This window comes from Pseudomonas sp. LB3P81, from assembly GCF_054897965.1.
Genome location: NZ_JBUBVG010000001.1, coordinates 2621765 through 2678441, shown reverse-complemented (window position 1 = coordinate 2678441; position 56677 = coordinate 2621765). Strand labels below are relative to the sequence as shown.

The 56677-nt window shown below is 60.5% G+C and carries 51 protein-coding genes and 2 pseudogenes (2 of these 53 cut by a window edge); 24 read left to right on the top strand and 29 right to left on the bottom strand.

Annotated elements, in window-relative coordinates; genetic code table 11:
* From ACYZTL_RS12430 to ACYZTL_RS12365, 14 genes are all read right to left on the bottom strand, one after another.
* On the bottom strand, positions 1-2337 hold the 5' portion of the coding sequence (locus ACYZTL_RS12430; protein WP_461952029.1) for a hybrid sensor histidine kinase/response regulator. 441 nt of this gene lie to the left of the window's left edge; 2337 of the gene's 2778 nt are visible here — the first part of the coding sequence; the start codon lies at positions 2335-2337; the stop codon falls past the left edge of the window.
* A gap of 99 nt (positions 2338-2436) precedes the next feature.
* Positions 2437-3732 (bottom strand): phosphoribosylamine--glycine ligase, encoded by a 1296-nt coding sequence (gene purD, locus ACYZTL_RS12425; protein WP_253435791.1) that lies wholly within the window; start codon positions 3730-3732, stop codon positions 2437-2439.
* Between the two features lie 162 nt (positions 3733-3894).
* Positions 3895-5502, bottom strand: coding sequence for a bifunctional phosphoribosylaminoimidazolecarboxamide formyltransferase/IMP cyclohydrolase (gene purH, locus ACYZTL_RS12420; RefSeq protein WP_461952028.1), 1608 nt, complete (start codon positions 5500-5502; stop codon positions 3895-3897).
* Between the two features lie 81 nt (positions 5503-5583).
* The gene (gene fis, locus ACYZTL_RS12415; protein ID WP_007907419.1) at positions 5584-5904 is read right to left on the bottom strand and encodes a DNA-binding transcriptional regulator Fis; all 321 of its coding nucleotides are present in this window, start codon (positions 5902-5904) and stop codon (positions 5584-5586) included.
* A complete protein-coding gene (gene dusB, locus ACYZTL_RS12410) occupies positions 5901-6911 on the bottom strand; it encodes a tRNA dihydrouridine synthase DusB (RefSeq protein ID WP_010463890.1) in 1011 nt (336 codons plus the stop codon). Before dusB ends, fis begins: the two co-directional genes overlap by 4 nt.
* A 185-nt stretch (positions 6912-7096) precedes the next feature.
* Entirely contained in the window at positions 7097-8323 is a 1227-nt protein-coding gene (locus ACYZTL_RS12405; RefSeq protein ID WP_461952027.1) for a DUF3426 domain-containing protein, read from the bottom strand.
* Between the two features lie 30 nt (positions 8324-8353).
* A complete protein-coding gene (prmA, locus tag ACYZTL_RS12400; RefSeq protein WP_461952026.1) occupies positions 8354-9232 on the bottom strand; it encodes a 50S ribosomal protein L11 methyltransferase in 879 nt (292 codons plus the stop codon).
* Positions 9233-9558: 326 nt separating this feature from the next.
* Positions 9559-11124, bottom strand: coding sequence for a Fic family protein (locus ACYZTL_RS12395; protein ID WP_461952025.1), 1566 nt, complete (start codon positions 11122-11124; stop codon positions 9559-9561).
* Between the two features lie 156 nt (positions 11125-11280).
* Positions 11281-12639 carry an acetyl-CoA carboxylase biotin carboxylase subunit gene (gene accC, locus ACYZTL_RS12390; RefSeq protein ID WP_461952024.1) on the bottom strand — a complete coding sequence of 453 codons (1359 nt, stop codon included), beginning with the start codon at positions 12637-12639 and terminating at the stop codon, positions 11281-11283.
* Between the two features lie 17 nt (positions 12640-12656).
* Positions 12657-13118, bottom strand: coding sequence for an acetyl-CoA carboxylase biotin carboxyl carrier protein (accB, locus tag ACYZTL_RS12385; protein ID WP_054044024.1), 462 nt, complete (start codon positions 13116-13118; stop codon positions 12657-12659).
* Between the two features lie 24 nt (positions 13119-13142).
* A complete protein-coding gene (aroQ, locus tag ACYZTL_RS12380) occupies positions 13143-13598 on the bottom strand; it encodes a type II 3-dehydroquinate dehydratase (protein ID WP_008031265.1) in 456 nt (151 codons plus the stop codon).
* 131 nt (positions 13599-13729) lie between these two features.
* Positions 13730-15469 (bottom strand): protein-disulfide reductase DsbD, encoded by a 1740-nt coding sequence (locus tag ACYZTL_RS12375; protein ID WP_461952023.1) that lies wholly within the window; start codon positions 15467-15469, stop codon positions 13730-13732.
* A gap of 164 nt (positions 15470-15633) precedes the next feature.
* Positions 15634-16677, bottom strand: coding sequence for a methyl-accepting chemotaxis protein (locus tag ACYZTL_RS12370; protein WP_461954300.1), 1044 nt, complete (start codon positions 16675-16677; stop codon positions 15634-15636).
* 954 nt (positions 16678-17631) lie between these two features.
* A complete protein-coding gene (locus tag ACYZTL_RS12365; protein ID WP_461952022.1) occupies positions 17632-19302 on the bottom strand; it encodes a diguanylate cyclase in 1671 nt (556 codons plus the stop codon).
* Between the two features lie 323 nt (positions 19303-19625).
* Between ACYZTL_RS12365 and ACYZTL_RS12360 the strand changes: the two genes are divergently transcribed.
* From ACYZTL_RS12360 to ACYZTL_RS12315, 10 genes are all read left to right on the top strand, one after another.
* Positions 19626-20777 (top strand): DUF2515 family protein, encoded by a 1152-nt coding sequence (locus tag ACYZTL_RS12360; RefSeq protein ID WP_461954299.1) that lies wholly within the window; start codon positions 19626-19628, stop codon positions 20775-20777.
* A complete protein-coding gene (locus tag ACYZTL_RS12355; RefSeq protein ID WP_461952021.1) occupies positions 20774-21457 on the top strand; it encodes a hypothetical protein in 684 nt (227 codons plus the stop codon). Before ACYZTL_RS12360 ends, ACYZTL_RS12355 begins: the two co-directional genes overlap by 4 nt.
* A 14-nt stretch (positions 21458-21471) precedes the next feature.
* A complete protein-coding gene (locus tag ACYZTL_RS12350) occupies positions 21472-21978 on the top strand; it encodes an Hcp family type VI secretion system effector (RefSeq protein ID WP_461952020.1) in 507 nt (168 codons plus the stop codon).
* Positions 21975-22451 carry a hypothetical protein gene (locus ACYZTL_RS12345; RefSeq protein WP_461952019.1) on the top strand — a complete coding sequence of 159 codons (477 nt, stop codon included), beginning with the start codon at positions 21975-21977 and terminating at the stop codon, positions 22449-22451. Before ACYZTL_RS12350 ends, ACYZTL_RS12345 begins: the two co-directional genes overlap by 4 nt.
* Before the next feature lie 155 nt (positions 22452-22606).
* Positions 22607-23674: a DUF2333 family protein gene (locus tag ACYZTL_RS12340; RefSeq protein ID WP_461952018.1), complete on the top strand. Its 1068-nt coding sequence runs from the start codon at positions 22607-22609 to the stop codon at positions 23672-23674.
* A 3-nt stretch (positions 23675-23677) separates the two neighbouring features.
* Complete coding sequence (locus tag ACYZTL_RS12335) at positions 23678-24235, top strand: NUDIX hydrolase (protein WP_461952017.1); 558 nt, start codon at positions 23678-23680, stop codon at positions 24233-24235.
* A 283-nt stretch (positions 24236-24518) separates the two neighbouring features.
* Positions 24519-24890 carry a translation initiation factor Sui1 gene (locus ACYZTL_RS12330; RefSeq protein ID WP_090176030.1) on the top strand — a complete coding sequence of 124 codons (372 nt, stop codon included), beginning with the start codon at positions 24519-24521 and terminating at the stop codon, positions 24888-24890.
* A gap of 218 nt (positions 24891-25108) precedes the next feature.
* Positions 25109-27022, top strand: coding sequence for an arginine decarboxylase (gene speA / locus ACYZTL_RS12325; RefSeq protein ID WP_461952016.1), 1914 nt, complete (start codon positions 25109-25111; stop codon positions 27020-27022).
* A gap of 233 nt (positions 27023-27255) precedes the next feature.
* Positions 27256-28572, top strand: coding sequence for a type VI secretion system Vgr family protein (locus ACYZTL_RS12320; protein WP_461952015.1), 1317 nt, complete (start codon positions 27256-27258; stop codon positions 28570-28572).
* A complete protein-coding gene (locus ACYZTL_RS12315) occupies positions 28569-29354 on the top strand; it encodes a DUF4123 domain-containing protein (RefSeq protein WP_461952014.1) in 786 nt (261 codons plus the stop codon). Before ACYZTL_RS12320 ends, ACYZTL_RS12315 begins: the two co-directional genes overlap by 4 nt.
* On the opposite strand, the gene ACYZTL_RS12310 is transcribed toward ACYZTL_RS12315, so the two are convergent.
* Positions 29348-30697 carry an MATE family efflux transporter gene (locus ACYZTL_RS12310; RefSeq protein WP_461952013.1) on the bottom strand — a complete coding sequence of 450 codons (1350 nt, stop codon included), beginning with the start codon at positions 30695-30697 and terminating at the stop codon, positions 29348-29350. The two genes, ACYZTL_RS12315 and ACYZTL_RS12310, sit on opposite strands and share 7 nt — an antisense overlap.
* Before the next feature lie 178 nt (positions 30698-30875).
* On the bottom strand, positions 30876-31169 hold the full coding sequence (locus ACYZTL_RS12305; protein WP_461952012.1) for a hypothetical protein: 294 nt from the start codon (positions 31167-31169) through the stop codon (positions 30876-30878).
* Positions 31170-31348: 179 nt separating this feature from the next.
* On the opposite strand from ACYZTL_RS12305, the gene ACYZTL_RS12300 reads away from it, so the two are divergent.
* From ACYZTL_RS12300 to ACYZTL_RS12285, 4 genes are read left to right on the top strand one after another with little or no spacing between them, the layout of a single operon-like run.
* Entirely contained in the window at positions 31349-31651 is a 303-nt protein-coding gene (locus ACYZTL_RS12300) for a MazG-like family protein (RefSeq protein WP_461954298.1), read from the top strand.
* Positions 31651-32400 (top strand): methyltransferase domain-containing protein, encoded by a 750-nt coding sequence (locus ACYZTL_RS12295; protein WP_461952011.1) that lies wholly within the window; start codon positions 31651-31653, stop codon positions 32398-32400. Before ACYZTL_RS12300 ends, ACYZTL_RS12295 begins: the two co-directional genes overlap by 1 nt.
* A 12-nt stretch (positions 32401-32412) precedes the next feature.
* Positions 32413-33027, top strand: a complete 615-nt coding sequence (locus ACYZTL_RS12290) for a DUF4136 domain-containing protein (RefSeq protein WP_461952010.1) — start codon at positions 32413-32415, stop codon at positions 33025-33027.
* Positions 33028-33081: 54 nt separating this feature from the next.
* Positions 33082-33639: a DUF4136 domain-containing protein gene (locus tag ACYZTL_RS12285; protein ID WP_461952009.1), complete on the top strand. Its 558-nt coding sequence runs from the start codon at positions 33082-33084 to the stop codon at positions 33637-33639.
* 194 nt (positions 33640-33833) lie between these two features.
* On the opposite strand, the gene ACYZTL_RS12280 is transcribed toward ACYZTL_RS12285, so the two are convergent.
* From ACYZTL_RS12280 to ACYZTL_RS12265, 4 genes and pseudogenes are all read right to left on the bottom strand, one after another.
* The gene (locus tag ACYZTL_RS12280) at positions 33834-36578 is read right to left on the bottom strand and encodes a PAS domain-containing sensor histidine kinase (RefSeq protein ID WP_461952008.1); all 2745 of its coding nucleotides are present in this window, start codon (positions 36576-36578) and stop codon (positions 33834-33836) included.
* Positions 36575-36730, bottom strand: a pseudogene (locus ACYZTL_RS12275) (pilus assembly protein); the annotation flags it as partial. The pseudogene ACYZTL_RS12275 and the gene ACYZTL_RS12280, both read right to left, overlap by 4 nt.
* Before the next feature lie 152 nt (positions 36731-36882).
* Positions 36883-37734 carry a MaoC family dehydratase gene (locus ACYZTL_RS12270; RefSeq protein ID WP_461952007.1) on the bottom strand — a complete coding sequence of 284 codons (852 nt, stop codon included), beginning with the start codon at positions 37732-37734 and terminating at the stop codon, positions 36883-36885.
* A gap of 2 nt (positions 37735-37736) precedes the next feature.
* The gene (locus ACYZTL_RS12265; protein WP_461952006.1) at positions 37737-39089 is read right to left on the bottom strand and encodes a 3-oxoacyl-ACP reductase; all 1353 of its coding nucleotides are present in this window, start codon (positions 39087-39089) and stop codon (positions 37737-37739) included.
* 335 nt (positions 39090-39424) lie between these two features.
* On the opposite strand from ACYZTL_RS12265, the gene ACYZTL_RS12260 reads away from it, so the two are divergent.
* Positions 39425-40702, top strand: coding sequence for an acetyl-CoA C-acetyltransferase (locus ACYZTL_RS12260; RefSeq protein WP_461952005.1), 1278 nt, complete (start codon positions 39425-39427; stop codon positions 40700-40702).
* Between the two features lie 112 nt (positions 40703-40814).
* The gene (locus ACYZTL_RS12255) at positions 40815-41606 is read left to right on the top strand and encodes an AraC family transcriptional regulator (RefSeq protein WP_461952004.1); all 792 of its coding nucleotides are present in this window, start codon (positions 40815-40817) and stop codon (positions 41604-41606) included.
* 149 nt (positions 41607-41755) lie between these two features.
* On the opposite strand, the gene ACYZTL_RS12250 is transcribed toward ACYZTL_RS12255, so the two are convergent.
* Both ACYZTL_RS12250 and ACYZTL_RS12245 read right to left on the bottom strand, forming a co-directional pair.
* On the bottom strand, positions 41756-42484 hold the full coding sequence (locus ACYZTL_RS12250; protein ID WP_461954297.1) for a methyl-accepting chemotaxis protein: 729 nt from the start codon (positions 42482-42484) through the stop codon (positions 41756-41758).
* A 129-nt stretch (positions 42485-42613) separates the two neighbouring features.
* A pseudogene (locus ACYZTL_RS12245) lies at positions 42614-43702 on the bottom strand (cache domain-containing protein); the annotation flags it as partial.
* A gap of 445 nt (positions 43703-44147) precedes the next feature.
* Here ACYZTL_RS12245 and ACYZTL_RS12240 point away from each other — a divergent pair.
* Both ACYZTL_RS12240 and ACYZTL_RS12235 read left to right on the top strand, forming a co-directional pair.
* Positions 44148-45041, top strand: a complete 894-nt coding sequence (locus tag ACYZTL_RS12240; protein ID WP_461952003.1) for a PA4780 family RIO1-like protein kinase — start codon at positions 44148-44150, stop codon at positions 45039-45041.
* A gap of 169 nt (positions 45042-45210) precedes the next feature.
* Positions 45211-46428 (top strand): MFS transporter, encoded by a 1218-nt coding sequence (locus ACYZTL_RS12235; protein WP_461952002.1) that lies wholly within the window; start codon positions 45211-45213, stop codon positions 46426-46428.
* Here ACYZTL_RS12235 and cueR read toward each other — a convergent pair.
* Complete coding sequence (cueR, locus tag ACYZTL_RS12230) at positions 46382-46795, bottom strand: Cu(I)-responsive transcriptional regulator (protein ID WP_461952001.1); 414 nt, start codon at positions 46793-46795, stop codon at positions 46382-46384. The two genes, ACYZTL_RS12235 and cueR, sit on opposite strands and share 47 nt — an antisense overlap.
* Entirely contained in the window at positions 46792-49185 is a 2394-nt protein-coding gene (locus tag ACYZTL_RS12225; protein ID WP_461952000.1) for a heavy metal translocating P-type ATPase, read from the bottom strand. The genes cueR and ACYZTL_RS12225 overlap by 4 nt, the downstream gene beginning before the upstream one ends.
* A 194-nt stretch (positions 49186-49379) precedes the next feature.
* Between ACYZTL_RS12225 and ACYZTL_RS12220 the strand changes: the two genes are divergently transcribed.
* Positions 49380-49676, top strand: a complete 297-nt coding sequence (locus ACYZTL_RS12220) for a transposase (RefSeq protein WP_461951414.1) — start codon at positions 49380-49382, stop codon at positions 49674-49676.
* Positions 49677-49711: 35 nt separating this feature from the next.
* The gene (locus ACYZTL_RS12215) at positions 49712-50506 is read left to right on the top strand and encodes an IS3 family transposase (RefSeq protein WP_461950135.1); all 795 of its coding nucleotides are present in this window, start codon (positions 49712-49714) and stop codon (positions 50504-50506) included.
* Positions 50507-50573: 67 nt separating this feature from the next.
* Here ACYZTL_RS12215 and ACYZTL_RS12210 read toward each other — a convergent pair whose 3' ends face one another.
* Entirely contained in the window at positions 50574-50957 is a 384-nt protein-coding gene (locus tag ACYZTL_RS12210) for a hypothetical protein (RefSeq protein ID WP_461951999.1), read from the bottom strand.
* Between the two features lie 147 nt (positions 50958-51104).
* On the opposite strand from ACYZTL_RS12210, the gene ACYZTL_RS12205 reads away from it, so the two are divergent.
* Positions 51105-51302 carry a cation transporter gene (locus ACYZTL_RS12205; RefSeq protein WP_461951998.1) on the top strand — a complete coding sequence of 66 codons (198 nt, stop codon included), beginning with the start codon at positions 51105-51107 and terminating at the stop codon, positions 51300-51302.
* A gap of 231 nt (positions 51303-51533) precedes the next feature.
* The gene (locus ACYZTL_RS12200) at positions 51534-52730 is read left to right on the top strand and encodes a multidrug effflux MFS transporter (RefSeq protein WP_461951997.1); all 1197 of its coding nucleotides are present in this window, start codon (positions 51534-51536) and stop codon (positions 52728-52730) included.
* A gap of 8 nt (positions 52731-52738) precedes the next feature.
* Here the strand turns inward: ACYZTL_RS12200 and ACYZTL_RS12195 are convergent, their stop codons facing one another.
* The 3 genes from ACYZTL_RS12195 to ACYZTL_RS12185 form a co-directional block, all read right to left on the bottom strand.
* Positions 52739-52909 (bottom strand): hypothetical protein, encoded by a 171-nt coding sequence (locus tag ACYZTL_RS12195; RefSeq protein WP_461951996.1) that lies wholly within the window; start codon positions 52907-52909, stop codon positions 52739-52741.
* Positions 52910-53044: 135 nt separating this feature from the next.
* The gene (locus tag ACYZTL_RS12190) at positions 53045-54058 is read right to left on the bottom strand and encodes a zinc-binding alcohol dehydrogenase family protein (protein WP_461951995.1); all 1014 of its coding nucleotides are present in this window, start codon (positions 54056-54058) and stop codon (positions 53045-53047) included.
* 33 nt (positions 54059-54091) lie between these two features.
* On the bottom strand, positions 54092-54385 hold the full coding sequence (locus tag ACYZTL_RS12185) for a putative quinol monooxygenase (protein ID WP_461951994.1): 294 nt from the start codon (positions 54383-54385) through the stop codon (positions 54092-54094).
* 118 nt (positions 54386-54503) lie between these two features.
* On the opposite strand from ACYZTL_RS12185, the gene ACYZTL_RS12180 reads away from it, so the two are divergent.
* A complete protein-coding gene (locus ACYZTL_RS12180; RefSeq protein ID WP_461951993.1) occupies positions 54504-55433 on the top strand; it encodes a LysR family transcriptional regulator in 930 nt (309 codons plus the stop codon).
* A 315-nt stretch (positions 55434-55748) separates the two neighbouring features.
* Complete coding sequence (locus ACYZTL_RS12175; protein ID WP_461951992.1) at positions 55749-56483, top strand: ArsR/SmtB family transcription factor; 735 nt, start codon at positions 55749-55751, stop codon at positions 56481-56483.
* 141 nt (positions 56484-56624) lie between these two features.
* Here ACYZTL_RS12175 and ACYZTL_RS12170 read toward each other — a convergent pair whose 3' ends face one another.
* Positions 56625-56677 carry the final stretch of an adenosine deaminase gene (locus ACYZTL_RS12170; RefSeq protein WP_461951991.1) on the bottom strand. It continues 901 nt past the right edge of the window, so only the last 53 of its 954 coding nucleotides appear in the window; its start codon lies beyond the right edge, outside the window — the gene reads right to left on this strand; it ends in the stop codon at positions 56625-56627.

Genomic DNA, 56677 nt, shown 5'->3' with positions numbered 1-56677 from the left:
CGTGGGCAGGTGCGGCGAAACGGCGAGGCCCTTGTTGCGCTGGTTCAGTTCATCCGCCAGCGTGGTCTTGAGGGTGTAGCCGGCAACCGGTTTGGCGAGGATGCGCTTGATCCCGGAATTGCGCGCGATGATCTTGCTCGGCGCATTGCTGATGCCGGTGAGCATGATCAGCAGGATGTCGTGGTTAAGGCTCGGGTCTTCCTTGATCTTGGCCGCCAGTTGCATGCCGGTCATGCCGGGCATGTTCTGGTCCAGCAGGACCACGTCGAAGTAATCGCGCAGGTGCGCCTTGGTACGCAGCAGTGCCAACGCTTCCTTGCCGGACGGGACGGCACTGACATTCAGCCCCCAGGCGCTGCACTGTTGCACCAGCACTTTGCGGCAGGTGTCGTTGTCGTCCACCACCAGCACTCGTGCACCTTGCAGCGGGCCATCGAGGTCGGAGGTCGGGTGTTCGAGGCGGTCAGGGTCCAGAGGCAGGGTCAGCCACAAGGTGCTGCCCTGGTTGGCGCCGCTCTTGACGCCGAATTCGCCTTGCATCAAACGAATCAGCTGGCGGGCAATCACCAGCCCGAGGTTGCCGCCCAGCCGGGTCGCCGAGAGGAAGTTCTTGCTGTGCAGTTCGGCGTGCATCAGCGCGTCGCGTTCTTCGGCGTCCATTGGCTCGCCACTGTCCTGCACGGCGATGCGCAGGCGCGGTTTGGCGCTACGCTCATCGAGGGCGACGACGATCAGGATCTCGCCTTCGTCGGTTTTCTTCAGGGCGTTTTCCAGCAGGCTCAACAGGGTCTGGCGCAGGCGTGTCGGGTCGCCGCTGATGACCCGCGGCACTTGCGGCTGGATAAAGCTGATCAGTTCGACGTTCTGCTGTTCGGCCTTGGCGCGGAAGATGCTCAGGCAATCTTCGATCAGCGCATTGAGATCGAACTGCACATCATCCAGTTCGATCTGCCCGGATTCGAGTTTGGAGATGTCGAGAATCTCGTTGATCAGGGTCAGCAGTTCGTTGCCGGCACTGTGGATGGTTTGCACGTAGTCGCGCTGCTTGACCGACAGCGGCGTACCCAGCAGCAGCTCGGTCATGCCGAGTACGCCATTCATCGGGGTGCGGATTTCGTGGCTGATCTTCGCCAGGAATTCGGCCTTGGCGTTGATCTCGGCGTTGCTGGCGGCGAGGTCGCGGCTGACACTGAAACGGTCTTCGGTGATGCTGCGCTGGCGTTCACTGAGGGCAATACTCATCAACAGGCCGCTGATGCAGATGAATACCAGGAGGGCGATGATCAGGTCTTGCGGTTCAATCAGCGTCAGCCCCAGCAGGGCCGGCAGGATGATCAGCGTGCCGACGTTGAACACCACCATGGATGCCACGAACAGCCGCGCCGGGCGATAGCCTTTTTGCCAGTGCCAGGCGCTGACAAACAACATCGTCAGGCCCGCCAGGGCGACCAGCGTATAGGTGATGATGTTCAGCGGCAGCGTATTGACGAACAGCAGCAACAGGCCGCAGACGGTGATGAGCAGGATTTCGCCGAGCAGCAGTTTGTTCAGCGGATGCGGGCCGAGCGGGGCGAAGAAGCGGTAGGCAAGCATCAGCCCGCACGGTGCGGTCAGCAGCAAGGCGAGGTAGGCGCCCGGTGTTTGCACCGCGTGCCAGTCCGGTAACCACGGTCCCGCGAGGTTCAGCAGCAGCGCCAGGCTGAACATCAACAACGCTTCACAACCCGCCAGCCACAGGCTGCTGCGCGACCGGGTGTAGGCGTATCGAATCAGGTTGTGCAGGACCAGCATGCCGATGCAGCCGAACAGCAGGCCGTAAATCAACGTCTGAGTCTGATTGGCCGCGGTCATGATTGCTGATTGCAGGGTGACGTAAGGCCGCATCTGGTGTTCGGAAACCAGGCGCAGGTAAACATCGAGGGGGTTGTCGCTTTGCGGCAACGGCAACATGAAGTCGCTGTTGGGTAATGGCCGTTCACCCTGAGGCTGTTCGGTGCCGGTGTTCAACTGATCGATCAGCTTGTCGCCGTCCAGCACATAAAGATTGAGGTGCGACAGGTCGGGCGCAAACACCCGCAGTAACTGCTCGTGCTTGCCAGGTGCCAGCCTGAAGCGCACCCAGAGCGCACCGCCGGGCCCGGCCGCGGTGAGGCGTTCGAGTTCGGTGGGGCTGAATTGGTTGGTGTAGCGAGCGGAACGGATGTCGCTCAGCTGCAGGTCGCCCTGTTCGTCGAGCAATACCGCCCAACCACTGCCTTGCGCGGCCTGGGCCGGGAGCATGCAGAGCAAAGTCAGCAAGGTGACAGTGAAACCTATGGCAATCCTGAGCCAGCGCACGGCGAAATCCCTTCGTAGGTTGATGCCAAAATATAACTATGCGCGGCGCCGGAATAGTCCGGCAAGGGGCTGAAACCCTTGCCCGACCGAATGGATCGATTATTCCTGATTTTCGCCACGCTCGCGGGCAATGGCGCGGTAGCCAATGTCCTTACGATAGAAACAGCCTTCCCAGTCAATCTTCGCCGCCAGCTTGTAAGCCTGCTGCTGGGCAGCATCGACGCTGGCGCCCATGGCGGTGGCGCAGAGCACCCGACCACCGGCCGTCACCACTTGATCGTCCTTGAGCGCAGTACCGGCGTGGAAGACTTTGCCTTCCAGCGCGGCTGCTGCATCCAGACCGTTGATGGCCACGCCTTTAGCGTAGTCGCCAGGGTAACCACCTGCCGCTAGCACTATGCCGACGCTCGGACGTGGATCCCATTGCGCTTCGACCTTGTCCAGGGCTTGCGCCAGGGCGGCTTCGACCAGCAACACCAGACTCGACTGCAAACGCAGCATAACCGGTTGGGTCTCAGGGTCGCCGAAACGGCAGTTGAATTCGATGACTTTTGGGTTACCAGCCTTGTCGATCATCAAACCAGCATAGAGGAAACCTGTGTAAACGTTGCCTTCTTCGGCCATGCCGCGCACGGTTGGCCAGATCACCAGATCCATGACGCGCTTGTGCACTTCGCTGGTGACGACTGGTGCCGGGGAGTAAGCACCCATGCCACCGGTGTTCGGACCGGTGTCGCCGTCGCCGACGCGTTTGTGGTCCTGGCTGGTGGCCATCGGCAGTACGTTCTTGCCGTCGACCATGACGATGAAGCTGGCTTCTTCGCCGTCCAGGAACTCTTCGATGACCACACGCGAACCGGCGTCGCCGAAGGCGTTGCCTGCGAGCATGTCGCGCACGGCGTCTTCGGCTTCGGCCAGTGTCATGGCAACGATCACGCCTTTACCGGCGGCCAGGCCATCGGCCTTGATCACGATCGGTGCGCCTTTTTCACGCAGATAAGCCAGCGCTGGCTCGATCTCGGTGAAGTTCTGGTAGTCGGCGGTCGGAATCTTGTGACGTGCCAGGAAATCCTTGGTGAACGCTTTCGAACCTTCCAGCTGGGCAGCGCCCGCGGTCGGTCCGAAACAGTCCAGGCCACGGGAGCGGAACAGATCAACGACGCCAGCCACCAGTGGTACTTCCGGGCCGACGATGGTCAGGGAAACGTTCTTCTCGGCGAAGTCGGCCAGCTGTTCGAGGGCCAGCACGTCGATAGCGACGTTCTCGCACTTGGCTTCAATGGCGGTGCCGGCATTGCCCGGTGCCACGAAAACCTTCTGTACGCGCGGATCCTGAGCCACTTTCCAGGCCAGGGCGTGTTCACGGCCACCGCTGCCAATGATCAAAACATTCATTTCAAAAACCTCGGATGACGCAAATCTGGGAAACGCATTGTTTCTCTGTAGGAGCGAGCTTGCTCGCGATGATGGTTAACGATAGCGCGGGGTCTCTGGAACAACGCGGCGCCTTTTCGTTCATCGCGAGCAAGCTCGCTCCTACAGGGGAAAGCGGTTCAGTTAGTGACGGAAGTGGCGCATGCCGGTGAAGACCATGGCGATGCCGGCTTCATCAGCCGCAGCAATCACTTCGTTATCACGCATCGAGCCGCCCGGCTGGATCACTGCCGTGATGCCGACCTTGGCCGCGTTGTCGATGCCGTCGCGGAACGGGAAGAATGCGTCCGATGCCATGACCGCACCCTGCACCTGCAAGCCGGCATGCTCAGCCTTGATCGCGGCGATACGAGCAGAGTTCACGCGGCTCATCTGGCCGGCGCCGACACCGATGGTCTGGCGGTTCTTGGCGTAGACGATGGCGTTGGACTTGACGTACTTGGCGACTTTCCAGGCGAAGATCAGGTCGTTGATTTCCTGTTCGGTCGGTGCACGCTTGGTCACGACTTTCAGGTCATCGGCGCCGATCATGCCGATGTCGCGGCTCTGCACCAGCAAACCGCCGTTGACGCGTTTGTAGTCCCAGGCAGCGGCGCGGTCAGCCGACCATTCGCCGCAGGCCAGCAGGCGCACGTTGGCTTTAGCCGCGACGATGGCGCGGGCTTCTTCGCTGACGCTTGGGGCGATGATCACTTCGACGAACTGACGCTCGACGATGGCCTTGGCGGTTTCAGCATCCAGCTCGCGGTTGAACGCGATGATGCCGCCGAACGCCGATTCGGTGTCGGTAGCGTAGGCCAGTTCGTAAGCCTGACGGATGCCGCCTTCGGCGTCCGGGCTCACGGCAACGCCGCACGGGTTGGCGTGCTTGACGATCACGCAGGCCGGTTTGACGAAGCTCTTCACGCATTCCAGCGCGGCGTCGGTATCAGCCACGTTGTTGTAGGACAGCTCTTTGCCTTGCAGTTGGGTCGCGGTGGCGATGCCGACTTCGGCAGGCTTGGCTTCCACGTAGAACGCCGCGCTCTGGTGCGGGTTCTCGCCGTAGCGCATTTCCTGAGCCTTGATGAACTGGCTGTTGAAGGTGCGCGGGAATTCGCTGCGACCTTCGGTGCTGAGGGTGTCAACGGCCTGGTTCACGGTGCCCATGTAGTTGGCGATCATGCCGTCGTAGGCGGCGGTGTGTTCGAACGCCTTGAGCATCAGGTCGAAACGCTGAGCGTAGGTCAGGCCGCCGGCCTTGAGGCCTTCAAGAACACTGGCGTAGTCGCTGGCATTCACCACGATGGCCACGTCTTTGTGGTTCTTGGCGGCGGAACGGACCATGGTCGGGCCGCCGATGTCGATGTTTTCGATAGCGGTCGGCAGGTCGCAGCCTGGCTTGTTGATGGTGGCTTCGAACGGGTACAGGTTGACCGCAACCAGATCGATCGGCTTGATGCCGTGCTCGTTCATGATGGCGTCGTCGATACCGCGACGACCAAGGATCCCGCCGTGGATTTTCGGGTGCAGGGTTTTCACCCGACCGTCCATCATTTCTGCGAAACCGGTGTAATCCGCGACTTCCACTGCGGCAACGCCGTTGTCGCACAGCAGCTTGAACGTTCCGCCGGTGGAGAGGATCTCGACGCCCAGGGCTTCAAGCTCTTTGGCGAATTCGAGGATCCCGGTCTTGTCGGAGACGCTGATCAATGCGCGGCGGATCGGCAGGCGGGTAGTCTGGTCGGTCATTTCAATTTCCATCAAAAGCAAAGGAGTCAGCAAAAAAGGCGACCGTTTTTACGCGGGCGCCTTTCTGGTTTGATTGAATGCTTACAGCAAATCGTACTGCTTGAGTTTTTTGCGCAGGGTGCCTCGGTTCAGTCCGAGCAGCTCGCTGGCTTTGGTCTGGTTGCCCTTGACGTAGTTCATCACGCACTCGAGCAGGGGCGCCTCGACTTCGGAGAGCACCAGGTTGTACACATCCGTGACGGCAGCGCCCTCAAGGTGGGCGAAATAATTGTGCAGCGCCTTCTCGACACTCCCGCGAAGGGTCTGACCTTCTTCGCTCGGCGTATTGAGGTGCTGTTTCAAATTCACGTTGTCGCTCACGGGTGTTGTTCCACTCACTAAAGTCTCGGTCATCATCGTCATGCGGCCACCCCTTCTCCGTCCCCTGTCAGGCTCTTGTAACGTTCGGCGAAGAAGCCCTGAACGTTGGCGCATTGTGCTTCCGTATCTTCCAAACGATTGAAGTGGGCGCGAAACTCCCTGGCGCCCGGCAAGGTTGCGAGATACCAGCCCACATGCTTTCGAGCGATCCGGACACCCATGACGTCTCCATAGAAGACGTGCAGTGCAGCCAGATGCTCTAGCAGAATGCGTTCCACCTCGATCAGTTCCAGCGCCGGGAGTTTCTCGCCGGTACGCAGGAAATGGTCGATCTCGCGAAAAATCCATGGCCGCCCCTGGGCAGCCCGTCCAACCAGCAATCCATCGGCACCGGTCGCGTCGAGCACGTACCGGGCCTTCTCCGGCGAATCAATGTCGCCATTGGCGAAGACCGGCATCGACACCGCCTGCTTGATCGCGGCAATGGTGTCGTACTCGGCTTCACCGGTGTACAGATCGGCACGGGTGCGGCCATGGACCGCCAACGCCGTAATGCCTGCCTGCTCGGCGATCTTCGCCACCGTCAGACCGTTCTTGTTGTCCCGGTCCCAGCCGGTACGGATCTTCAGGGTGACCGGCACATCAACCGCAGCCACCACGGCCTGCAGGATCTCGGTCACCAATGCTTCATCCTTCAACAGCGCGGAACCGGCAGCCTTGTTGCAGACCTTCTTCGCCGGACAGCCCATGTTGATGTCAATAATCTGTGCGCCCAGTTCGACGTTGGCCCGGGCCGCATCCGCCAGCATCTGCGCATCACCACCGGCGATCTGCACCGAGCGTGGCTCGGGATCGCCTTCGTGGATCATGCGCATGCGCGATTTGCGGGTGTTCCACAAACTCATGTCGCTGGTGACCATTTCCGAGACTACAAGTCCTGCGCCCAGTCGCTTGCACAGCTGACGAAAGGGTTGGTCGGTGACACCCGCCATAGGGGCGAGAATCAAGCCGTTGTGCAATGTGTATGGGCCGATGCGTACCGCCGACATAGGACTTTCCAGTTGTGGGGCCGGATCATGAGAGTTCGAAAAAGGGTTGGCATGATACCCGCTCTCGATGACTGGATAAAGGCTGAATTGAACAAAATCTGAACAGTTATTCTGTTATCGCCAGCAGTTCGGTATGAGCGGTCGCTGCCAGAAATGTGCCGTCAAACGCGTAACACTGAACCGTTTCACTCGGGCGAGTGGAAGCTCAGGCTGTAGTTCACGGCTTTGGCGCCTGGGTCGAGAATATCCAGGGCGATGTGGATCGGCGTTTGCGGCGGCATTTCCGCCATGCCTTCGAGATCGCCGTTGAGGTACTCGCCGGGCTTGAAGCGACGGCTGGCGATCAGATGGCCGTTGAGGTCGGCAAAGCGCAACTCCAGCAGCGGGAACGGCTGGGAGAACGGCGCACGGTTGTAGATGATCGCGTCGACCACCAGCGCGCCATTGAAATCCGGATGGCTGCGCACCACCAGGTTGCTGCTCTTGATTTTCGCGATGTCGACTTTGGACGGCACGGTGCAGCCGATTTGCGGGCACAGTTGTTGAAACCACGGACGGTACTGATCCTGGCGCGCCAGTTCATCGAAGTGGTAGGCGACGTACTGGCCGACGAGAGCGCCGGCACCGAGCAGAATCAGCAGCAACCAGAAAAACCGGCGGCCCCAGGGTGATCGGCGTTTCTGCCAATCGAGTTGCAGCGGGTCGTCGGTCAGGTCTTGCAGCACCTCGGCGCGCACGGCCGGTTCGCTGCGTTCGCGACGCTTGCGCAAGGGTTCGATCGAAGGCAGGTCGTCGTCGAGCTCGTCAATGGTATCGGCCGCCGACAGGCGTTCGTGATGAAGCGGGGCGTCGAGTGGATCGTTCAGGCGCAGCTGTGGAGGTTCGTCGTCCAGTTCCACCGGTTCCAGGGACAGCGAGGGTTCGGTGCGCGAGGGGCTGCTCGGCTCGAAGGTCGGTTCTGGCGTGATCGTGGCTTCGGCCGCTTCGGCGCGATCGGCAGCCGATTCACTGAACAGGCTGTCGGACCAGGGCTCTTCGTCGTGTTCGTTGGTGTCCCGACGGGCGCTCAGGGTGTCTTCGCGGTGGCGGCCGAACTCGGTGGTCGGCTGGATTTCCCGTTGTTCGAGCCGGGCGAGTTCTTCGTCCAGGTCCAGGCTGTCCAGGTCGAGTTCAGCGGCAGACCACTGCTTCTGGCTGATGGCCCGCAGTTTCGGCTCCGGGGGCTCGATGATGGCCGGGGCAACCGGCGTGACCGCTTCCTTGCCTGCCTGCTCAAGCAACTGCTTGGCGGCGTTGAACACTTGCAGGCACGAGCCGCAACGAACCACTCCACGGGCCACGCTCAACTGAGCATGGCTGACGCGGAAGCTGGTTTGGCAATGCGGGCACTGAGTGACGAAGCTGTCGGTCATGCGGCGATCCGGATTATGCAGGCGCTCATTCTAGCGCCGACGGCCAGTGATGCGCACCCAGCCATCGCGATTGGCGATCGGGTCCAGATCGAAGTCCTGGGCGTAGGCTTTGGCAACCTCTTCGCCTTGTTCGGCAAGAATGCCCGACAGTGCCAGGCGACCACCCGGCTTGACCAGGCTGGACAGCTGCGGCGCCAGGGACACCAGCGGGCCGGCGAGGATGTTGGCCACCAGCACGTCGGCCTGAACCTGCGGCAGGTCCTCCGGCAGATACAGCGGGAAAAGCGCTTCGGCGATGTTGTTGCGCCCGGCGTTGTCACGCGAGGCTTCCAGCGCCTGCACGTCGATGTCGGTGCCGACGGCTTCCTTGGCACCCAGCAGCAGGGCGGCAATCGCCAGAATCCCCGAGCCGCAACCGAAATCCAGCACGTTGCAGTCTTTCAGGTCCTGACCGTCGAGCCATTCCAGGCATAGCGCGGTGGTCGGGTGCGTGCCGGTGCCGAATGCGAGGCCCGGATCGAGCAGCAGGTTTACGGCGTCCGGTTCAGGCGCGGCGTGCCAGCTCGGCACGATCCACAGGCGCTGGCCGAAACGCATCGGCTGGAAGCCGTCCATCCAGCTGCGTTCCCAGTCCTGGTCTTCGATGACTTCGCTGTGATGCTCGGGCAGCGGGCTGCCGGTCAGCAGTTCCAGATGCGCCAGCACGGTGGCGGCTTCGGTGCCACCTTCGAACAGGGCCAGCAGGTGCGTGTGCGACCACAGCGGGGTGGTGTTGAGTTCCGGCTCGAAGATCGGCTGATCTTCGGCGTCCATGAAGGTCACCGACACGGCGCCCACTTCAAGGAACGCGTCTTCGTAGGTTTCGGCTTGTTCTGGGCTGATGGCGAGACGGACTTGCAGCCAAGGCATGGCGGGCACCTTTGAAAAATATTGATTGCAGCCTAGCGGGCTGCGAGAAGCGCGCAAGTTTACGCGAGCGCGCGGCAGAAGACGACCGGGTAGACAGGGTTCGCAAGTGAACGAGTAACCTGTGGCGAGGGAGCTTGCTCCCGCTGGAGCGCGAAGCGGTCCCAAAATGGCAGAGTCGGATCTGTCTGATACAACCTTGTTGAATGGTTTTGCGGTTTCTGCGCAACCGAGCGGGAGCAAGCTCCCTCGCCACAAGGGTTTTGTGTTCAGCAATCTCCAGAAACAACAAAGCCTCTCGAAAGCGGTTTTTTTGATCTGCTCACATCTTAATTCCGATCCCTTGCATTATTGGCTTTGAGCCATTGCAGACCTTTGTTCGTCAGACGATAGCGTTGCAGGCGGCTGTTGGGTTGTTCGGGTAGCGTCATTTCAAGGGTTCCGGCAGCGATAGCCGGCAATATGTAAGCCTTGCGGAAGTGGTCGGCGTTTTTCAGGTTCATGGAGGTCTGAAGTTCTTGCCTGCTCATGTCGCCATCAATGACCTTCAGCAGCGAAGCGACTTCCATGGTGACTTCCATGGTGACTTCCATGGTGACTTCCATGGTGACTTCCCCGGTCGTTGCATCAGAACTCTGCGATTGGAGGTGTGCGGGCAGTCGCACGACATACGAAATCCGCTCGTCGTCGGTTTCAAATAGCGGCGCGGGCGAACCATTGGCAGCCATGACCTTGAGAATTTTTGGGATCCCGGTAGAGCGGCCTTCGGTCAGGTCCAGTTCTTTCAAGAACTCCCCAATTCGTCGGTTACGGTAGCGGCGGCTCACGGCGCGACCGGCTCGCAGATCTTCCATGCGGATTGAGCGGTCGGGGCCCGGGAAGCTCAAAATCACCAGCTCTTCCTGGCTGATGCGGACCTCGATCGGTTCGCGCTCCTCATAGGAGCGGTGATACACGGCGTTGACCAACGCCTCTTCAATCGCCGCGTAAGGGAAGTTCCAGATCCTTGTTGCCTCGGCCCGGTCTGGGTGTTTGATAACCGTTTGATGCAAGTAGTTACGCTGGATGTAGGCCAGAGCCTCGCGAGTCATGTTTGCCAGAGGGCCTTTAAAGATTTTTTCGTCAAAGCGGTCGCCACCAGGACCTTCGGAAAACCACAGCACGTCAATTTGCGTACCGGGAAAGAATTGTTCTGGCGTGTTGCTGAAGAGCATCAAGCCCACATTCTTGGGCCACGGCGATTCGACCGGGCCACCCACGACGTTCATTTGTCGGCCCAGTGCTTCGATAGACAGGTTGTCAGCATCTTCTGCGAGGGCGCTGCCAATCTCTTGCAGGAAGTTTTGCATCAGTGGTTTGGACAGGTCGATGACACGGGCTCCCAGATGGAAGCGATCATCGAAAGGTACCTTGGCAGCAAGACTCAAGAGCTCCTGTTCGGTTTCGCCCTTGGCTTCCACTGTGCTGCTGTAGCGGCGGATGTAGTAATGCAGGCTCCGATGTTTGGCTGTCACCGCTGCCGGGGCTTTATACGGGCGATTTTGCCCGCCCGGTGCCCACAGTACGATCAGCTTGCGACCTTCGAACTTTTCCACGCTCAGCACGGGAAAGTAGGCTGGCTGTATGGATTGGCAAGCCGCCAGCAGTTCGAGCTGAATCCTGTCGAGCTCCTGATCGGCAAGGCCTTGCGGTGGAAAGATTGGCTGACCGTTGGGATCGCAATCCTGCCCAATCACCACATAACCACCGCCCAGGTTTTCAAAGTCGTTGGCGAAGGCGCAGAGCGTGCGAATGATTGGGTCAGGGTTCCAGCCCGTTTTGTATTCGATCCGCTCGCCCTCGACTGTTCGCTGGCGCAGGAGGTCGTTGAGATTGATGGGTAGCTTTTCAGGCATGGGCGGGCTCTGTTCGTCGGCGTTGCGCTGATTAGAGGGCGATTATAGCCAGCCCGAACAGGCCAGTGCCTGTCAGATAAGCCCCGGCGGGAATGGATGAAACCTCCAGAAACAACAAAGCCGCTCGAAAGCGGCTTTGTTGATCCGGATTACAGACTAGTGCTTCTCGCCAGCCAGCTTGTGTTCCAGGTAGTGGATGTTGACTCCACCTTTGCAGAAGCCTTCATCGCGGGTCAGGTCGCGGTGCAGCGGGATGTTGGTCTTGATCCCGTCGACCACGATTTCGTCCAGCGCATTGCGCATGCGCGCCATGGCTTCGTCACGGGTTGCGCCGTAGGTGATCAGCTTGCCGATCAACGAATCGTAGTTCGGCGGAACAGCATAGCCGCTGTACAGGTGCGAATCGACGCGAACGCCGTTGCCGCCTGGAGCGTGGAAATGCTTGACCGTGCCTGGGCTTGGCATGAAGGTTTTCGGGTCTTCGGCGTTGATCCGGCATTCCAGTGCGTGACCGCGGATGACGACGTCATCCTGGGTGAACGACAGCTTGTTGCCGGCGGCGATGCTGAGCATCTCCTTGACGATGTCGATGCCGGTGACCATTTCCGAAACCGGGTGCTCTACCTGGACGCGAGTGTTCATCTCGATGAAGTAGAAGTGACCGTTTTCGTAAAGGAACTCGAAGGTGCCGGCGCCACGGTAGCCGATGTCGATGCACGCCTTGACGCAGCGAGCGAGGACTTCAGCGCGTGCTTTCTCGTCGATGCCCGGTGCCGGCGCTTCTTCGAGAACCTTCTGGTGACGACGTTGCAGCGAGCAATCGCGGTCGCCCAGATGGATGGCGTGGCCCTGGCCGTCGGAAAGTACCTGGACTTCCACGTGACGTGGGTTGGTCAGGAATTTTTCCAGGTAGACCATCGGGTTGCCGAACGCCGCGCCTGCTTCGGTGCGGGTCAGTTTGGCGAAGGAGATCAGGTCTTCTTCTTTATGCACAACGCGCATGCCGCGACCACCGCCGCCGCCAGCGGCTTTGATGATCACCGGGTAACCGACTTCGCGACCGATGCGCAGCGCGGTTTCTTCGTCTTCCGGCAGCGGGCCGTCGGAGCCCGGAACGGTTGGAACACCGGCAGCGATCATGGCGTGCTTGGCCGAAACCTTGTCGCCCATCAGGCGAATGGTGTCGGCTTTCGGGCCAATGAAGGCGAAGCCGGAGTTCTCGACCTGTTCAGCGAAATCAGCGTTTTCCGCAAGGAAACCGTAGCCTGGGTGAATGGCGGTAGCGCCGGTCACTTCAGCCGCGGCGATGATTGCCGGGATGTGCAGGTAAGAGTGGGCGGCCGAGGCCGGACCGATGCAGACGGATTCGTCTGCCAGGCCCAGGTGCATCAGCTCTTTGTCGGCCTTGGAGTAAACGGCGACGGTCTTGATGCCCATCTCTTTGCAGGCACGCAGAATCCGCAGTGCGATCTCACCGCGGTTGGCGATCAGAACTTTTTCCAACTTCGCAGTCATCAAAGTTTCTCCGCGGTTCAAACGATGGTGAACAGCGGTTGGTCGTACTCAACCGGCTGGCCGTCTTCGACGAGGATGGATTCGATCACACCGCTGGTTTCAGCTTCGATGTGGTTCATCATCTTCATGGCTTCGACGATGCACAGGGTGTCGCCTTTCTTCACGGTCTGACCGACTTCAACGAAGGACGGCGAGCTTGGCGAAGACTTGCGATAGAAGGTGCCGACCATAGGCGAACGGGCAACGGTGCCGTTCAGAACAGGCGCGGCCGGAGCAGCTGGCGCTGCAGCGGCAACCGGAGCAGCAGCAACAGGCGCTGGAGCCGGAGCGTGCATTGGAGCCGGTGCGTAGTACTGCTGAGCCGGGGTCTTGCTATGGCGGCTGATGCGTACGGACTCTTCGCCTTCCTTGATCTCGAGCTCGTCGATGCCGGACTCTTCCAGCAATTCGATCAGTTTCTTAACTTTACGGATATCCATGAATCATCAACTCCCAAGGGTCGGTCAGGGGCGTATAGCTTGTTGTTCAAGCTGTTCCAGGGCAGCCTCCAGGGCCAGTCGATAACCGCTGGCGCCAAGGCCGCAGATCACTCCCACCGCAACATCGGAGAAGTAAGAGTGATGGCGGAAAGGTTCGCGTTTGTGCACATTAGACAAATGCACTTCGATGAATGGGATGCTCACCGCCAGCAGCGCGTCACGTAAAGCGACACTTGTGTGCGTAAAAGCTGCTGGGTTGATCAGAATGAAGTCCACACCTTCGCTGCGGGCAGCGTGGATGCGGTCGATCAGTTCGTACTCGGCGTTGCTTTGCAGGTGCAGCAAATGATGGCCGGCTTCACGAGCGCGGCGTTCCAGGTCCTGGTTGATCTGCGCCAGTGTCGTAGCGCCGTAGGTGCCCGGTTCACGGGTGCCGAGCATGTTCAGGTTGGGGCCGTGCAGAACCAATAGCGTCGCCATCTGCTGTTCCTTGTTTTCCGAGTGCATTTGTCAGAACCCGGCGACTATGCCGCAAAGCCTTTGTGACTGTCCAGTTCTATGCAATAGCCAGCACGATGGCCGATGTTTGCGCGAAATATGTGACCGGGTGATTAAATCCGGTCATTTGCTTTCGCGACACGTTCGGCGAAGTCCGTGGCGTTGATCTCGCCGATCACTCGCACATCGGCGCGTTCGACGCCGTCCTTGCCGAAAAACATCAGCGCCGGAGGGCCGAACAGTTTGTAGCGGTCGAGCAGCGCACGTTGTTCGGCGTTGCTGGCGGTGATATCGAAGCGGATCAGCCGATAGCCCTTGAGGCGTTCGACGACGTTGGTGTCGTTGAGCACTTCATGCTCGATGACTTTGCAGCTGATGCACCAGTCGGCGTACCAGTCGAGCAGCAGCGGGGTGCTGGACGATTTGGCTTCGGCGAGGACGCGATCGAGCTCAACCGGGGTCGTGACGGTTTGCCAGTCGCCGGAGCTTTGCGACTGCTCGCTGCCACTGACGACACGCGGTTGAGCGATAGGATTGAGCGGATCGGTCTGGCCGCTGAAAGCGCCGTACCAACACGCCAGCGCGTAGAACAGGAGGAACATGCCGAGCAACTGGCCTACGCGCTTTCGCGGAGGTTTGTAGACGAACTCCAGCGCGCCCATGAACAAACCCACGCCACCGGCCAGCAAGCCGATCAGCAGCAAGGTGATCTGCCCCGGTAAAACCCGACTGAGCAGACCGATCGCCAAACCCAGCAACAACACCCCAATCGCGTTTTTCACGTAGACCAGCCACGGCCCGCTTTTTGGCAGCCAGGCTGCGCCACCGGTGGCCACCAACAACAACGGGGCGCCCATGCCGAGGCCAAGCATGAACAGCTTCAGCCCGCCGCCCAGCGCGTCGCCGCTGGCGCTGATGTATAGCAAAGCGCCGGCCAGCGGCGCCGAGACGCAGGGCGAAACCAACAGGCTGGAAACCACGCCCAGCACCGCCGCGCCCCACAACGAGCCGCCTTCGGTGCGACCCGCGATGCGGTCCAGTCGGCTGCTGATCGCCTGCGGCAGCTTGAGTTCGAAGACGCCAAACATCGCCAATGCAAACACCGCAAAAAACATCGCGAACGGCACCAGCACCCAGGCCGATTGAAGCCGCGCCTGAAGATTGAGCTGCGCGCCGAACATCCCCATCAGCGCGCCGAGCAGGGCGAAACAGACGGCCATCGGCAGCACATAAGCGAGAGACAGATTGAAGCCGCGCAAGCCACCGACCTGGCCGCGCAACACCACGCCGGACAGGATCGGCAACATGGGCAGCACGCAAGGGGTGAACGTCAGGCCCAGGCCGGCGAGGAAGAACAGCACCAGCTCCCGCCAGCTCCAACCCGTGGTTGCGCCGCCACTGCCGTCGATACTCAGGCGTTCGGTTTCAGGCGGATAGCACAGGCCTTTGTCGGCGCAGCCCTGGTACGTCACGGCCAGCGTAAAGGCGCGTTGATCGGTGCGCGGTAGCTCGACATCTAGAATGCCGTGGTAAACCTCGACATCGCCAAAGTATTCATCGTGCTTTTGTTCACCCTTGGGCAACTGCGCCGTGCCGAGCGAGACATCGGCCGGATCGGCGCGAAATTGAAAGCGATGGCGGTAGAGGTAGTAACCCTCGGTGGCGACAAAGCGCAGTTTGATTGATTGTGGTGTGCTTTCTACCAGACTGAGCTGAAAGGCTTCGCGCACCGGCAGGAAGTCGGCGCTGTTGTTGATCGAACCCAGCGTGGCGCTTGGCCGACTCTCCAGCAAACCGGCGGCGTTGGCTGGCAGGGCGAGGACTAAAAGCAGCAGGCAAAGCAAACGGCGCATGACAATCTCGCGTATCGGAATTGGGGGCATGATAGCGGACAGTTGCGGGGTGTGCAGGGCGGGGATTTCGGTGGTGACTGTTCTGGCGCCTTCGCGAGCAAGCCCGCTCCCACAGGGAGTACGCATTCCAATGTGGGAGCGGGCTTGCTCGCGAAGGCGGTTTCTCAGACGCGAAAGGCTTGAACGGCTTTATGCAGTCTTCCACCCAGCACCAACAAATGCTCCCCTTGCTCACGTCCCTCGCCGATGCGCAGCAAGTTATCCCCACCCAACTGGTGAATCCGCTCACTGTGATCACGGATCTCGCTCACAGCGCCGCTCTGCTGAGCAGTGACATCGGCAATACGCACGGCGGTGTCGGAAATGGTCTGAATCGCCCCGACGATTTTATCCAGCGCGCCGTCAGCGGCCTGGGCCTGATTGGCGGTCGCTTCAGCATGCTCAACCTGCGCGCGCATACCTTCCACCGATTGCTGCGCCGCCATTTGCAATCCGGCGATCAAGGTCTGAATTTCGGCCGTGGCGCCAGCGGTGCGTTGCGCCAGTGAGCGAACCTCTTCGGCCACGACGGCAAAACCGCGGCCCATTTCCCCGGCCCGGGCCGCTTCAATAGCCGCGTTCAGCGCCAGCAGGTTGGTCTGGTCGGCAATCGAGCGAATCACCGTCAACACGCCGCCGATGGTGGCCGATTCCGAGGCCAGGTGTTCGATCATCTGTGCATTGCCTTGCACTTCATCGACAAGTGCGTGCAGCCCGGTAAGGCTCAAACCGATGACTTTTTGCCCATGCTCCACCGCCAGTCCGGCATGGCGACTGGCGTCGGCGGCCTGGCTGGCGTCACCGGCAACTTGTTGAATGGTCTCTTCCAGTTCGCCGAGAGAATCACGGATGAGCGCCGTGTCACCCGCCTGATGCTCGGCGCCGCTGTGCAGGTCATTGCTCAATTCGGCCAGGGTGCGACTGCTGCCGGCAACCTGTTCGGCGTTGAGGCGAATGGTCCCGACCAGGTCGACGAGATAGGCGCGCAAGCGATTGAGCGAGGCTTGAATGTCATGCAGCTCGCGATTGGTCTTGCCCAATTCAATGTCCCGGCTGAAGTCGCCCTCGGCCCAGGTCGAAAGAGCCGGCGCGAGGTTGGTCAGCGTTCGGGCCAAGCGTCGTTGCAGGGTGTCGATGAGCAACGCGATCAGCAGGATCAGGCCGATCATCACGCCTTGCATCAGCCGCACTTCGCTCTGGATTTGCCCGTGCTGGGCGCGGACCACCGGTTCCAGCCCGGCGATGGCCTGCTGCACCGCAGCGATTTTCAGGTGGGTCGCGGCGCTGAGGTCGGCACGTTTCTGGATCTGCTCGCGGGTGCGCGCAAGCTCCGCGGGGTAGCGGGTCAGCAGGCTGTTGAGTTCGCGTTTGAGCCCCACGCCAGCATCTTCGGCCACGGTTTTTTCGGTGTTCTCCAGGCCCATCATTGCGGCGAAATCGTCGGTGCCCGATTCACTTTGACTCGTCACACCGAGTAGCGGCAGGGCATTGAGAAGTTCAGCTTGAGCGCGGATGTTGGTGACTTCACGTTCAACATCCGCCGCCAGTTCACTGCGACCGCTGCTGACCAGTTTGTCCCGGGCCAGCGACAGTTTGCCCAGGTGTTGGGATGCGGAGAGTAAAGGCGTCAGATAAGTCGCGTTACCACTGGCGTACTGACTGAGCTGGTCGAGGCTGGCACCGAGCTCGCGTTCGGCTTGCAACAACAGTGCTTGCGGGTCGCCCGCGAGTTTGCCGGCGGCCAGCAGGTCGGTTTTGCTGAACTCATGCAGGTTCGAAAGGCTGGGGCGCAAGGTGTCGGCCAATACCGGCGGCAATTCACCGAGTTCCTTTTGCACGCCGTCGATGGCCTGAGTGGCGCTGCTCAGGCGCAAGGCGTCACCGCTGGCGAGATAATCCTCAACGTTGCGCGCCACTTCATTCTGAAATTGCTGAGACAACCCCAGGTAGCGCTCCATCAGCAAATACGGGCGTTCCAGGGCTTTTTGCGACCACCAGAGCGTGGCGCCGAGGGCCACGCACACGGCGACTAAAAGGAGGGTGTTGAGATTGGTCAGCAGCTTCAGGCGCATCGCGGACTACCAGCGGCAGCAGGGTAAGCGCCTGAAGTTATTGCGTTTCTGTTACAGGATTATGACCGTCTGGATTGATTCCGATGAAAAGGTGGCAGTTTGCTGTGATGCCCGAGCCGCCTGTACGCGGTTGCGCCCGGCGTGCTTGGCGCGATACAGCGCCTCGTCAGCCTGGCTGGCCATCATCAGGCTGTCGGAGTCTTCGCGCAGCTCGACCACCCCGGCGCTGAAGGTGCACGAGAGATCCTGAGGCTGGGCGGGGTAATGAATTTCCGCAAAGCGCTGACGGATTTCATCGAGGACGTTGTAGGCCGCTTCAATATCGGTGTCGGGCATGACAATGGCGAACTCTTCGCCACCGTAACGGCCGATGAAGTCAGTCTTGCGCAGGCGTTGCTTGAGAAACAGCGCCAGGCTCTTGATCACGCGGTCGCCCATCGGGTGGCCATGACTGTCGTTGACCCGCTTGAAGTGGTCAATGTCGAGCATCGCAAAGCTCAGCGGCTTGCTCTCGCGGCGGGCGCGGAAGCTACAGTCTTCGAGCAGTTGCAGGATGTGCGTGTGGTTGTACAGCCCGGTGAGGCTGTCTCGGACCATCCGCGCCTTGAGATTGCGCGCGCGCGCCGCGCGGTTGCGCACGGTGGTGATCAGGTGGCGCGGCTTGATCGGTTTGGTCAGGAAGTCGTCGCCGCCCTCGCTCATGGCGTCGAGCTGCTTGTCCAGATCGTCTTCGGCGGACAGGTAAATGATCGGCACGCTGACGTAGCGGTCGTTGTGGCGAATCACTTTGGCCAGTTCAGTACCCGTGCAGGTCGGCATGTACATGTCGAGGATGATCAGGTCGGGCTGGAAGTCCGCCAGTTCAGCCATGGCCTGGATCGGCTCGATCAAGGTCCGCGTGACGATCCCGGCGCTGTTGAGCAGGCGCTCGGTGTGCAAGGCCTGGGCGCGGGAGTCGTCGATGATCAGCACTTTATAAGGTTCGTATTGCGCAACGCAGGTCAGGACTTCGATTTTCTCCATCAGGCTCGAGGCTTCAAGAGTGCCGGTAAGAAACTCCTGACCGCCGGCGCGCACCGCGGCGAGGCGGGTGGGGGTGTCGGTTTCGAGCAGGCTGAAAAACAGCAGCGGCAACGGTTCATCCAGACCGATCTGGGCTTCGGCGGCCAGTTTCAGGCCAATGCCGGGACCGCTGAAGTCCACGTCCATGACGATCGCGGCGGGCAAGCGTTCGACCATCGACGAGCGAAATGCCGTCACGCTGTCGAGGGCGTGGGCGCTGAGCCCGAAGAATTCCAGCTGCTTGGTCAGGCGCTCGGCACGGTCGTGATCCTGCAGCATCACGTAGATCGGCTTGCGCAGCGGCGGAAGGAAAGTCTGCTCGAGTTGATCGCCATGCCGCAGGCCGGTGCGCGACAGGCGCTGCATCAGGCTATTGAGATCAGTGATGAGGCCGCTGCTCAGGCGTCCGCGATTCGCATCAACGGCTTCCAGCGATTGGCCGATGTGGCGCGCCAGATGGATGTGTTCCGGTTGTTCGAAACGCTCGGCGAAACGCAGCAGGCGCAGGTTGGCCTCGCTCAGTTCCGATAAATCGGAGGCGGACCACTCACTGCGTTGCAGGCGCTGCCAGATCTCAAGAATTTGACGTGCCTGATGAATTACCCGCTGGGCAAAGTGGTGCTTGAGGCGCTCACGGCTGGGGTCTTCTGGCTCGGTCATATCCTGACAACTAGTTAGGGCAAATGCTGAGATCGACTGGTGGCTCTATGCTAGCACCTCTTTTCGATTGCATGAGTGTCGTACGTCAATAATCTGCGCAGTGATGTCATTCAGTTTGTGACTGTCCGGTCTGTAAATGCTTGTCTTTGATTGAAGTGCCTGTGGGCTGGGCGTTGCAGGTCTTTTTCGGTCTGTTTTTCGGAAGTGTCCGCAGCCCCGGCGAGCCTTGTCTGTCAGGGATTTCTGATTTTTCTCCGGCGAGATCCGGAAGGGATTTTCGGCTGGTAGGGTTCAGGGATTCCCCTAGACGCCATTCGCCAATCATGACCCAGTGTTTCAAAAACCAACCCTGCGATGAGCAACGCCTGAACCACAACAGCACGCCCGTGGCTGACTGTGAATGCGAGGAGGTGGAGCTTTATGGCAGCAGGACGCTTGTTACCGAGGTGCCGATTCTTACGTGCGCGTGCCTATGGCGGCATTACCAGCGCGAGGCGGAAGAAATCGTTGCTCCCGGCGGGGTTCTGATCGCCGATCCAGTGGAACGCAATCGTGCGATCAATGCGGCTTACGCCCGGCTGTGGCTTCATGACCCCAGGTTTCAATGGGCTGGCTTGGCTGCATTTGCTTCCAAGCAGGTCGGCTGCGGGTTGCTCCATGCGGCGGACAGTATTGATCTCATTCGCGAGGATCATGAAGCGCGGCAGCGTATGCGTGACAGTCGTCGAGAGCACGGTTTGCTGACGCCGGACAGGATGGCCGAGCAGGCGGATGAGTTGCGTGACTATAAAGAAGCGGATGCGCGCAATCCGGTGCCGTCAATGGACTTTCGTTCGGAGGGCGAGGAGCTGTTGTTGGTGCAACAGCAGTTCCGGCATGTGCACGACATGATGGCGCTTGGGAATACCACGCTGTTTCTGGATGTTTTTCCGTTGCATGAGTTTTATGCGAAGCGTGGGTTGAGGGAGTTGAAGAAGTGTTTGAGAGCGCGGGCGCGGATTCATGGGCATGCGAAGTTTCCGGTGCTTTGGCCGGCGGGGAAGGAAAAGCTCGAATTCGGGCTGGATCACCCCGAGATTTTGCTGGGCTTTGAGGCGATAGAGGACGGAAGCATTGCCGGTAGCGTTGAGTATTTGGCGTTGCATGAACAGAAAAATATCCTCCAACCGACAATTTACCAGGACCGCCAATTGGTGGCTTTGCTGCGTGCCAACCACGTTTCCTACGTCACAGGGTTTCCTTCAGGCGTTGCCCAGGCGATTGAGTTGACCCTTACCAGCCAATGCCAGCGCGTCGAGGACGGGCGGACCATCGCTTTCGGCAATAACCCGCTGGCGGACTTGTCGGACATCAGGCAGCGAATGGAATTCGTGCTCCAGGCAGCGGCACGCTTTGATCAGATGCTTGGCGACCACAACCGTAATGCATTGGAACAGTCGATCAACGAAATCGCATCGAGCGGTAGCAGGCTATGACTCTGCGATCACGGTTGTTCGGCTGGCGCTTTGGCGCCTACCTTCTGCTTCTGACTGTCTTGACTTGGGCCGTCATACACCGCCTGACGCAACCTCTCTGGGATGAACCCGAAGTCGTCGTGGAAATGGGGGGGACGTATGAAGATCTGCGCAGAAACTCTTCAGCCCTCTTTAGTCCGGAGATGCGCGGACATATCTGGTTCGGTATTCCCATGACCGATGCGAGATTGCGATTCGTCGACCCGCAATTTGGGTTCACCACGCCTGCGGCGCGCTTTTTCACCGTCAATTTTGGCGACAATGTCATTTTCGGCATTCGTATGTCGCCACAGATCGAGCCGCTTCTGATTGATGACGCGCTTAAAGTCGTTCTCGACCTGCAAGACCAATGGCGCGAAAAAGGTTGGGTGGCGAAGGGACTGCGAGACAACCCCTCCATCGCCGATACGCCTGAATGGCGGGCCTACCTGAGGAAAGGAATTCTCGCAGGGATAACCTATTGGCAAGCCGACGATAAGTATCAGGTCATGCTGGTAGTGGGTCGCTTCGAGGATTACCGAAACCCGACCGAAGAGCGCTACCTCATCACCCTCGCACTCGCCAAACCCTGGACGCCCTTCGACGAAATCGAAGACATGTACGACGAACCCTCTCACTTCCCCGCCCCACAACCCAAATAAAAAGGAGCCCCACCATGCCAACTCCCGCCTTCATGACCCTCCACGGCGAACGACAAGGCCTGATCAGCGCTGGTGCCTTCACCGAGGCGTCCGTCGGTAACGTCTACCAACTGGGCCGTGAGGACCAGATCATGATTCAGGCCCTGAGCCACGGCATTTTCGTGCCGAAAGGGTCGGGGAGCGGGCGTCGGATGCACAAACCTTTAATCATCACCAAGACCATCGACAAGGCGTCGCCGCTGATCAATAACGCTTTGTGTTCGGGAGAATTGCTCACCCAGTGCCGCGTAGAGTGGTATCGGACATCGGCTCAGGGGATCCAGGAGCATTTCTACACGATGGAGCTGGAAGATGCGGTAATCGTCGGTTCTGAAGTGCTCATGCCGCATTGCCAGGATCCTGACACTGCCCACGTCACTCAACTGGAAAGGGTCCATTTTAATTACCGGCGAATTAATTGGCGGCATGAAATCAGCCGAACCGTGGGCTCCGATGAGTGGAACACCGAGGTGCAGGGATGAGGTTGGTCAATGAAGTCCACTTGTCCGATTGGGAGCGCCAACACACCTTTTCCAGCGAGCAAGCGTTGGATCTGGTGCGCCAGGCATTGCTTGATCGGCAACCCATCGAAGGCCTTGCCGACCTGCGTGCCGGCCTGTTGATTGATCTCGACAGCGAGGTGCTTGACCAGATTGATCGGGGAGAATGGCGGTTGGTCAGGGCTGAAGCCGACTACGTTGACTGGACTATGCCGGAACGCACCTTTGATCCAAAGGTGATCGAGCTGATGCAAAATCCGCCCGCTCAACCCTCGAGATCGCCAAGAATCTTCCGGCTCGTAGACAGCGTAACGGGCGAGCCTCTGGCGCAGCACCATTACCTGGCGACCGTGGATGGGGACACTTCACCGCGCAGAACCGACGGAAAGGGCTTCGCTCATCTGTTTACATCAACCGGGGTGCAGCAGATTTCAATGACGGTCATAGGCGTTTAACTCGGGCATGGCTACTTGAGCTCATAGACAACCGCTTGTCACATCCATAGACGCTAATTTGTCCGGATAACCCCGACGGCGGGTGCCGGGCAAAGGCACGTTGTTGTATGGTTGTGGTCGAACCGATGAACTCAAGTGATTGAAAGGATATCGCCATGCTGGACTGGAAGAACCGCGCGGGCAGCGCGCCTGAACGTGCCGCTGAACCGAAATCGGCCACCCGCAGTTACATCGGCGGCCTGTTGTTCAGCCGGGCGCTGGCCACGTTGATCGGCCTCTACCTGATTGTGGCCATTGCGCTTGGCTGGTACTGGAGCCAGGAGCCGGCGCTGTTCCCGGTTCAACAGAATGCCCAGGTGGCGGCCGAGAAAGAAGGCAAGCAGATGGTCGTCGGCTACACCACGGTGGAAACCCTCAAGACCGTTGCCAACACCTTGCTGACCAAGCCGGGCGGCTATATTTCCAACGACCGTTTCCCGCCGGGCCTGTGGATGGATAACACGCCGAGCTGGGAATATGGTGTGCTGGTCCAGGTCCGCGACTTGACGCGTGCGCTGCGCAAAGACTTCGCCCGCTCGCAATCGCAATCGGCCGAAGACTCCGATCTGGCGAAAGCCGAGCCGCGTTTCAACTTCGACAATAAAAGCTGGGTGCTGCCGTCCAGTGAGTCCGAGTATCAGGAAGGCCTCAATTCCCTGAGCCGCTATCAGGCGCGCCTGTCCGACCCTTCGCAGAAAAATGCACTGTTTTATGCCCGCGCCGACAACCTGAACAACTGGCTGGGCGATGTGGGCACCCGTTTGGGATCGTTGTCGCAACGCCTGTCGGCCAGCGTTGGCCGGGTCAAACTGAACACTGCGCTGAAAACCGAAGTGGTCGCGCCGGGTCAGGTGCCACAGGTTGACGAAGAAATCGTCGAAACCCCGTGGATGCAGATCGACAACGTGTTCTACGAGGCTCGCGGTCAGGCCTGGGCGCTGTCCCACCTGCTGCGCGCCATCGAGGTCGACTTCGCCGATGTACTGGCGAAGAAGAACGCGACGGTCAGCGTGCGCCAGATCATTCGTGAGCTGGAAGCCTCGCAAGAGCCGGTCTGGAGCCCGATGATCCTCAACGGCAGCGGCTTCGGTGTGCTGGCCAACCACTCGCTGGTCATGGCCAACTACATCTCCCGCGCCAACGCCGCAGTGATCGATCTGCGTCAACTGCTCAATCAGGGCTAAGTCATGGTCGATAGCGCCAAAGAGGCCGCCCATCGCGCGGCCTCGGATGCCGAACAGATCGCCTGGGTCGACGAGCAGGACAACCTGCTCGGCGCACTGGTCCGTTCCGACCTGCGCGAGCGCGGGCTGATCGGTCGCGGTACGTACATCATGCTGTTCAATTCCGCCGGAGAACTCTGCGTGCATCGGCGAACCTTGAGCAAGGCGATTTATCCCGGCTACTGGGATGTGGCGGCAGGGGGGATGGTGCTGGCTACCGAAACCTACGCCGAATCGGCAGCCCGTGAGCTGGAAGAAGAGCTCGGTGTGAGTGGTGTGGAACTGACCGCCCATGACCATTTTTTCTTCGAAGACACTGGCAATCGGCTCTGGTGTTCGGCGTTTTCGGCGGTGTGGGACGGCCCGCTGATCCTGCAACCGGAGGAAGTGCTCGAAGCGCGCTTTATTCCCGTCGATCAGGTCATGCAGGAAATCCAGCAAAAGCCTTATTGCCCGGACTCTCTGGCTGCATTGAAGCGCTATCTGAGAGCGCGTGGCGAGGACGTCGCAAAAGAGGCGTAAATTGGTGCCGATTGGCTCTTAGCAATCGGCGTTTTTGCCGTTACACTGCGCGACCTTTTCAAGCTGAACCGGTATTGCTTGTTGTAGGAGCTGCCGCAGGCTGCGATCTTTTGACTTTGCTTTTGAGTTGAAATCAAAAGATCGCAGCCTCGTTGCACTCGGCAGCTCCTACACAGGGTTGTACCGTTTCAGTAGCGCTGCCCCTGCCTGAGTGGGGCTTCGCGGTCGATGGCACCTGCCCAGGTTGCCGCGACCAGTCTTTGTCCTCCCAAGAGGATTGCCGGTGGCCAAAAAAGCCGCATCCTTCGCCGCCCTTGGTGGCCTGGTATTTTCCACCGACGCAGGTCGTCATTGCCCGGATTGTAGTAAACCGGTGGACGCCTGTATCTGCAAACAGACCGTTATCCCGGCCGGCGACGGCATTGCTCGCGTGCGTCGCGAAAGCAAGGGCCGTGGCGGCAAGACGGTGACCACCATCACCGGCGTGCCGTTGGCTGAAGACGCGCTCAAGGACCTGGCCACGACGTTGAAGAAACGCTGTGGTACCGGTGGGGCGTTGAAAGACGGAATCATTGAAATCCAGGGCGATCATGTCGAGCTACTGTTGGCTGAACTGATCAAGCTGGGTTTCAAAGCGAAGAAATCCGGCGGCTAGCAGCCTCTGTGAAAACCACCCCCGGCTTGACCGGCCCTGATTCAACCCGGGTCAGGCGTCGCCTACATGGTTTTCACAGAGCCTGTTCTGACCGGTTTCTAAACTCACTGCGGTCAGCGAGGTCTATCCCCTCGTTGACGAACCGTCATTTTCATCCTTTAGACTGCGCCGGCCTGAACCCAGGCGACGCTCTATGACTTCTTTAATAGGGGACTTCAATGTCCGTACGACGCACACGCAAAGACGATGGCAGCCAATGGACAGTTGCGGACAGCCGCAGTGTTTACGGGATTCGCCATTGGGGGGCCGGGTATTTCGCGATCAATGACGCCGGTCGCGTCGAAGTTCGCCCGAACGGCCCGACCAGTTCGCCTATCGACCTGTTCGAGCAAGTCGACCAGCTGCGCAAAAGCGGCCTGTCCTTGCCGTTGCTGGTGCGTTTCCCGGACATTCTGCAAGACCGCGTGCGTCAGCTGACCGGCGCGTTCGACGCCAACATCGAGCGCTTGGAATACCAGAGCAAATACACCGCGCTGTACCCGATCAAAGTGAACCAGCAAGAAGCGGTGATCGAAAACATCATCGCCACCCAGAACGTGTCCATCGGTCTGGAAGCCGGCTCCAAGCCTGAGCTGCTGGCGGTATTGGCGCTGGCGCCGAAGGGCGGCACCATCGTCTGCAACGGTTACAAGGACCGCGAGTTCATTCGTCTGGCGCTGATGGGCCAGAAGCTCGGCCACAACGTGTTCATCGTGATCGAGAAAGAATCCGAAGTGGGGCTGGTGATCGAAGAAGCCGCCACGCTGAAGGTCAAGCCTCAGGTCGGCCTGCGTGTGCGTCTGTCGTCCCTGGCGTCGAGCAAGTGGGCGGACACCGGTGGCGAGAAATCCAAGTTCGGTCTGTCGGCGGCGCAACTGTTGTCGGTGGTCGAGCGTTTCCGCGCGGCGGGCCTGGACCAAGGCATTCGCCTGCTGCACTTCCATATGGGTTCGCAGATCGCCAACCTGGCGGACTACCAGCACGGCTTCAAGGAAGCGATTCGTTACTACGGCGAACTGCGCAACCTCGGCCTGCCGGTGGACCACATCGACGTGGGTGGCGGTCTGGGCGTCGACTACGACGGCACGCACTCGCGTAACGCCAGCTCGATCAACTACGACATGGACGATTACGCCGGTGTCGTGGTCGGGATGCTCAAGGAGTTCTGCGACGCGCAGAGCCTGCCGCACCCGAACATCTTCTCCGAAAGCGGCCGTTCCCTGACTGCGCACCACGCCATGCTGGTGGTGCAGGTCACCGACGTCGAGAAACACAACGACGACGTGCCGCAGATCGACAACAAGGAAACGCTGCCGGAAACCGTGCAGTGGCTGGTTGACCTGCTCGGTCCGACCGACATCGAAATGGTTACTGAAACCTACTGGCGCGCCACGCACTACATGAGCGACGTGGCCACCCAGTACGCCGACGGCAAGCTGACCCTGGCCGAAAAAGCCCTGGCCGAGCAATGCTACTTCGCCGTGTGCCGCCGCCTGCACAACTCGTTGAAGGCGCGTCAGCGTTCCCACCGTCAGGTGCTCGACGAACTCAACGACAAGCTGGCCGACAAGTACATCTGCAACTTCTCGGTGTTCCAGAGCCTGCCGGACACCTGGGCCATCGGCCAGGTCCTGCCGATCCTCCCGCTGCACCGTCTCGACGAAGAACCGCTGCGTCGCGCCGTGCTGCAGGATCTGACCTGTGACTCTGACGGCAAGATCAAGCAATACGTCGACGAGCAGAGCATCGAAACCAGCCTGCCGGTGCACGCACTGAACGACGGTGAGGACTACTTGCTGGGCATCTTCCTGGTCGGTGCCTATCAGGAAATTCTCGGCGACATGCACAACCTGTTTGGTGACACCGACTCGGTGAACATCTACCAGAATGCCGACGGCAGTGTGTACCACGCGGGTATCGAAACCCATGACACCATCGAAGACATGCTGCGTTACGTGCATTTGTCGCCGGAAGAACTGATGACCCACTACCGCGACAAGTGCGCCAGTGCGCGCATCACCACCGCCGAACGCACCCAGTTCCTCGACGCATTGCGTCTGGGCCTGACCCGTTCGTCTTACCTCTCTTCTTGAGGTAAGTCGCCGCTCTCATCAGGTTGTCTGAAAATGTTCCGCGTGCTGCGGAAATTTCAGATGACCTGGTGCGGCGGTTCTCTATTTCCCCGCGAAATTGCCCACATTCCCGGCTATCAAAGCCATATGGTCTTCTTTTCGCGTAGGCCATTTCCTAAGTTGTACTTCGGCACTCTACTCAGCCATGGCTCTCGGCGAGAATCCCTGACCGCCCCTCCTGTAGAGAATCGCCGATGTTCGATCCAGTCAACGAGCCTTCATTTCGTCTGGACGTAGCCGGTCTGCCCGACCCTTTCGAAGTCCTGGCCTTTACCGGTAGAGAAGCGATCAGCGAGCCCTTTGTGTTCGACGTGGACCTGCTGATCGATGACCCTACGCTCGACCTTGCAAGCTTGCTGTACCGTCCGGCCGTTTTGCATTTCGGGCCTGAGGGCAGCGCTTTTCACGGCCAACTGCATGAACTGGTCCAGCGTGACCATGGCCCGAGCGTCAGGCTTTGCCACGTGCGTTTTGGGCCCAGGCTGGCTTGCCTTTCCCAACGATTCAGTCGGCGAATTTTCAGCGACGTCTCGATGCCCGAGATTCTCTGCCAGGTGCTCAGGGAACACGGCATCACGGGCAAGGATCGACGCTTCGAACTGAGTGGCGATTACCCGCCCCGTGATTTCTGCACGCAGTATCGAGAATCGGATTTGCAGTTTCTCCAGCGCCTGTGCGCGCAGGAATGCCTGCATTACCACTTCGAGCACAACGCGCACGGGCACTGCGTGGTGTTTGGTGATCGCCGCGGCCATTTCCTTCTCGGCGCGAGCTCGGAATTTCAGGTTGATAACGGGCAACCGGCGGTGCGGCAGTTTCAGCTCCAGGCGGGTCAACGTACCGCGCCAAGTGCCGAAGGTCGTACAGACCTGCCGACGTTGCGCAGTGGTCAGTTGATGCCCTTGTCGGGCCACCCGGTCACCGACTGGAATCATTTGTGGCTGCTGACCCATGTCGAACATCAGGGCAGCCAGGACCCGCTGGCACCCTACAGTAACCAGATCCGCGCGATTCATTGGGAGGCCCCCCTCGTCCTGCCCCCTTGCGCAGTGAAACCACGGATGCACAGCCTGCAACGCGCCTGGGTAGTCGATGTCGATGAACCTCGGCCGGATCCTTCCCGGCCGGTGGCCGTGCAGTTCGACTGGCTCTATCAGGGCGAAGGCGCGACACCCAGCCATTGTTGGCTACCGCTGGCCGCTGAGCTGGAAGATCCGGGCGTCTCGCCGCTGAGCGAGGGCACCGAGGTGGTGGTGAGCTTCATCGAGGGCGATCCGGATCAGCCGTTGATCTGCGGGTTTCTGCCCACGCCGTCGACGGTCGAAGAGACCGAGGTTCCCGGCCCGACAGAAAACAGCTCGCCCGAGGCAGGGTTGCTGGAACTCCTGCGCTCGGGCGAGCCTTTGGTGCTGTTGTGTCTGTTACCCGGCGGCGGCAGTTTCAGCCATTGCCCACAGGCACTGTGCATCTGTCGGGCGGTGACGGGGTTTGGCCAGAGCGGTGCGGCATGATCGGCGCGACCCCGCAATGGCTGTTGCTGGATGTGCCGAGTGCGCCTCAGGCGAGGGCATTGCTGCAACAGGCATCCGCGCAGGCCCGATGGTTCTGGTTGTTCGAGGACACGGAACTGCATGCGTTGCGCAAACACGGTCCGGCCCTGATCGACCTTCGGACCTGCCCGGCGCTGGCCGAGTCGTGCTACAGCCAAACGCAGGTCTGGCGTGGTCTGCTGGTGGTCAGCGCGGCGTCGTCGTCGCAGTTGCTGGAGCATTTGCGACGCATGCTCACTGTCACCTTCGGGCTGCACCATCGGGCCTTGTTGAATTATTACAACCCGAACACGGCCAGTTATTTTTTCGATGCCTGTGATGCCCGGGAGTTGAGTCGCTGGCTGGGTCCGATCAGCCAGTTGCACTGGTTCGGCGGGACATGGGCTGATCGCGCGATCGGCAGTCAAGGTTGGCAGCAGTTGCTCAATCCGGGGCTCGCCGTCAGCCCGTTGGCGGTCGAAGAAAGCCTCAGTCTTCGTCAGCGGGAAACCCTGCAAACTTGCCTGCTGGAGCAGCATGCCTGGCACTGGAGCCAATCCACCGGAACCGATTACCAGCGCTTGTGGGCTCATGTGCAGGAAGGGCTGGCGCTGGGTTTCAGCGAGCGGCCGGTGCTCGATGGCTGGTTGTGGCTACGCTTGCAGTACCCCCGCGCTTCGCTGGTGCCGCCGTTGTCCGGGCTGACCCAGCAGGAGCGCCTCGATAGCCTGCGCAAACGCTGGCAGAACGATCAGGCTCAGTGAGCCCTACCGCTGAACCAGCCGTCGTTGTTGCGCAGAAACCAGGCAATCGCACCGAGGGTCAGGCTGCGCAGCACCATGAACAACAGGAACGTTATCCACAGTCCGTGATTGCCAAAACCGCGCAACGCCCAGGCGAACGGCAGCAGCAGAAGCACGGTCAACAGCATGCCGTTGCGCATTTCCCTGGCGCGGGTTGCGCCGATAAACAGCCCGTCGAGCAAGTAGCTCCAGACCGCGATCAACGGCAGGGCGGCGAGGTAGGGCAGGTAGATGAACGCGGTATCGCGCACACTCTGAATGTCGGTCTGCATCTCGATGAACAAGTGCCCGGCGAACAGGAACAGCACGGCAAACCCCACGCTCGCCAACAACGACCATCCGCAGGCGACGACCAATGAGCGGCGCAGGGCATCACGGTCGCGAGCGCCAATCGCATGCCCGCACAGTGCTTCCACGGCATGGGCCAGGCCATCGAGTGCATGGGCGGTCAGCAGCAACCCGTTGAGCAGCAGGGCGTTGGCGGCGACGGTCGCATCACCCAGTCGCGCGCCTTGCACAGTAATCAGAAAAAACACCGATTGCAGCAGCAGGCTGCGGATGAAGATGTCGCGGTTGACTGCCAACAACGGTCGCCAACTCTGCCACAGCGCCAACGCGGCCCAGGCAATGTGGCCGGGGTAGGCGCGCAGGGCTTTGCGGGTCATCAGCAGGCCAATTAGCGCGCCGGTCCATTCGGCGATCACCGAAGCCCGGGCTGCGCCGACCACACCCCATTCCAGACCGAGGACAAACCACAGGTTCAGCGCAATGTTGACCAGATTGGTGCTCAGCAAAATCGCCAGTGGCGCCCGGGCATTTTGAGTGCCGAGGAACCAGCCGACCAGCGCATAGCTGGCCAGCGCGGCCGGCAGGCCGAACAGGCGCGTGTGAAAGAATTCGCGGGTCAGTTGATCCAGTTCTGCCGAGGGTTGCATGAAATGCAGCGCGACTCCGCTCAACGGGATGCCCAGCGCGCCTAATGCAATGGCCAGCCCCATGGCCAGCAACAGACCCTGCAACAGAATCTGCCGCAACGCCGCGCCATCCCCGCGTCCGGCGGCCTGCGCGGCAAATCCGGTGGAGCCCATGCGCAGAAAGCCCATGGCCCAGGCGAGAAAGGTATACAGGCTGGCCCCGACCGCGACGGCGCCCAGTTGATGGGCGTGAGGCAAGTGGCCGATGACCGTACTGTCGACCAGCGCCACCAGCGGCACGGAAATGTTCGAGAGGATCATGGGCGCGGCGAGCGCCCAGACCCGGCGATGGGTCGGGCGGTCGCGCCAGTCGGCAATCAGGTTGGACATGCAGGCTCCTTGGAGAGCCGGCATTGTAGCGATAGTTGGGAATCTGCAGCGGTCCATTAATGTGGGAGCGGGCTTGCTCGCGAATGCGGTGTATCAGTCGATGCAAGTGTTTACTGACCCACCGCCTTCGCGAGCAAGTCGAATCGTCGCACCGCCGCTCCCACAGGGGGCTGAGGTGTTAATGGATTATCCAGCTAAGCAACCACAACCCCAGCAGCAACCAGATGATCCCCATGATGATCGACGCATTCATGAACGCCCGGATCGCCGACCACAACAGCATCAGCCCCAGGATCAGCGCGATGATGCTGATGATCGACGTGTCCATGCCCAGCGCGCGGGACAGCCCTTCGACAAAATTGCTGCCGGCTTGGCTCAACAGATTGAACAGGCCGCTGAGAGCGTCAACGATAAAGCGGATGACCGAACCGAGCGCCTGGCCGAGCCATTCGAAAAAACTTTCTACCTGCATGTCGTTAACGTCCTGATGTAAGTGGTTGAACCTTGGGCCATTGAACGCGGTGGCGAGTTCCCGGTAGGAGCTGCCGAAGGCTGCGATCTTTTTGATTATGGAGCAAAGAAATGCGCCGTACCGAGATGCTTGCCTTCCTCAGTCATCCCCCCGAAGCTATACGCCTTGAGGAGAGCCCGATGAACCTTGTTGAACTGACCGAACGCCTGCACGCCATCCGTGACCGCAATGACTGGCGGCAATTTCACAGCCCGAAAAACCTGGCCATGGCCGCGAGCGTGGAAATGTCCGAACTGGTGGAAATCTTCCAGTGGTTGAGCGAAGACCAGTCACGCCAGTTGCCGGCGGACAAACTGGCTCATGCCGGGCAGGAAGTCGGCGACATCGTGCTCTATCTACTGCTGCTGTGCAGCGAGTTGGGGCTGGACATGAATGAAGTGGTGCGCAGCAAACTCGCGGACAGTGAACGGAGGTTCAACTGATGAGCGATCGTCATTTCGATCAACTGGCGACCCGTTTCGCCGAAAAGATCTACGGGGGCGCCAAAGGCGCGATCCGCCTGGCGGTGCTTCAGGCCGACCTGGCCGAAACCCTGCCGGACCGCCCGCTGCGTGTACTCGACATCGGCGCCGGCCTGGGCCATATGTCGTTGTGGCTGGCCCAGCGCGGGCATGACGTGACACTGGCCGAACCCGCCGAGCCGATGCTGGAAGGTGCTCGCCAACGTTTCGCCGAGGCCGGGCAGACGGCTACGTTCATTCAGGCACCGTGGCAGGACCTGCTCGGTCAGCTCACCGAACCCTACGATCTGGTGCTGTGCCACGCGGTGCTGGAATGGCTGGCCGAACCTCACGCGATCCTGCCGGTGCTGCATCAGCTGACGAAGCAGGACGGCTGGTTGTCCCTGGCCTTCTACAACCGCGATGCGCTGATCTACCGCAACCTGCTCAAGGGCCACTTCCGCAAAATGCGCAAGAACGACATGGCCGGCGAAAAGCAGAGCCTGACCCCTCAGCAGCCGCTTGATCCGCGTGAGCTGGCAGCGCAACTTGAAGGCCTGTGGCAGGTCGAAACCCAGAGCGGGGTGCGTGTTTTTCACGACTACATGCCGGTGGAATTCCAGGCCCGCGCCGAACTGGTGGACTTGCTGGAAATGGAGCTGGCCCACCGGCGTCACCCAAGCTTTGCCGGACTTGGGCGCTACTTGCACTGGATCTGTCGGCCGATCTGATCGGAGCGCGAAATGAAACGTCGTTCAGGGTTACTGGTGATCTGTCTCGGGTTGGCCGCCTGCCAGGGCACCAATCCGTACGTGGCAAGTTCCAAACCCTTGCCGCCGGCGCCGCCTGAGGCGGCCAACACCTTCGATCGCAGCGCCTACCCGGCACCGCCGCGTGACTACGGTCGCTACCGCAGCTGGGCCTGGCTCGACGGGCGTCTGCCTCCGGGTTCGGCCTGGGCGGATTCGGCGCAAGTCGCCGAAGCCGTGAGCAATGCCCTCGATCAGCGCGGTTTGCGGCCGCTGCATGATAATCGACCGGCAGACTTGTTCGTCAGCGCCGATTTGCATCTGGAAACCCGCTTGCGGCAGGTTCAGGACGACTACGGTTATTACGGCGGCGGTTATGGCGGCTACAACCGCTACGGCAGCGGTTATGGCATGTACAACACGGTGCCGATCGTTCGGACTTATTCGGAACAGGTTGTGGTGGTGCGCGTGGATCTGTACGACGCCGGCACCGGTCAACCGGTGTGGAGTTCGAGCGCCGAAACCAGCAACAAGGGCAGCCAAAGTGCACGAGCCGATGCGATTCGGGAAGCTGTGGAAAAGGCCATGTCGGCGTATCCTCCCAGTTAGCTTCTGCAATCAAGAAGCGTTCCGCAGGTTCATGTCTTCAACCGGAGAATCATCATGTTCCGCCGTCTCGCTTTACTGGCAGTGGCCGCGCTCCTGACAGCCTGCGCCGCCAACCAGGTCAATCATGACTTCGACGCCAGCCGCGACTTCGCCGCCTATCGCAGCTGGAGCTGGAAAGACCCCGCCCTGCAATATCGCCCCGATGACCCACGGATCAAGAGCGACCTGACCGAACAACGCATCCGCCAATCGGTGGCCGATCAGCTGGATCAGCGTGGCCTGCGCCCGGCCGCTGCGGGCAAAAAGGGCGATGTGAGCGTGCAAACCTACCTGATCGTCGAAGACCGTCAGCAACAAGTGACCACCCACTACGGCGGCGGTTGGGGTAACCCGTGGAATGGCTACTGGGGCGGGCCGATGTACAACGAAACCCGCAACATCAGCTACAAAGTGGCGATCATCCAGATCGACATGCTCGACGGCAAGGACGACAAGCTGGTGTGGCGCGGCAGTGACGAACAAATCCTCAGCCGCACGCCGAACCCGTCGGATCGCAGCACGGCGATACGCGAAACGGTCGGCAGGATACTGGCCAACTACCCACCCAAATAAACACCACATCCCCTGTAGGAGCGCATTTGTGGCGAGGGAGCTTGCTCCCGCTTGAGTGCGTAGCACTCACAAAAATCGGCAAGGGTTGTCAGATTTTTGGGGCCGCTACGCAGCCCAGCGGGAGCAAGCTCCCTCGCCACAGATAAGCTCCCACAGGGGATTTTTTGTCAGGCTGGCGGACAGAAAAGCAAAGCCTATTGGGTACTCTGAGCGCCCACGACAATCGGCAACTCGATACAGAACCGTGCGCCCTCGGCCGAGTTGCTCGCGCGCAGTGTTCCACCCATGTTCTCGACGATGCCATAGCTCACCGACAACCCCAACCCGGTGCCCACGCCCACTGGCTTGGTGGTGAAAAACGGTTCGAAGATCCGCTCCAGCAACCGCGGATCGATACCGCCGCCGTTGTCCTCGACCCACAGTCGCACTGAATGCTCGTCACGCTCGGCGTGCACCGAAATCCACGGCTTGAAATCCCGATCCGCTTCCAGCTTGCTCAGCAGTGCGTCCCGGGCATTGACCATCAGGTTGATCAGCACCTGTTCCAGCTGATCGACATAACCGCGCACCTGCACCTCGAAACCGCTCTCGCTGACCCTGAGCTCGACACCTTTGTCCCGCAAGCCGTCGGCCAGCAGCGACAGCGTGCCCTCGATGGCGTCAACCGGATTGAACGGATGCTGCTCGACCTCCGAGCGGCGGCCGAACACCCGCATGTGATCCACCACCCGCGCCGCACGCTGGATCTGGGCATCGATGCGGTTGAGTGTGTCGGTCAGGTAGTCGATCTGCACATCACCGTTGCTCAAGCGCTTGAGCACACTGACGATGGCCATGTGCATCACGTTCAGCGGCTGATTGATTTCATGGGCCAGGCCCGTGGCCATTTCGCCGAGGGTGGCCATTTTCGCGCTTTGGGCCAGTTGCTGCTGAGAGCGGCGGACCTCAGTGTTGTCGCGTCCCACGGCCTGAATCTCGATCAAGCGGCCTTGCTCATCAAACACTCCGCGATCTGACCAGACCCACCACGCGTGCTCCCGTCCCGGCAGTTGCAGGTTGATCTGCGCCGTGCTGACCGGAAATTCCAGGCTCAGTTGGCTGATCCGCTGGAGAAAGGATTCACGCTGCTCGTGCGACATCCAGCTACCCAGATTCATCCCCGGCAGGTGCTCGGGCTTGCACTCCAGATACGTCGCCAGCGCTCGGTTGCCGAAGGTGAGGGTCAGGTCCGGGCGATAACGGCAGATCATCGCCGGGGAGTCCTCGACCAGAATCCGATAGCGTTCTTCGCTTTGCCTGACCTGTTCGGCGGCCAGAGTCGCTTCGGTCACGTCCAGCCACAGACCAACGGCTTCGACCGGCAGGCCGAGCTCGTCGCGCAGAAGCCTGACCTCGTCAAGCAGCCAGCGATAATCGCCGCGACTGTTGCGCAGCCGATAGCGCACACGCACCGAGCCTTTGTGGAGCAGTTGCCGGGTGCGCTCGAAATAGCGGTCGCGGTCCTCGGGGTGAACCCGTTCCGCCAGTGCCCCCGCGGTGCAATCGGCGAGGGTCCAGCCCAGCAGCGGCAACAGGCTGTCGCTGAAGAAAGTCGGCAGCAGCGTGCCTCCGACATAGCGCTGCACGTAGATCACCGCCGGTGAGCTGGCGATCAGGTTGTTCAGTCGAGCAAGGGCCGCCGCGGCGTTCTGTTGCTGGTTTTTGATGTCGCTGATGTCGAGCATGAAGCCCACCAACCGCCGCTCTTTGCCTGCGCCCATAGCTTGGCCTTGCAGGCGATACCAGGTCGGCGTGTCGGGGTGACGCAGGCGCACGCAGAGCAGTAAAGGTGTGCCGTCGCCCTGCAAGTCTTGCAGGCGACTGCGCAGCCCTTCGCGGTCGGCGGGATGGATCTGCTCAAGCCAGTCGTGCTGGGGCATGCGTGTGCGGGGCAGGTTCAGGGTGCTGGCCAGCGACGACGCCAACTGCACCTCGGCACTGTCGCTGAAGACTTCCCACCATCCGGTGCCGAGCAGGGCTTGCAGCGATTCCAGGCGCTCCAGTTGCAAATGGTGCTGATGCTCGCGCAAGCGCTCCAGCAGCGGCCCGGCGAGCGCCGCGGCGAGCTGCAACCAATCGCGTTCACCAACGTCGGGTGCGCGTTTCTGCACGGCGTAAAAACCACAGAGCAACCACGCGACCACGCCTTGAGCATCGTGGTAAGGCACCGCGAACCCTTCGGCATTACCGAAGATGCTGTGCAGGCGCGGGTGCTCGCCGAGGGTCAAATGCTGCGGGGCGGAGCCGTTCAAACTGTCGAGCCCGGTGCCTAGGCGTTGACCGTTTTGCCACAGTCGGGGGGCATCGAAGGCCGCGTAATGTTGGTGGATCTGCCAGCCGTCTTCCTGTTCATCAAGCAACGCCACGGCCATGCACGGAATTTGAAAACGCTGCGCCAGATGTTGCAGTTGTTCCACCAGTACGTCGGGCAGGCGCACCAGGCTGCACCGGCGCAACTGGTCGCCGACTTGTGTCGCGAGCAACTGGCAGAGTTCGCGGCTGCGCGCTTGCCGGCGGTCGTACAACAAGTCGCCGATGTCCAGCAACTGCAACAGCCAGGCATCGGCCAACGGCTGCACCCAGCCGCGCAGGTGCAGGGGTTGCCCGCTGAGGCTGTAAAAGTCCAGATCCAGACTTTGTCTTTGCCAGTCGGCCGGCGTGCCTTCGACGGTGAGGGCGCTGTGAGGCATCAGGAAATCGAGTAGAAGCGGCGCTTGTGCGGTGGGTATCTGCTGGGCCAGGCGATGGCGTAGTGGGCCGGCCAGATGAGTCACCCGGCCTTCGGCGTCCAGACGCATCTGCAAACCGACGCCTGGCATACTCCGGACGCTGGGAGTTTCCAGTGGCGGTGGTGGATGGCGGTTGAGCAGACGCCCGAACAGCTTGTCCCCGGAACTCAAAGTTGCACGCTCGAACGGGCGATGAGGGTCGCCGGCAGATTGGGGACCTTCAATATCCAGCCCACGGAAGTGGTGCTGGCGTCGGTGGCGACATTGAAATTCAGTGCGGCGGGAATCCAGGCCAAATGCCGGCTCCGCTGCGTGGTGACCACGGCACTTTTTCGCTTGCGGGGGAGGTTTGTTTTCATGAGTGCGTCTACCCTGACCATCACTATGTATTGTCAGCATAGAATCATTCAGCCAAAACGGACGTTTTTTACCGGAGGCAGAGCTTTGTCCTGCTGATCTGGCTGATGCCGAACGCTCAGGCAACCGGTCGCCAATGCCCGACCATATGCTCCAGATCCCCGGCACCCAGCTGAAAATCCCCACTGGAACCCGCCGCACTGGCGAGCAACGTCACCTCGCCAGGCAACCGCACCGGTTTTCGAAATTGCACGGCAATCTCGACGTTGGCGGTCGGTAAGTGGTCGCTTAGCGCCGCGAGTGTCCGCGCCTTGTTCCACAACCCATGGGCAATGGCGGTCGGGAAGCCGAAGAGTCTGGCGCTCACCGCACTCAGGTGAATCGGGTTGTAATCCCCCGACACTTTGGCGTACTGCCGGCCAATGTCCGCCGGCGCTTTCCAGCGGGTGACTTCAGTCAGCGGCAACGTCGAGCTCAGCACTTCCTCGACCGGTTCGCCTTCGAGTTTGACCCCGCGACAGAGCATCTGGCTTTCTGCTTCCCACAATGGCCCCAACTGATCGTCGAGCGTCGTCACCAGATCGAATGTCGCACCCTTGGCGTGAGGTTGCAGGTTCTGCACCTGCACACTGACCCGCACGCTATTCACGCCGCCCATGGGCCTGAAGACACGAATGCGGTTGCTCAGGTGAATCAGCCCCAGCAGCGGAAACGGAAAATCCTTGGCGGTCAGCAATTGCATCTGCAACGCAAACGCGAGGATGTGTGGATAAGTCGGCGGCAGTAAACCGTTGTCGGCAAACCCGCAGACATCGCGGTAGGCTGCCAATCGTTTTGGATCGACATTGACCCAGCAACGCAAACCCGAATCGGGCAGCGTGGTGCCGGTGATCTTGCGTCGCGTCGCGGCCTGCACATACAACCCAGGCAGGCTCGGTTCGCGGTTGAGTGTGTGCCAATCGGTAATCATCCCTAAGCCCCCAAAACACTTTGTCCACAGACCCGCAGCGCTTGCCCGGTGAACGCGCCGGTGCCGGGTTGTGCCAGCCAGGCCACCGCTTCGGCGACGTCCTGCGGCAAGCCGCCCTGACCCAGCGAGCTCATGCGCCGGCCCGCTTCACGCAAACCGAACGGAATGTGCGCGGTCATTTGCGTCTCGATGAACCCCGGCGCCACCGCGTTGATGCTGATGCCGCGCTCATTGAGCAGTGGCGCCCAGGCCTGGGCGAGGCCGATCAATCCGGCCTTGCTCGCCGCGTAATTGGTTTGCCCGCGATTGCCGGCGATGCCGCTGATGGACGCCAGCAGAATCACCCGGCCGTTATCCTGCAAGGTGCCGCTGTCGAGCAGAGCCTTGGTCAGCACTTGTGGCGCATTGAGATTGACCGCGAGCACCGCGTCCCAGAACTCGGGGGTCATGTTGGCCAGGGTTTTATCCCGCGTGATGCCGGCGTTGTGCACCACGATGTCGACCCCGTCAGGCAGCTGTTCGACCAACTGCGTGGCGGCGTCTTCCGCGCAAATATCCAGGGTAATGCTGCGCCCGCCAAGGCGTGCGGCAAGGGCATCGAGATCGGTTTTGGCCGGTGGCACATCGAGCAGAATCACCTCGGCACCGTCCCGGGCCAGGGTTTCGGCGATTGATGCCCCGATGCCGCGCGCCGCGCCGGTGACCAGTGCCTTGCGCCCCGACAGCGGGCGAGTCCAGTCCGTCACCGGCGTGTCGCAGGCGTTCAAACGGATCACTTGCCCGGACACGAATGCACTTTTTGGCGAAAGAAAAAACCGCAGCGGACCTTCCAGTTGATCCTCGGCGCCCTCGCCGACATGGATCAATTGCAAGGTGCCGCCGCTGCGCAGTTCCTTGGCCAGCGAACGGCTGAAACCTTCGATGGCGCGTTGCGCGCTGGCAGCGAACGGATCGCTCAAGGTCTGCGGCGCGCGCCCGAGAATCACCAGGTGCGCACAGTGATCGAGGTTTTTTATCAGCGGCTGAAAGAACTCACGCAGCTGTTTGAGCTGATCGGTTTGCACCAGATCACTGGCGTCAAACACCACGGCTTTCAGTTTGGGTCCGTGGCCGGGAATCCATGCTGTGGCGATCGAAGGTTCGCTGCCGTAGCTGTAGATCGCATCGGTCAGGCGATTGGCGAAGGCACCGACTTTTTCCGCCAGCGGTCCGCCGCCGATCAGCAGCGCCCCTTCGACCGGGCGCAGCCGGCCCGCTTGCCAGCGTTCCAGCCGTACCGGCGTCGGCAGACCCAGGGTCCTGACCAGACGATGGCCGATGGACGAATTGGCGAAGTCGATATAGCGGTCAGACATGGAACGCGCTCCAGCAGCTGGGATTCAAAGTGTGGACCACGAATGGCAATCAGTCGTTCGATTCACGAGAGAAGGCCTACGCTTGGACATTGCAGGGTAGGTTGTAGCAAGACTTTCAGTGGAATGCAGACTCTGTGGGAGCGAGCTTGTGGCGAGGGGATTTATCCCCGTTCGACTGCATAGCAGTCGTAAAACCCGCGCACACAATTTACCTGACACACCGATGTAGCCGATTTTCGGGGCGGCTTCGCCACCCAACGGGGATAAATCCCCTCGCCACAAGCCCGCTCCCACAGGGTTCGGTTTTTACTTTGGAGTTTTTAAAGGAGCTTTTCATGACCCAGCTGCGCCGCGTCGCGATCATCGGCGGTAACCGGATTCCCTTCGCCCGCTCCAACGGACCGTACGCCACCGCGAGTAACCAGGCGATGCTCACCGCCGCGCTCGAAGGCCTGATCGAGCGTTTTAACCTGCACGGTTTGCGCATGGGCGAAGTGGCGGCGGGCGCGGTGCTCAAGCATTCCCGGGACTTCAACCTGACCCGCGAATGCGTACTCGGCTCGCGGCTGTCGCCGACCACACCGGCGTATGACATTCAGCAGGCCTGCGGCACCGGCCTGGAAGCGGCGTTGCTGGTGGCGAACAAAATCGCCCTGGGCCAGATCGAGTGCGGCATCGCTGGTGGCGTCGACACCACGTCCGACGCGCCGATCGGCATCAACGAAGGCCTGCGCAAAATCCTCTTGCAGGCCAATCGCGCCAAGACCACCGCCGATAAACTGAAAACGTTTCTGCAACTGCGACCGGGTCATCTCGTACCGGAATTTCCCCGCAACGGCGAGCCACGCACCGGCCTGTCGATGGGCGAGCACTGCGAGTTGATGGCGCAGACCTGGAACATTCCGCGCGCGGAGCAGGATCAATTGGCGCTGGAGAGTCATCAGAAAATGGCGGCGTCGTATTCCGAAGGCTGGCACAACGACCTGATGACGCCGTTCCTCGGCCTGACCCGCGACAACAACCTGCGTCCGGACCTGACCCTGGAAAAACTCGCCTCGCTCAAACCCGCCTTCGAGAAAAGCGCCAAAGGCACCCTGACTGCCGGCAACTCGACACCGCTCACCGACGGTGCGTCGCTGGTGCTGTTGGGCAGTGAAGAATGGGCGAAGGAACGCGGCTTGCCGATCCTTGCGTATTTGCGCGATGGCGAGGCGGCGGCGGTGGATTTCGTCAACGGTGCCGAAGGGCTGTTGATGGCGCCGGTCTACGCGGTGCCGCGTCTGCTGGCGCGCAATGGCCTGAGCTTGCAGGATTTCGATTACTACGAAATCCACGAAGCGTTCGCCGCCCAAGTGCTCTGCACCTTGAAGGCCTGGGAAGACCCGGAGTACTGCAAAACCCGCCTCGGCCTCGACGCGCCACTGGGCTCCATCGACCGCGGCCGGCTCAACGTCAAAGGCAGTTCACTGGCGGCGGGGCATCCGTTTGCGGCCACCGGTGGACGCATTGTGGCCAGTTTGGCCAAGCTGCTGGACGCAGCCGGAAAGGGCCGAGGGCTGATCTCGATTTGCGCGGCGGGCGGGCAAGGCGTCATCGCAATAGTCGAGCGTTAAATCGAAACCTGTGGGAGCGGGCTTGCTCGCGAAGGGGATCACCGATATTGAATAGATCAGTGACATGACCTAACGTCGCCTCATCAGCCATCTTGCGACACAAGGCCAGTCAATGCCGACTAACGGACAACAATCCCTCGAGCGGACGATTCCGGCCCTGACCGTGCTGCCGCGCCCACTGTATGCGCGGGCAGAAAGCCTCAACGCCGGTTCGTGGACGCCGTCTCACCGCCATGACTGGGTGCAATTTTCCTACGCCATCAGCGGCGTTCTCGGCGTGCACACCGCCGAAGGCAGTTTCTTTGCGCCACCGCAGTGGGGGATCTGGATTCCGGCGTATTTCGAACATCAGGTCGTGACCTCAATGCGCGCCGAGATGCGCAGTCTCTATGTGCGCCGCGAAGATTGCCCGTGGGCGGACGACCGGTGTCGTGTGCTGGAGGTAACGCCACTGGCCCGGGAGTTGATCAAGAGCTTTTGCCTGCTGCCCGTGGAATATCCACAGGGCGACAGCCCGGAAGCACGGCTGGTGAGTGTGCTGCTGGACCAGTTGGCAAATCTGCCCGAAGTCGGTTTCTCGCTGCCGTTGCCGCGTCATGAGCGCTTGCTGGGCCTGTGCAACGAGCTGATCGAAAATCCGGAGCGGAACGTGACCTTGCAGGAATGGGCGCAGCGATTGGGCACGTCGGAGAAAACCCTGATGCGCCTGTTCCAGCGTGAAACCGGGTTGAGTTTCCGCGGCTGGCGGCAGCGGATGCGACTGCTGTCGTCGTTGAGTTTGCTGGAGGAGGGGGACAGCGTGACGAATGCCGCGTTGTCTTGTGGATATGACTCGACGTCGGCGTTTATTGCGGCGTTCAAAGGGTTGTTCAGGTTTACGCCGGGAGAGTTGTTTCGGCACTAATTGTGGCGAGGGAGCTTGCTCCCGCTGGAGCGCGAAGCGGTCCCAATTCAGTCCACGCGGTGTATCAGATGGTCCGCATTTTCCAATTTACGACTGCTTCGAAGCCGAACGGGAGCAAGCTCCCTCGCCACAGGTATAAGCGCTTTTGATCAGGTTCTGAAACGGCGAACCAACACGTCCAGCTCATTCGACAACCCTGCCAGGCTCTGGGAATCCAGCCGCGCCGAGTTCGCCAGTTCCGCCACCAACTGCGCATCGCCATGGATCTGGCTGATGTGCCGGTTGATGTCTTCCGCCACCTGGTGCTGTTGTTCCGCCGCCGTGGCGATCTGGGTGTTCATGTCGCGGATCACGTCCACCGATTCACGAATCTGCCCGAAGCTGCTGCGCGCCTCACCGATGCGGGTCACCGACTGCTGGGACACTTCCAGGCTCGCATGCATCTGCTGAGTCACCTGGCTGGTGCGCTTGGCGAGGTTGCCAAGCAGACCGTCGATTTCCGCCGTGGAATCGGCCGTGCGTTTGGCCAGCGCCCGCACTTCGTCCGCCACCACCGCAAAACCGCGACCTTGTTCACCGGCCCGTGCAGCCTCGATGGCAGCGTTCAGCGCCAGCAGGTTGGTCTGTTCGGCGATGGAACGGATGGTCCCGAGAATCGATTGAATGTCATTGCTGTCGCGTTCCAGCTGTTGCATTGACTGCGCCGACTGTTCGATTTCCTGGCTCAGGCGATCGACGCTGGTCACCGCCGCATCAATCTGCTGCTGACCTTCACGTGCCTGACGCTGGCCACTGTCGGCCGATTCGGCGGCCTGGCTGCAGGAGCGCGCAACTTCGTTGGCGGTGGCGACCATTTCGTGGAACGCGGTGGAGACCATGTCCACAGCTTCACGCTGACGCCCGGCCGCTTCAGCCATGTCGCTGGAGACTTGGGTCGAGCTCTTGGAGGTGGCGTGGATTTTCGTCGAGGCCCCGCCGATGTTTTGAATCAGGTTGCGAATCGCCGTCAGGAACTGGTTGAACCAGTTGGCCAGTTGCGCGGTTTCGTCGTTGCCACGGATTTGCAGGTTTTGGGTCAGGTCGCCTTCACCCTGGGCGATGCCTTCCAGACCGCTGGCCACACTGCGGATCGGTCGCACGATAACGCTGGCGAAACTGGCGCCGACCACGGCGAAGAGCACGGCCAGCACGGCGGCGATAATCGCGATCAGCCAGGTCAACTGCGTGGCCGAGCTCATCACGTCGCTCTGTTTGATCAGGCCGACAAAGGTCCAGCCCAACTGCTCCGACGGCCAGACGTTGGCCATGTAACGCTCGCCGTTCAGTTCGACTTCCACCAGCCCTTTACCGGCCTTGGCCAGTTGCGCGTAGCCTTCGCCAAGGCTGCTCAGCGCCTTGAAGTTGTGCTCCGGTTGCTTCGGATCGACCAGCACGGTGCCGGTGTTTTCCAGCAGCATCAGGTAGCCGGTGTCACCCAGTTTGATCTGTTTGACGATTTCGGTGAGCTGCTTGAGCGTCACGTCGATGCTGACCACGCCGCCGTTGGTCCCCAGTTTGTTGTCGATGGTGCGCACGGTGCTGACGTAGGTCGCATCGTCCTGAGCCCAGTAGTACGCCTCGGTGCGGAACGGCTTGCCCGGCTTGGCCTGCGCGGCCTTGTACCACGGGCGCTGGCGCGGGTCGTAGTTGTTCAGCTTCGCATCGTCGGGCCACGACACATAACCGCCCGCGGCGGTGCCGAGGATGGCATAGGCGTAGGACGGGTGACTGTTGCCCAGGTTCTGGAGGAGCTCGAAAACTTTTTTGTCCGGCTCGCCCTGGGGAATGCTCTCGGCGTTGGCGCTCATGTAGGTCTTGAGGCTGTCGTCGGAGTTTTTGATCAGCGGCTGGTTCGCCAGGTATTCGACGTTTTGGCTGATGCCGTCAAAAAACAGCTGCATGGCATTGCTGACCTGGCGAATCTCGCGGCCACTGCCGTCGACGAAATTGTCCTTGGCATCACTGCGCAAGTTCAGCACAACGAGGGTAGCGACCAGCACCACGGGCAAGCAGGCGATGATTGCAAACGCCCACGTCAACTTCTGTTTGATGTTCATCCGCGCTCCAGATTTTCTTGTTGGCCCACGCAGTGCAGATGACTCGCGGAATTATTGGCAGCCGTAAATGGTTTTGTTGAACCCGATCCCTTGGGTGCGCCATCGTCTTTTGTCGGAAAGATTGTCGGACAATTCACTTTGGTACTGATGACTTCGGCTGCCGGAGGAGGAAATTGAGGGTTGTTGGAAAAAATCCTGCGAAGGGTATGGACCGGTATGTCGGATTCTGTCGCAAATCCCCTCGCATCCCTTCTCCAACAAGTGCTGCCGGCTCGGCTATGATCCTTGGCGGCCGATGAACATCGGCAGATTTGCCGGGTTTTTTCGGCACATTGTGTGCATCCGCAACGTTCATAGGTCGGCAACCCCTCCCCCGAACGAGTGGATTGCCGTATAACGAATGACTTTCGCGTGTTTGGTAATAAAGGACCCACCATAAAAGCTGATGAAGACTCCAAAACGCATTGAACCCCTGATCGAGGACGGTCTGGTCGACGAGGTGCTGCGCCCACTCATGAGTGGTAAAGAAGCAGCTGTTTATGTGGTGCGCTGCGGCAACCAGTTACGTTGCGCGAAGGTCTACAAGGAGGCGAATAAACGCAGTTTCCGTCAGGCGGCCGAGTATCAGGAAGGCCGCAAGGTGCGCAACAGCCGTCAGGCCCGTGCGATGGCCAAAGGCTCCAAGTTCGGCAAGAAAGAAACCGAAGACGCCTGGCAGAACGCCGAAGTGGCGGCGTTGTTCCGTCTGGCCGGCGCAGGTGTTCGGGTCCCTCAGCCTTACGACTTCCTTGAAGGCGTGCTGTTGATGGAACTGGTGGCCGACGAGTACGGCGATGCCGCGCCGCGCCTGAACGACGTGGTGCTGGAGCCGGATCAGGCGCGTGAATATCACGCGTTCCTGATTTCGCAGATCGTGCTGATGTTGTGTACCGGTCTGGTGCACGGTGACCTGTCCGAGTTCAACGTACTGTTGACCCCGACCGGCCCGGTTATCATCGACTTGCCACAAGCGGTGGACGCGGCGGGCAACAACCACGCGTTCAGCATGCTGGAGCGGGATGTGGGCAACATGGCGTCCTACTTCGGACGGTTTGCCCCGGAGCTGAAAAAGACCCGATACGCCAAGGAAATGTGGGCGTTGTACGAAGCCGGCACCTTGCACCCGGCCAGTGTCTTGACCGGCGAGTTCGACGAACCGGAAGAGTTGGCCGACGTCGGCGGGATCATGCGCGAAATCGAGGCCGCACGCCTCGATGAAGAGCGCAAGCAAGCGATCCGCGCGGCAGATGACGCGCCACCGAGCAAAACCGAAGAACCGCCCCCACCCTGGATGCAGTGATCGGTTGACGAAAAACCCGGCTTCGGCCGGGTTTTTTATGAAACGCTCACCTCATTTGTAGGAGCTGCCGAAGGCTGCGATCTTTTGATCTTTGAAGGCGGTGGACACACTGAAGAACAACAGAAAGATCAAAAGATCGCAGCCTTCGGCAGCTCCTACAGGACTGAATGTGAACACCTCCACCCGCAACGCCCAGCTGATCATTGCCGCCCGTCTGATCTCGGACTTTGGCGCCTTTCTCAACATGGTCGCCCTGGCCACCTACGTCTACCTGCTCAGCGACAGCGCCATGAGTGTCGGCATCTTCCTCGCCAGCCGTGTGGGCGGAGGGATTTTTGCCAGCCTCATCGGTACGACGTTTTATCACCGCTGGGCCGGGCGTCTGCCGCTGATTGCCTTCGACCTGCTGCGCGCAGTATTGCTGGGGCTGCTGCTGGTGTTGCCGGTTACCCAACAAGCGCTACTGCTACCGGTCATTGCCTTCGGTCTTGGCTTCGGCAACTCAATGTTCGCCATCGGCCTCAACAGCCAGTTGCCGCATCTGATTGAGGGCGATCAACTGCTCAAGACCAACGCCTGGATCACTTCGGCATCGTCCGCAGCAATGGTCGGCGGAAGTCTGGTGGCCGGGTTGTTGGTGGCAGCGTTTGGTTTTGAAACGGTCTTCGCGCTGAACGTGATCACCTACCTGCTGGCCGCGTTGTTCATTCTGCCGCTGCGGTTTGCCGGACCGACACGCAGCGCCGAGCCCGATCACGAACGAGGCGAATGGTCAGCCCTGCGCCAGGGTCTGCGTACTACGCCGGTGGTGGCGGCGATGCTCGCGGTCGCGATGGCCGATACCTTGGGCAGCGCCGCACACAACGTGGGTTTGCCGATCATTTCAAAACTGCTGACACCGGAATCGGCCAGCACCACGCTGGGCCTGATGCTGGCGGTGTGGGCCAGTGGAAAACTCATTGGCGCGCGGATCGCCAGCCGCCTGAAAGGCTCGGACAACGTGAACCTGGAGCGGCGGTTTTTCTTCGGTGTGCTGCTGATGTCCTGCGGTTTCATCCTGATGTTCCAGCAACAGACCCTCTACGGTTTGCTGCTGTTCTCACTGCCGGCAGGGCTGGGCGACGGCTTCTCTGAAGTCGGCCTGATGTCGCGTCTGCAACGGGAGCCGGACAGCCTGCGCCTGCCGATTTTCAGCTTTCTGACGTTGTTGCAGATGACCGGGTTCGGTGTCGGCATGCTGATCGCCGCGCCGTTCTACGCATGGTGGGCGCCCGGCGCGGTGGTGCTGTTGTTCCACGGCATTCCCCTCACTACGTTGCTGGTGGTGAAGGGTTTGGCGATCAGGGGCGAGCGGGGTCGGCGCAGCAACCCGACTCAAGATTTTTGAGGATCGGGCAGTCCGGACGGTGATCGCCGTGGCAGTGCTCAACCAGATCCTGCAGCGTGTCGCGCAACTGGCCGAGTTCGCGGATTTTCTGGTTCAGCTCGTCGATGTGCTGACGAGCCAGCGCCTTCACGTCGGCACTGGCGCGCTGACGGTCCTGCCAAAGGGTCAGCAGTTTGCCGACCTCTTCCAGTGAAAACCCCAGGTCCCGCGAACGCTTGATAAACGCCAGCGTGTGCAAGTCGTCATCGCCGTACACACGATAACCGCTGTCGGTGCGATGGGCCGCCTTGAGCAAACCGATGGTCTCGTAATAACGGATCATCTTCGCGCTCAGGCCACTTTGGCGGGCTGCTTGGCCGATGTTCATCGGTTGTCCTCCAGATCCTTGGGTTTCCAGGTTTTCAACAGTAGCGCATTGCTCACCACGCTGACGCTCGACAACGCCATGGCCGCGCCGGCCAGCACCGGGTTGAGGAAACCGAACGCGGCCAACGGAATGCCGATCAGGTTATAGACGAAGGCCCAGAACAGGTTCTGACGAATCTTTGCGTAGGTCTTGCGGCTGATCTCCAGCGCTGCCGGCACCAGTCGTGGATCGCCGCGCATCAGGGTGATCCCGGCCGCGTGCATGGCGACGTCGGTGCCGCCGCCCATGGCGATGCCGATGTCCGCGGCGGCGAGGGCCGGGGCGTCGTTGATGCCGTCGCCGACCATCGCCACCACGCCGGTTTTCTTCAGTTCGGCGACGGTGGCGGCTTTGTCGGCCGGCAGCACTTCGGCGTGGACATCCTTGATGCCGAGCGCCTCGGCGACCACTTTGGCGCTGCCGCGATTATCGCCGGTCAGCAGATGGCTGCTGATGCTGCGGGCGCTGAGTTGTTGCACCGCTTGCAGCGCGCCGGGTTTGAGGGTGTCACCGAAGGCGAACAGGCCCAGAACGGTCGGTTGCGGACGTTGCTCGATCAGCCAGGACAGGGTGCGACCTTCGGTTTCCCATGCGGTTGCCGAGTCAGCCAAAGGACCGGCGCTTAATCCGCTCTCTTCCAACAAGCGCCGATTGCCCAACGCCAATCGCCGCCCCTCGAGCGTGCCCGCGATGCCTCGGCCGGTCAGCGATCGACTGTCGCTGACATCCGCCACGGTCAACCCGCGTTCGGCACAAGCGTCCAGAACCGCCTTGGCCAGTGGGTGTTCACTGCCGCGTTGCAGGGCACCGGCCAATTTCAGCAAGGCGGTTTCATCACCGTCGATGGCACTCAAATGGGCGATGCGCGGCGCACCCGAAGTCAGCGTGCCGGTTTTGTCGAAGACCACGGCGCTGACTTCATGGGCACGCTCCAGTGCCTCGGCGTCCTTGATCAGAATGCCGTAGCGCGCCGCCACACCGGTGCCGGCCATGATCGCTGTTGGCGTTGCGAGTCCGAGAGCGCAAGGGCAAGCGATCACCAATACCGCGACGGCGTTGATCAGCGCCGTTTCCATCGGTGCACCGTACAGCCACCAACCGATCAGGGTCGCCAATGCAATCAGCAGAACCGTTGGCACAAATACCTGGCTGACTTTATCCACCAGTTTCTGGATCGGCGCTTTTGCGGCTTGCGCGTCTTCCACCAGACGGATGATTCGCGCCAACACCGTTTCCGCGCCCAAGGCCTGGGTGCGAACCAGCAACCGGCCTTCACCATTGATTGCGCCGCCGGTGACCTTGTCGCCGGGCTGTTTCGGCACGGGCAGGCTCTCGCCGCTGATCAGCGCTTCGTCGGCGTGGCTCTGGCCTTCGACCACTTCGCCGTCCACGGGAAATCGTTCACCGGGTTTGACCAGCACCAGATCATTGAGGCGCAAGGCGCTGATGGCGACGTCCTGTTCACGGCCGTCGATCACTTGAATGGCCCGCTCCGGGCGCAGCGCTTCGAGGGCGCGGATGGCGCTGGCGGTCTGGCGTTTGGCGCGGCTTTCGAGGTACTTGCCCAACAGCACCAGCGCAATCACGACGGCAGAGGCTTCGAAATACAGGTGCGGCATGCGCCCGGCGGCAGTGGCCCATTCGTAGAGGCTCAAGCCATAACCGGCGCTGGTGCCCAGGGCAACCAGCAGGTCCATGTTTCCAGCGCCGGCGCGCACTGCTTTCCATGCGGCCACATAAAAGCGGGCACCGAAGATGAATTGCACTGGCGTGGCCAGCGCGAATTGCGCCCACGCCGGGAGCATCCAGTGCACGCCGAACGGTTGCAGCAGCATCGGCAACACCAGCGGCAAGGCGAGGGTGATCGCCAGGATCAAAGCCCTGCGTTCACGGTGCAGACGCTGTTGTTGAGTGTCGGTTTGTGGGTGCTCGATTTCCCGGACACTGGCGTTGTAACCCGCCTTGGTCACTGCGCCGATCAGGGTTTGCGGATCGATTTGCCCGAGCAGTTCGAGGTGGGCACGTTCGTTGGCCAGGTTGACGCTGACGCTCTTGACCCCCGGCACTTTGCCCAGCGCCCGTTCGACCCGACCGACGCAGGACGCGCAGGTCATGCCGTCGATGCTCAATTCCAGACTCTGCTGCGGCACGCTGTAACCGGCTTGCTGCACCGCGTCCATCAACGCCGGCAGGCTGTCGCTGGGCGCCTGAACCCGAGCCTGCTCGGTGGCCAGATTGACGCTGACGGCGGAGGCGCCGATGACTTTTTTCAAGGCACGCTCGACACGCCCGGCGCAACTGGCGCAGGTCATGCCGGCAATCGGCAGATCGAAAGTGGTGGATTCGGACATCGGTCACGCTCCCTGTAGAAGATTCCTACAGGATCAACCTTGCCATGTTGGCAAGGTCAAGCGCCATGTTTCAGATCAAAAGATCGCAGCCTTCGGCAGCTCCTACAGGACCATGCGTACACATGTAGGAGCTGCCGTGTGGTGGTCGAACGTTTTTGGACCATGATGTAGGAGCGTCGATTTAAGGAAGCATCATGGGATATCGGGTTGTTACCTCTGAGGAAAAAGCGGAAGCCATTCGCTTGGTTGTGGAGATGAATTACTCCATACCTAAAGCCTGTGAGGCTACAGGTGTGGGGCCAACAGCGTTACGCCGCTGGGTTTCACGCTGGCGCCGGGAGCAGGAAGGAATTGTGCAAGCTCCTCGCCTACAGGATCAGGAGCTGATTGAGTCGCTCCAGGCGAAACTGGCGCTACTTGAAGCCGAGAACCAAGTGCTAAAAAAGCAATTGCCCTCTCATCTAAAGGTTCTGTTCGGTCGAACCAAGTGATTGATGGCATCAGAGGGGCAATGTCGATTCGGCGTATGTGTGTCTTGTTCGGCTTGGCCCGCAGCAGCTATTACGTGAAACGTAAAGCCGTGCGGCAGCGACCAGTTTTGGGAGATCTGGGGAGTAAACTTCGTGCGTTGCATAAGCAGCATCGAGAAGCATTGGGTACTCGCGGGCTATCCAAGGAGTTGAGGAAAGAGGGAGTTTTTATAGGGCGTTATCGAATGCGTACCTTGATCAAGACCTTTGACCTACAGCGGCGCAGGCCACGTTATGCGCACTATCGCCGGGCCACGAAGCCAGCTGTCGTTGCACCGAACATACTTGATCGTCGTTTCAATCCAGCCCGGTCAGACACGCTTTGGGCAGGTGATATCACCTACATCAGAGTGGGACATGGCTGGCTGTACCTGGCAGTGGTGATGGACCTGTTTTCGCGCAGGATTGTGGGATGGGCTTGCTCACGAACAGCGGATGCCGAGCTGTCTATGAAGGCACTGAAGCTTGCGGTAGCACTACGCCGTCCGATGCCTGAACTGCTATTTCACTCTGATCAGGGCTGCCAATACACCGCCGATCGCTTTGTTGAGTGCTTGGCAGAAAACCGGATCGTTCAGAGCATGAGTCGTCGAGGTAACTGCTGGGATAACGCAGTAGTCGAGCGCTACTTCAGGACGTTGAAGCACGATTGGATGCCGGAAAACGGATACCAGAATCATTTCGAAGCGGAGAAGGATGTGATGGATTTCATCTCGCACTACAACCATCGCCGTTGCCACTCAGCCTCGAACAACTTGCCGCCTGCGCTGTTTGAGCAGCAGGCGGCTTAATGCTCCTACGGAGTGGTGCAAAAAAACTGAACCACTACACCGAAGGCTGCGATCTTTTAAAGGCGACTCAATAATCGAGGGCCGTAGGCTTCAGATACATCCCTTCCTGCGTCATCGCAATCCGGAACTTCAACACATCCCCGGCCTTGAGCGTGATGGTCTGCGACCCCGGCGCCAGCATCCCCGGATTGCAGCCCGGCGCCTGACTCGGCAGCAGTTTCAGGCGCAGGGAAACATTGCCCGGCGGCAGGTTGAACGAAGTGCTTTGCTCCTGAAACAGTCGCGCCGACAGTTGATCCTGGAGGTACACGCCGATTTCGCAGTTGGTCGACACTTCCAGACGCTCGCGGGAAATGATCAGCACGCCGTAATCCTCCCCGGCAGCATTGACCGAGGGCACGGCGGCGAAAAGGCTGAGGAAGCCAAACAGGCTGAGAGCTGACCAGCGCATGGCTGAATCTCCTGAGGTCGAGTCATTAATGCACGCAGCTTGGCCGAGCGCGACGCCGATTGCCAGCCCGGCAGATCACTTCAGAACTTGACCTTGCCATGGTGGCAAGCTCGAGACTGCTCCCAATCTCACTAAAGGAGTCATTCCATGCAGGTGTTCAACGTTCAAGGCATGTCCTGCGGTCACTGTGTCAAAGCCATCACTCAAGCGCTGCAAGCGAAGGATCCCGCGGCCAGCGTGCGGGTTGATCTGGCGGCAAGGGAAGTCGGCGTCGAGAGTGCGTTGACGGTGGATCAAGTGATGGCCGCGATCAGCGAAGAAGGCTACGAAGTAAAAGTAGCCTGAGGCACACGCAAATCCCTGTGGGAGCGGGCTTGCTCGCGAATGCGGTGTTTCAGTCGAAATTTATGTCACTGACCCACCGCATTCGCGAGCAAGTCGAATCGTCGCACCGCCGCTCCCACAGGGATTTGCATTCATCCAGGTTTTTAATAGTTAGCGAGCTATCGGAATGTTCAAGGCGTCCTTGCGCAGCTAGACTGTCGGGCTGCCGACCTCAGTCCCACTGGATGCCCGATGAACTTCCGTACCATTTTGATTCTTGGCGCCCTCAGCGCTTTTGGCCCGCTGGCGATTGATTTTTATTTGCCGGCGTTCCCGGCCATGGCGCTGGCGTTCGGCACCGATGAACAACACGTTCAACTGACACTGGCGGCGTATTTTTTGGGTTTGTCCATTGGTCAGCTGATGTACGGCCCAGTGGCGGATCGGTTTGGCCGGCGCGTTCCGTTGCTGACGGGCGTCGGTCTGTTCACCGCCGCTTCTTTGGCGTGTGCCTATGCGCCGAACCTTGAATGGCTGCTCGGCGCGCGTTTTGTCCAGGCGCTGGGCGGTTGCGCGGGGATGGTGATTTCCCGGGCGATCGTCAGTGACAAATGCGATGCGGTGGGTTCGGCCAAAGTCTTTTCCCAGCTGATGCTGGTCATGGGCCTGGCGCCGATTCTCGCGCCGATGCTCGGCGGGTTGCTGGTCAACACCACGGGCTGGCAGTCGATCTTCCTGGCGCTGACCGGTTTCAGTGCATTGGCGGGGTTGGCCGTGGCGCTTGGATTGCCGGAAAGCATGCCCGCGCATGTGCCACGTCAACCGCTGTCGGGCGCGCTGCGTCAGTACGGTCGCCTGTTGTCGGACCCGGTGTACCTCGGCCACGCGCTCACCGGTGGCATCGCCATCGCCGGGATGTTTGCCTACATCGCCGGCTCGCCATTCGTTTTCATCAAGCTCTACGGCGTACCGGCCGAGCATTTCGGCTGGTTGTTCGGCACCAATGCGGCGGGTTTCATTCTGGTGGCGCAGGTCAACGCGCGGCTACTGGCGAAGCGTGGCCCCGCGTTTCTGCTGGCGCGTACCGTGTGGATTTACCTGGCGGCCGGTCTGACGCTGCTGGCCGTCAGTTCGCTGCACACCGAGCAGTTGTGGCCGCTGCTGATTCCGCTGTTCATCTGCATCGCCAGCCTCGGCTGCATCCTCCCCAACGCTTCGGCCTGTGCCATGAGCGGGCAGGGCGCCCGTGCCGGAAGTGCGTCGGCGATGCTCGGATGCCTGCAATTCAGCGTCGCCGCCGGGGCTGCGTCGCTGGTGGGTATTTTGTACGACGGCAGCGCCGTGCCGATGGCCATGGTCATCGGCCTGTGCGGAATTCTGGTGGTGAGCGTGGCGATGCTCACCCGGCGCTTGCAAAATGCCCGGGCGTTGGCGCAAGCCCAGGCATGAGAAAAGTCTCAGCCGGCAGCGCGCTGCTGCTGGGCGGGAATCTGATGAGGGGCGAGCAATCGTGCTTCAAGGGTCCGGGTGAAAGCGCGAGCTTCGGCTTCGCTACGGAACGTCACCGTGTGTTGGTCCAGGCGGACCAGCCACTGGGTTTTTGCCAATTCTTTTATCAGGATCTTCATTGCTGACCTCCTCGGTTAAAAGATTGCATCGCAGAGCTCTGGATTGTAGACCCGAATACGATCGTAATTATGACAACGGTCAACCTTCGGACTGACGGTGTCGTCCCTTGCGGACGACACTTGTATCAATGTGTTTCAGAAACCTTCCAGCACAATCTTGCCCTTGGACTTGCCGCTCTCCAGCAACGCATGCGCACGCCGCAAATTCGCCGCGTTGATGGTTCCGAAATGCTCGCCCACCGTGGTTTTCAGTGTTCCGGCGTCGATCAGTTCGGCCACGCGGTTGAGCAATTTATGTTGTTCGATCATGTCCGCCGTTTCGAATAGCGAGCGGGTGTACATGAACTCCCAGTGCAGCGACAGGCTCTTGCGTTTGAGCTTGGTCACGTCTAGCACTTTCGGATCATCGATCAGCGCGAGTTTGCCTTGTGGTGCCAAGGCCTCGATCAGTTGATCGAGGTGTTGATCGGTCTGGGTCAGGCTGGCGACGTGGGTCACCTGCGCGACGCCTGCGCGTTTCAGTTCTTCGCTCAGCGGTTGGCTGTGATCGATCACCAGGTCGGCGCCCAGCTCACGCACCCAGCTCTGGGTTTGCGCACGGGAAGCGGTGCCGATGACTTTCAACCCGGTGAGTTGCCTGGCCAGTTGCGTCAGGATTGAACCGACACCACCGGCCGCACCGACGATCAGCAGGCTCTGGCCTTCATTGGTGTTGCCTTCGCGCACTTGCAGGCGTTCGAAAAGCAATTCCCACGCGGTGATGGCGGTCAACGGCAGCGCGGCCGCTTCGGCAAAACCGAGGGTGTTCGGCATATGGCCGACGATCCGCTCGTCCACCACGTGCAGCTCGCTGTTGCCGCCGGCGCGGGCAATGGAACCGGCATAAAACACCTTGTCGCCGGTCTTGAACAACGTCACTTCGCTGCCGACGGCCTTGACCACACCTGCCACGTCCCAGCCCAGCACTTTGGCCGCGCCGTCTTCCGGCTGGACGTTCTGGCGGACCTTGGTGTCGACCGGGTTGACCGAGATGGCTTTGACTTCCACCAGCAGATCACGCGGGCCGGCGACCGGTTCCGGCAGTTCGATGTCTTGCAGGGATTTCTCGTCGCTGATCGGCAACGAGGCGTAGTAGGCAATGGCTTTCATAAGGGATTTCCGAACGGTAATAGACGAAGGAGGTCAGGCGACGGAGCGCAGACGCTTGAGTTCAAAATGCTCGAGAAAGTCGCCGGCCTTGGCGCGAAAGTTCTGGATGTGCGCGCTGGCGTCATGGGCTTGCAGCGCTTCGTCGCTGCTCCATTGTTCAATCATGTAGAAGGCCAGCGGATTGGCGAGGTCCTGATGCAGGTCGTATTGACCACAACCGGCCTCGGCGCGGGTCGGCTCCAGCAGTGCGCGCAGGTGTTGTTCGAGCGCGTCCTGTTGGCCGGCTTTGGCGATCAGGCTGGCAATGGCGGTAAAAGGCTGGGACATGGTCGACTCCGGGAGCGGGATGATTTCGATGCAACAGATGATTGGCTATTTCTCTGCAAGATAAAACCCGCTAAAAGAGCAGTCTCTTTCAATATTTTTTTGATAATCGAGGCTGAAAATGCTGCGTTTCGATGACTTGCAGTTGTTCGTCCGGGCGGCGGACCTGGGTAGCCTGTCAGCGGCGGCGCGGGGTATGGACATGTCGGCGGCGGTGGCCAGTGCGGCGTTGAAGCGCATCGAACATCAACTCGGCGCCCGGTTACTCGCCCGTTCCACACGCAGCCTGCGCCTGACCGCCGAGGGCGAAGGATTTCTCGAGTACGCCCGGGCCGCCCTGAGCAACCTCGACGAGGGCCGCCGTTTGTTGGCCAGCGGTCAGGACCAGGTCAGCGGGGTGTTGCAGTTGTCGGCACCTTCGGATTTCGGTCGCAACCTGCTGCTGCCCTGGCTGGACGAGTTCCAGCGTGAACACCCGAAACTCACGGTGCGCTTGCTGCTGGGCGACCGCATCGCCGACCTGTTCCGCCAACCGGTGGACATTGCCCTGCGCTACGGTGAGCCGGAAGACTCGAGCCTGGTGGCGCTGCCCATCGCCCCGCACAACCGCCGCGTGCTGTGTGCCGCCCCGAGCTACCTGGCCCGGCATGGCGAGCCACGGCAACTGGAGCAACTGGCGCAGCACAATTGCCTGCTGTTCATGCTGGGCAGCCGGGTTCACGACCACTGGAGTTTTCACGACGGCAAACGCGAAGTCAGTCTGACCGTCAGCGGTGATCGCTTCAGTGACGATGCCGATGTGGTGCGCTTGTGGGCCGTGGCGGGCGCCGGGATCGCCTACAAGTCCTGGCTCGATGTCGCCGCCGATGTGTTGGCCGGTCGCCTGAAAGTGCTGATGCCGGAGCTGCTCTGTGAGCGCGCACCGCTGAATTTGCTGTGCGCCCATCGCGCACAATTGAGTAAGCCGGTGAACCTTTTGCGGGAAATGCTTGCCAGCCGATGTACTGCATTAGGCAGTCAATTTCCCGGGTTGGCGGGTGTCGATCATTAGTCGCAGGCAAATAGCGAAATTTCCCTCAGGATCAATCACCACCAATGGTTTCCGGGGGGCAGGAACCGACGGTCAACGCGCTTATACTAGCGCCCGCCTCATGTACGCACCGTCGATCTCGCCATAGCGAGTCCGCGTTCGAACCGGTCAGGCTTCACGGTCAATCCCGACCTTTGCAGGGGCATCGAAGCAATGGCTTGTGTGAGTGGATGGCTTTGCCCGGGTTATGGCGGTTTCCACGCCTTGGCCGACGACACATTACTGGTCAAGATGTCTCCGAGCAGTAGACGAAACGATTCAACAGGGAGTGAATACATGGAACATGCACCTTGCATCAGCCAGATCGCCACGTTGCTGGCTGACCCAAAGCGCAGCGCAATGATGTGGGCCTTGATGGACGGCGCTGCGCGGCAGACCGAAGAGCTGGCATTGCTGGCCCGCCTGTCGCCGTCTTCGGCCAGTGCACACCTGGGGCGATTGTCCGCCGGAGGTCTGTTGAAAGTCGAAACCCGCGGCCGCAAGCGATTCTTCCGGCTGGCCGCCCCCGAAGTCGGGGCCGCGATAGAAGCGCTGGCCAGTGCGACGATCGCCAGCACACCTCGGGACATTCCCGATATTTTCAAACGCACCGCCCCCATCCCCAAACCTCAGGCCGCGCCTTCGTCCTTGTTGCGCGCCCGGCTCTGCGACGATCATTTAGGCGGCACGCTGGCCGCCGATCTTTACCAGCGCTTGCTGGATGCGGGCTGGATCGAACAGTTCGATCATAGGGTGTCGATCACGCACAAGGGTGCCACGCAACTGGCGACACGCGGGGTTTTCGTCCAGGCGCTGGCGCAGAGCACCAGCCGAGCCGCCTGTGCCTGTCCCGACTGGAGCGAAAGACGTCCGCACATGGGCGGTTCACTGGGCGCGGCGTTGCTGCAATTGTTCATGCAGTCCGGCTGGCTGAGCTTGCCGAACGATTCGCGAGCCTTGCACGTTACCGCGACGGGGCAGCGCGAAATCCACCGGTTCGCCAAGGAGACCGAGCTGGAAATGGCGTTGTAGACACATCGTAGGGAGATGGAGAGCACTGTCCAATGTGGGAGCGGGCTTGCTCGCGAAGGCGGAGTGTCAGTCGATATTTATGTTGACTGACACTCCGCCTTCGCGAGCAAGCCCGCTCCCACAGTGTTATTGCGGTGTGGCTTACGGTTTTACCAACCTGGCATCCAGGCTGTTCTGCGCCAACCGCTTGGCCT

What these genes read in the sequence shown, in the direction of transcription:
- purD (WP_253435791.1), bottom strand. Translation starts at nt 3,732, where the DNA reads ATGAATGTTTTGATCATTGGCAGCGGTGGCCGTGAACACGCCCTGGCC.
- purH (WP_461952028.1), bottom strand. Translation starts at nt 5,502, where the DNA reads ATGACCGACCAGACTACCCGCCTGCCGATCCGCCGCGCATTGATCAGC.
- fis (WP_007907419.1), bottom strand. Translation starts at nt 5,904, where the DNA reads ATGACGATGATGACCGAGACTTTAGTGAGTGGAACAACACCCGTGAGC.
- dusB (WP_010463890.1), bottom strand. Translation starts at nt 6,911, where the DNA reads ATGTCGGCGGTACGCATCGGCCCATACACATTGCACAACGGCTTGATT.
- ACYZTL_RS12405 (WP_461952027.1), bottom strand. Translation starts at nt 8,323, where the DNA reads ATGACCGACAGCTTCGTCACTCAGTGCCCGCATTGCCAAACCAGCTTC.
- prmA (WP_461952026.1), bottom strand. Translation starts at nt 9,232, where the DNA reads ATGCCTTGGCTGCAAGTCCGTCTCGCCATCAGCCCAGAACAAGCCGAA.
- ACYZTL_RS12395 (WP_461952025.1), bottom strand. Translation starts at nt 11,124, where the DNA reads ATGCCTGAAAAGCTACCCATCAATCTCAACGACCTCCTGCGCCAGCGA.
- accC (WP_461952024.1), bottom strand. Translation starts at nt 12,639, where the DNA reads ATGACTGCGAAGTTGGAAAAAGTTCTGATCGCCAACCGCGGTGAGATC.
- accB (WP_054044024.1), bottom strand. Translation starts at nt 13,118, where the DNA reads ATGGATATCCGTAAAGTTAAGAAACTGATCGAATTGCTGGAAGAGTCC.
- aroQ (WP_008031265.1), bottom strand. Translation starts at nt 13,598, where the DNA reads ATGGCGACGCTATTGGTTCTGCACGGCCCCAACCTGAACATGCTCGGC.
- ACYZTL_RS12375 (WP_461952023.1), bottom strand. Translation starts at nt 15,469, where the DNA reads ATGCGCCGTTTGCTTTGCCTGCTGCTTTTAGTCCTCGCCCTGCCAGCC.
- ACYZTL_RS12370 (WP_461954300.1), bottom strand. Translation starts at nt 16,677, where the DNA reads ATGATCGGCCTGATCCTGCTGATCGCGTTGCTCATCGACACCCTGCAA.
- ACYZTL_RS12365 (WP_461952022.1), bottom strand. Translation starts at nt 19,302, where the DNA reads ATGACCGAGCCAGAAGACCCCAGCCGTGAGCGCCTCAAGCACCACTTT.
- ACYZTL_RS12360 (WP_461954299.1), top strand. Translation starts at nt 19,626, where the DNA reads ATGACCCAGTGTTTCAAAAACCAACCCTGCGATGAGCAACGCCTGAAC.
- ACYZTL_RS12355 (WP_461952021.1), top strand. Translation starts at nt 20,774, where the DNA reads ATGACTCTGCGATCACGGTTGTTCGGCTGGCGCTTTGGCGCCTACCTT.
- ACYZTL_RS12350 (WP_461952020.1), top strand. Translation starts at nt 21,472, where the DNA reads ATGCCAACTCCCGCCTTCATGACCCTCCACGGCGAACGACAAGGCCTG.
- ACYZTL_RS12345 (WP_461952019.1), top strand. Translation starts at nt 21,975, where the DNA reads ATGAGGTTGGTCAATGAAGTCCACTTGTCCGATTGGGAGCGCCAACAC.
- ACYZTL_RS12340 (WP_461952018.1), top strand. Translation starts at nt 22,607, where the DNA reads ATGCTGGACTGGAAGAACCGCGCGGGCAGCGCGCCTGAACGTGCCGCT.
- ACYZTL_RS12335 (WP_461952017.1), top strand. Translation starts at nt 23,678, where the DNA reads ATGGTCGATAGCGCCAAAGAGGCCGCCCATCGCGCGGCCTCGGATGCC.
- speA (WP_461952016.1), top strand. Translation starts at nt 25,109, where the DNA reads ATGTCCGTACGACGCACACGCAAAGACGATGGCAGCCAATGGACAGTT.
- ACYZTL_RS12320 (WP_461952015.1), top strand. Translation starts at nt 27,256, where the DNA reads ATGTTCGATCCAGTCAACGAGCCTTCATTTCGTCTGGACGTAGCCGGT.
- ACYZTL_RS12315 (WP_461952014.1), top strand. Translation starts at nt 28,569, where the DNA reads ATGATCGGCGCGACCCCGCAATGGCTGTTGCTGGATGTGCCGAGTGCG.
- ACYZTL_RS12310 (WP_461952013.1), bottom strand. Translation starts at nt 30,697, where the DNA reads ATGTCCAACCTGATTGCCGACTGGCGCGACCGCCCGACCCATCGCCGG.
- ACYZTL_RS12305 (WP_461952012.1), bottom strand. Translation starts at nt 31,169, where the DNA reads ATGCAGGTAGAAAGTTTTTTCGAATGGCTCGGCCAGGCGCTCGGTTCG.
- ACYZTL_RS12300 (WP_461954298.1), top strand. Translation starts at nt 31,349, where the DNA reads ATGAACCTTGTTGAACTGACCGAACGCCTGCACGCCATCCGTGACCGC.
- ACYZTL_RS12295 (WP_461952011.1), top strand. Translation starts at nt 31,651, where the DNA reads ATGAGCGATCGTCATTTCGATCAACTGGCGACCCGTTTCGCCGAAAAG.
- ACYZTL_RS12290 (WP_461952010.1), top strand. Translation starts at nt 32,413, where the DNA reads ATGAAACGTCGTTCAGGGTTACTGGTGATCTGTCTCGGGTTGGCCGCC.
- ACYZTL_RS12285 (WP_461952009.1), top strand. Translation starts at nt 33,082, where the DNA reads ATGTTCCGCCGTCTCGCTTTACTGGCAGTGGCCGCGCTCCTGACAGCC.
- ACYZTL_RS12270 (WP_461952007.1), bottom strand. Translation starts at nt 37,734, where the DNA reads ATGATTACCGATTGGCACACACTCAACCGCGAACCGAGCCTGCCTGGG.
- ACYZTL_RS12265 (WP_461952006.1), bottom strand. Translation starts at nt 39,089, where the DNA reads ATGTCTGACCGCTATATCGACTTCGCCAATTCGTCCATCGGCCATCGT.
- ACYZTL_RS12260 (WP_461952005.1), top strand. Translation starts at nt 39,425, where the DNA reads ATGACCCAGCTGCGCCGCGTCGCGATCATCGGCGGTAACCGGATTCCC.
- ACYZTL_RS12255 (WP_461952004.1), top strand. Translation starts at nt 40,815, where the DNA reads ATGCCGACTAACGGACAACAATCCCTCGAGCGGACGATTCCGGCCCTG.
- ACYZTL_RS12250 (WP_461954297.1), bottom strand. Translation starts at nt 42,484, where the DNA reads ATGGTCTCCACCGCGTTCCACGAAATGGTCGCCACCGCCAACGAAGTT.
- ACYZTL_RS12240 (WP_461952003.1), top strand. Translation starts at nt 44,148, where the DNA reads ATGAAGACTCCAAAACGCATTGAACCCCTGATCGAGGACGGTCTGGTC.
- cueR (WP_461952001.1), bottom strand. Translation starts at nt 46,795, where the DNA reads ATGAACATCGGCCAAGCAGCCCGCCAAAGTGGCCTGAGCGCGAAGATG.
- ACYZTL_RS12225 (WP_461952000.1), bottom strand. Translation starts at nt 49,185, where the DNA reads ATGTCCGAATCCACCACTTTCGATCTGCCGATTGCCGGCATGACCTGC.
- ACYZTL_RS12220 (WP_461951414.1), top strand. Translation starts at nt 49,380, where the DNA reads ATGGGATATCGGGTTGTTACCTCTGAGGAAAAAGCGGAAGCCATTCGC.
- ACYZTL_RS12215 (WP_461950135.1), top strand. Translation starts at nt 49,712, where the DNA reads ATGTGTGTCTTGTTCGGCTTGGCCCGCAGCAGCTATTACGTGAAACGT.
- ACYZTL_RS12210 (WP_461951999.1), bottom strand. Translation starts at nt 50,957, where the DNA reads ATGCGCTGGTCAGCTCTCAGCCTGTTTGGCTTCCTCAGCCTTTTCGCC.
- ACYZTL_RS12205 (WP_461951998.1), top strand. Translation starts at nt 51,105, where the DNA reads ATGCAGGTGTTCAACGTTCAAGGCATGTCCTGCGGTCACTGTGTCAAA.
- ACYZTL_RS12200 (WP_461951997.1), top strand. Translation starts at nt 51,534, where the DNA reads ATGAACTTCCGTACCATTTTGATTCTTGGCGCCCTCAGCGCTTTTGGC.
- ACYZTL_RS12195 (WP_461951996.1), bottom strand. Translation starts at nt 52,909, where the DNA reads ATGAAGATCCTGATAAAAGAATTGGCAAAAACCCAGTGGCTGGTCCGC.
- ACYZTL_RS12190 (WP_461951995.1), bottom strand. Translation starts at nt 54,058, where the DNA reads ATGAAAGCCATTGCCTACTACGCCTCGTTGCCGATCAGCGACGAGAAA.
- ACYZTL_RS12185 (WP_461951994.1), bottom strand. Translation starts at nt 54,385, where the DNA reads ATGTCCCAGCCTTTTACCGCCATTGCCAGCCTGATCGCCAAAGCCGGC.
- ACYZTL_RS12180 (WP_461951993.1), top strand. Translation starts at nt 54,504, where the DNA reads ATGCTGCGTTTCGATGACTTGCAGTTGTTCGTCCGGGCGGCGGACCTG.
- ACYZTL_RS12175 (WP_461951992.1), top strand. Translation starts at nt 55,749, where the DNA reads ATGGAACATGCACCTTGCATCAGCCAGATCGCCACGTTGCTGGCTGAC.